Source organism: Sphaerisporangium sp. NPDC005289, assembly GCF_040607455.1.
Taxonomy (GTDB): Bacteria; Actinomycetota; Actinomycetes; order Streptosporangiales; family Streptosporangiaceae; genus Sphaerisporangium; species Sphaerisporangium rhizosphaerae.
On the sequence record NZ_JBEXGS010000013.1, the window covers coordinates 168,379 to 226,049 of the forward strand.

Consider the following 57,671-nt stretch of genomic DNA (forward strand, 5'->3'; position numbering starts at 1 on the left):
CGGCCGAGGTCGGCGCGCAGTTCGGCGCGGTAGCGGTCCAGGTGGCGGGCCTTGCCCGCCCACAGGTTGAAGAAGTGCGCGCCGCGTCCGTTCGGCAGATGATTCCAGGCCGCCAGCCGGGCCACCAGCTTGAGCACGGCCAGCGTGCCGCTGCCCGGCTTGTCGCGGGTGGACGCGCTGCCGTAGGACACCAGCGTGCCGCCGCGCGCCAGCATCCGCCAGGAGCCGGCGATGCCCGGGCCGCCGACGTGGTCGAACACCGCCGCCACGCCCTCGGGCGCCAGCTCACGCACGCGGGCGGGCACGTCGTCGTGGTAGTCGACGGGGATCGCGCCGAGCTTCCGCAGCCGGTCGTGACCGCGCGGCGAGGCCGTGCCGATGACCCGGACGCCGGCGTGCCGGGCGAGCTGGACCAGCGTCGAGCCCACCCCGCCGTTCGCGCCGAGCACGACGATCGTCTGACCGGCCCGCACCCGGGCCGTGCGGTGCAGCATGCGCCAGGCGGTGACGCCGTTGACCACGATGGTCTCGGCCTCGGCCGCGCTCACCCCGTCCGGCACCGGGACCAGGTCGGCCACGTCGAGTACGACGCGATCGGCCCACCCGCCGATCTTGGTCAGCGCCGCGACCCGCTGCCCCACCTCCACGGGCGAGCCGCCCGCGCCCGGGGCCGCCCGGCCGCCGAGGGCCTCCACGACGCCGACCAGGTCGTACCCGGGGACGAAGGGGAAGGCCGGCTGGTCGTAGTACTTGCCCCGGCGCATCTGCTGCTCGGCGAACGACACCCCGCTCGCCTCCACCCGCACCACCGCCTGCCCGGCCCCCGGCGCGGGCAGCTCCCTGCTGCGCACCAGCATCGCCTCCGGCTCCCCGACCCCGGCGAGCACGATCTCGGTCGTCTCCATGGCCCGTCTCCTCAGTCGTGGTTATACCCTCTAACTAAAGTTAGAGTACCTGAAAATCGATGCATGGCAAGAGGAAGGGCTGCGAGTGGCCGCGCCGCCAGGGGGCGATGGAACGGCATGGAACGCCTCGAGGGTGAGACCAGTTCCCCCTCTAAGGAGAAACCTCCCGTGCCAAGAACCATCTCCCTGTCGCTGTTCGGACTCGTAGCCCTGTTCGCGGCGGCGGTCCTGGCGACCCCCGCGTCCGCCGCCTCCGCCTCGCTGTCGTGCCAGGTCATCCCGTCCACCAGCGGGTCGAGCACGAACGTCTGCGGCACGTTCCGGGCCGCGTCCAGCTACGTGATCGACAACGCGGTACAGGGTGGTCCGGCGAGCGGCTACGACTGGCACGTGCCCTCGGGCACCAAGGTCGTCGGCGGCTGCAACTCCACCACCCCGTTCTGCGACCTGTCCGTGCGCGCCGCCGCCCGTGACCGCGAGTTCGTCACGTCGGTGGGGGTGCCCGGCTCCGGCACCCTCTCGGTCACCGCGGTGCTCCCGGCCGTGTGCGGCGCCTTCCTCTGCTGATCCTCGACGCGTGCGGACGTCGCCTGCGGCGGCCCGCGCGCACCGCACCCCGAGCCCGGGCCGGGAACCACCCGCCCGGGCTCGAACGGCGCCTTGGCCCCCTATGGCGACTCGCGGCCGGTGTGACCTGTATCACATCTCGGTGATGCGGTAGCCGACGCCGGGGGTCGTGGTGATGATCGGCGGGCCGCCGAGTTTGCGGCGCAGCCGGCCGATGGTGACGGCGACGGTGTTGGTGAACGGGTCGGCGTGTTCGTCCCAGACCTGCTGGAGCAGGGCCTCCGCGCTCAGGAACGCGGGGCCGGCCCGCAGGAGGGCCTCGAGAACCGCGAACTCCTTGACCGACAGGTCGAGCCGCCGGCCGTCGCGGGTGGCCGTGCGGCGCAGCGGATCGAGTTCGATGCCGGCCGCGCGCAGCGTCCGCGGCCGGGCTGCGGGGCGCCGCCGGGCCAGGGCGCGGACGCGCAGCACCAGTTCGGGGAAGTGGAAGGGCTTGGCCAGGTAGTCGTCGGCCCCCTGTGTGAGGCCGCTGACCCGGTCGGCGGGGGAGCCGGCGGCGGTGAGCATCAGGACCATCGGCCGGTCGTCGTGGTCGGTGATCATCTGGCAGAGCGTGTCGCCGTGGATCCCGGGCAGGTCGCGGTCCAGGACGACGACGTCGTAGGCGTTGAGATCGAGCTTGGTGGCGGCGGACAGGCCGTCGTGCGCGAGGTCGACGGCCATGCCCTGGTCGCGCAGCCCCTCGGCCAGGACCTCGGCCAGCGACAGCGCGTCTTCGACCACCAGCAGCCTCACGCGGCGGCGCCCCGTGGTACGGCGGCCGGCAGTGGCAGCGAGACGGTGACGCGCAGGCCGCCCTCGGGGCGGGCGTGCAGTTCGAGGCGGCCGCCGTGCGCGGCGGCGACGGCGGCGACGATCGACAGGCCGAGGCCCGAGCCGGTCTCGGAACCGGTCCGGTCGGCGGTGAGCCGCCGGAACGGCTCGCCGAGCCGGGCGATGTGCCGCGGGTCCAGAACCGGGCCGCCGGTCTCCACGGCCAGCCGCGCCGAGCCGTCCTCGGTACGGGTGGCGACCCGGATCCAGCCGCCGTCCTGGTTGTGGACGACGGCGTTGTCGACCAGGTTGTCCGCCATGCGCGTCAGCAGCGTCGGGCTGCCCTGGATCGGCAGGGTGTCCCGCAGGCCGTCGTCGTCCACGGTCAGGTTCTTCTCGGCGATGCCGGCGGCGTGGGCGGCCAGTGCGCCGGAGACCAGGTCGCCGAGCGACACCGCCGCCCGGTCGGGGAGCGCTCCGTGTTCCGCGCGGGCCAGGACGAGGAAGCCCTCCAGAAGGCGGTCCACCAGGTCGAGTTCGGTGCGCAGCCGGTCGGCGAGCGCGATCGTCTGCGGGGGCGCCGGACGGGGCTTGGCCATGGCCACGTCCAGCGCGGCCCGCATCGTCGTCAGAGGCGTCCGCAGCTCGTGGGAGGCGTTGGCGACGAAGCGGCGCTGGGCGGCGAAGGACGCCTCCAGGCGTTCCAGCAGCCCGTCGATGGTGTCGGCGAGCTCCTTGACCTCATCGGCCGGGCCGGGCACCGCTAGCCGCTCGTGCAGGTTCTCGGCGGAGATCCGCCGCGTGGCCGCCGTGATCGTGCGCACCGGGCGCAGCACCCGGCCGGCGACGGCGTTGCCCAGCACGACCGACACCGCCGCCATCACCACCAGCGCGATCAGCGAGCCCACCAGGAGCTGGCGCGACTGGAGCGCGTGGACGCCCGCCAGCTCCGACTCCAGCCGGTGGATCCTCTCCTGGGCGACGGCGAGACCGGACCCCGGGGCGTCCATGCCGGGCGCGTGGGAGGTCGCGCTGCCGCTGGACAGCAGGTACGTCAGGAGCAGCAGGCCGATCCCCGACATCAGGAACAGGCCGGCATACAAGATCGTGATGCGCAACCGCACCGTCCGCCCCGGCCCCTCGCGCCGCAGCGATCTCTCGGAGTTCCCCGATCGCTCGCGCCGCCGGGACCCCTCATGGCGCGGCGACCCCTCTGATCGTCCGGACGTCTCGCGCCGTCCCGGCTCCTCACGGCGCTCCGACCTCACCACCGGCCCCGCCTCTCGCGGCATAGCATCCTCACCATCCGGTCCCGCTCGTCCCCGCATGGCATCCTCGCCGGCCCTCGCGGCGTCGATCCGCCCGCGCCGGTGACCGGCAACGCCACGCGATCTCGTCGCCCGGTCCCGTGCCTCCCGGCGTCGCGGTGTGCGCACTGGTTCGTCCGCGGGCACGGCGAGAGCACCAGGATGGTCTGCGGGACCTAACACCGATATAACACCCGCGGACTCCGTCGCGGTGACGTGAGCGTTCCGGCCCCTTATCGATCTCTGACGCCTACCATTGCTGAACGATAAGCCGGTCATATACCGATACCTCCGCCGATCGGGTCTTTACCGCCGTTTCGACGGTCAGGGACAAGAGGAGCCGGGCATGCACGATTCCGCCGAGTCGGCCGAGCCGCCGTTCCCGTACCCGCTGCTGGAGGCGCTGCGGACCTCGCCCGGCGGCACGGCCTTCGAACAGGGGGACAGGCGCGTCTCGCGGGGGGAGCTGCTGGATCTCATCGGGCGGCTGGCCGCAGCGCTGCGCGACGCGGGCCTCGGTCCCGGCCGGGGGGTCGCCATCCGCGCGGGCGTCTCGCCGGAGGCGTTCGCCGCGCACATGGCCGCGCACGCGCTGGGCTGCCGCGTCCTGTGCGTACGTCCCGGCTACACCCCCCGCCTGCTCGCCCACGTGTTCGGCATGGACATCGACGCGGTGATCCTCGACGCCTCGACGGCGACGCCGGAGCTGTTCCAGGCCGCCGGACCGGCCACGATGCTCTCGCTCGGACCCGTCGCGGGCGCGGCCGACCTGCTCGAACACCCCGGCGACGACGGCCCGCTCCAGGTCACGGCCCGGCCCGAGGACGTGGCGCTGCTGATCTTCACCAGCGGCAGCACGGGCGAGCCCAAGGGCTGTGGGGTGACCTACCGCGCGCTCGGCGCGCACTGGTCATGGCACCCGCGGAACTGGTCGCCGATCGCGACCGCGCTGGCCGGGTCCTTCCAGCGCTTCCTGCTGTTCGGCACGCTGTCCGCCACGGTCATCCTGGACTACGTGATGCTGTGCCTGCTCGGCGGCGGCACCGCGGTGATCCCCGAGGAGGACGGCGGGCCGCTGTTCCCGTACGCGATCGAGCGTCATCGCATCACCGGCTCGGTCATGGCCGCGCCCCGGCTGTGCGCCATGCTCGACGTGCTCCGCGATGAGCGGGTCGACGTCGGCAGCCTGCGCGCGGTGATGGTCGGCGGGTCGTCGATCAGCGCCCATCGGCTGACCGAGGCGGTGGAGCGGCTGGGCCCGGTGGTCTACCACGGGTACGGGATGACCGAGTCCGGCCTGATCTCCATCCTGACCCCCGACGACCTCGCCCGCTTCCCGGACCGCGCGCCGGCCTCGGTGGGCCCGCCGCACCCCGGTGTCGAGATCAGCGTGCGCGACGAGGAGGGCCGTCCGGTCCCCACGGGGCGGACCGGCGAGATCCACGTCCGCACCCCGTACCTGATGGCGGGCTACTGGGGACGTCCGGAGGAGACCGCCGAGGTGCTGCGGGACGGCCTGCTGCGCACGCGCGACCTCGGCCACCTGGACGAGAACGGCCTGCTGCACCTGGTCGGCCGGATCAGGGACGTCATCATGGTCAACGCGATGGTGGTGTACGCCGGGCCCATCGAGCGCGTCCTGGCCGCCCACCCCGACGTGGCCGAGGCGTACGTGACCGGCGCGCCGGACGAGCGCACCGGGGAGGCCGTCCACGCGTTCGTCGTGCCGGCCGCCGGCCGCACCCCCGACCCCGGCGCGCTGACCGAGCTGGTGCGGGCCGACCTCGGCGCGGACAGCGTCCCGCGGACGATCACGACGGTGTCCACCGTGCCGGTCGCGGCCAGCGGAAAACCGGACAAGCGCGCCCTGTTGGAGCAGTACGGCCCGGCGGCGACCTGACCCGAACGGCGCGAAGGCGTCGCCGCCGCGATGCCCCGGCGATGTCCGGGGCCTTTCGCTTCCCGCCATTCCGGGGCGAGGGAAATCGCTTCCTCAGATATCGACGGAATGGCGGTTCGGCGTAATCGACTCCGCGCGTGTTCCGGCGCGACGCGGAATACCGTACTGTGACGCGCGACAGCGACGACGCTCACAGGAGATGTGATGACGCCCGCTCGCCCGGCCGTCCGCCGCAATGGTCGCAACACTCGGAACGCTCGCAATGGTCGCGATGCCCCGAACGCTCGCAGTGGTCGTGACGCTCGCGGCGCCGGCGGCCGTACGTCCGCCGTCGCGCGGCGCGATCGCCTCCCGTGGCACTGGATTCTGTCCGCGATCGTCGTGGCGACCTTCGTCGTGCACGCCAACGGCATCGGCAACGGCTTCATTTATTTCGACGATCCCGAGAGCGTGGTGGACAACGTGTCCATCCGCGAAGTCGACGGGGCCGCCATCGGCCACTGGTTCACCACCCCGCTGCAGTCCATGTACACACCACTGGTGTACGCGTCGTACGCGATCGACCATCTGGTCGGCCAGGGCGCGATGGGCGTCTACCACTTCACCAACGTGCTGCTGCACCTTGCCAACGTGGTGCTGGTGTTCCTGCTGGTCCGCGGGCTGACCGAGCGGGTGTTCCCGGCCGCTTTCGTGGCGGCGGCCTTCGCGGTCCATCCCGTGAACGTGGACACCGTCGCCTGGATCTCCGCTCGCAGCAATCTGCTGGCGACGCTGTTCTCCCTGGCCGCGCTGCTGGCCTACCTGCGTCACCTCGACTCGCGGCACTGGGGACCGCTGGCGTGGTCGGCGGCGCTTTTCGGGCTGGCCACGTTGTCGAAGTCGACCGCTGTCGTGCTTCCCCTGGTGCTGTTCCTCGTCGATTTCCTCAAGGGCCGCAGGCCGAGCCGGCGTTCGTTTCTGGAGAAGGTCCCGTTCCTGGTCATCGCCGCCGCCATGGGGCTGGTCGCGCTCACCGCGCGGCAGGATGTGGTGCCGCCCCGCGACTACACCGTCGTCGACCGGTTCTTCCTCGCCTGTTCGGCGGTGGTCGACTATCTGGTGCAGCTCGTCGGCCCCTTCCACCTGTCGCTCGCCTACGAATACCCCGGAAAACCCCTGCCGTGGTACGTCCTGCTCTCCCCGCTCGTGCTGGCGGGGGTGGTGGCGGCCCTGCTCGTGCCCAGGTCGTCGCGCAAGGTCGTGGTGTTCGGGCTGGCGTTCTTCGCGGTCGGCATCGCGCTCACGCAGGCCGTGCTGCTCATCGACAACTACCACGCCAACAGGTACGCCTATCTGCCCTACCTCGGCCTGTTCCTCATCGCGGCTCACTTCGCGGAGAAGGCGTTCCAGCACCGCGACCGCGTTCCGCGCATCGCGGTGACCGGGGCGATGGCGGTGTTCGCCGTGCTGTTCGCCACGCTGACGATCACCAGGAACATGGCCTGGAAGGACACCGAGACCATCATGAGCGACGCCATCGCCAAAGAGCCCGGAGTGGCGTTCGCGCACAACAGCCGGGGCATCGCCAGGTACACCGCCGGCGACTACACCGGCGCGGCACCGGATTTCGAGGCCACCATCGCCCTCGACCGCGATTTCATGCTCGCCTACTACTACCTGGGCCTGATCAGGTACCAGAACGGCGACTACGCGGCGGCGCTGTCCAAGCTCGACTACGTGGTGTCACGGCTGCGGACCTTCGCCCCCGGCTACAGCGAGCGCGGCAGGACCAGACTCGCGCTGAAGGATTACGCGGGCGCGCGGACGGACCTGTCCACCGCCATCGGCTACGACCCCGGCCTGGTGGAGGACTACCACCTCCGGGGGCTCGCCGAAGCCGGCCTCGGCGACACCGGCGCCGCCTGCGCCGACTGGAGGACGGCGGCCTCTCTCGGCAACGCGGACGCCGGCAGGTCCGTCGCCGGCGCTCACTGCCCGGGGTGACCGCCGACCGCCCGCGGGACGCGGCCGCCGCGTCGCTGAATGTTTCACCGGCCGGGGGCTCCGTCTCCGGGTTCTCACCAGCACGGATCAGTGCCCGCTCCCGCAGCGGACGGCGCGGAGGTTGACCGGCGACTCCGGGCGGCCGTAACTACGCCCATGTTCTCTTTCGTGAATGCCGTACAGAGGTGTGAACGGCACCCGCGTAACGGGATCGAGGCCGGCCCCGCGCCGCCTCGGCCACGGAGGTGCGCGCTCGAATGTGAGCGCTAACAACAGCGGCCCGGGACGTAGCCCGGTCACGGGCTGTCCCGCCGCCGGCATCCACGCGCCGGGCGGTGCGCAGGTCCCATCGTCTCTCATCACGCAAAGGAGCGGTCCTTGCTCTCTCGGCCCCCCATGCGACGGCGTCGCCTCGCCATCTTCAACGCGGTCACGGCGATGGTCGTCGCCGCGGCAGGACTCGCGACCTTGACCTCCCAGGCCGACGCCGCGACCGGCTGCAAGGTCACCTACGCCGTCGCCTCGCAATGGCCCGGCGGATTCACCGCCAACGTCGAGGTGACCAACCTCGGCGATCCGCTGACGAGCTGGTCCCTGGGCTGGTCCTTCGACGCCGGCCAGCAGGTCACCACCGGCTGGAGCGCCACCTTCTCCCAGAGCGGGAGCCAGGTCACCGCGACGAACGTCTCCTACAACGGCTCGCTGGCCACCGGCGGCGCCGTCGCGCTCGGCTTCCAGGGCACCTGGACCTCCTCCAACCCCGTGCCGGGGTCGTTCACCCTCAATGGCGTCACCTGCACGGGAGGCGTCGGCGGCACCCCCACGCCGAGCTCGACCCCGACGCGCTTCCCCACGCCGACCCCGACTCCCACCCCGCCGCCCTCGCCGACCCCCACGCCGACCCCCACGCCCACCCCGACGGCGCCGCCCCCCACCGGGCTGGTCGGCTGGGCGACACAGGGCGGGGGCACCACCGGCGGCGCCGGCGGCGCCACGACCACCGTCACCTCCCTGAGCGCGCTCACGAGCGCGGTCTCGGGCAACGGCGCCAAGACCGTCCAGGTCAACGGCAACTTCAGCTGCTCCGCCGACGTGCGGGTGGGTTCCAACACCACCGTCCTCGGTGTCGGCTCGAACTCCGGACTGACCGGCTGCGGCCTCAACATCAGGGACGTCAGTAACGTCATCGTCCGCAACATGAAGATCTCAAAGGTCCTGGCCGAAAACGGCAACGGCGACGCGATCCACGTCGACCACTCCACCCGGCTGTGGTTCGACCACAACGACCTGTCCAGCGACACGAGCCACGGCACCGACTACTACGACGGGCTGCTGGACATCACCCACGGCGCCGACTACGTCACCGTCTCGTGGAACAAGCTGCACGACCACGTCAAGTGCTCGCTGGTGGGCCACAGTGACAGCAACGCGTCGGAGGACACCGGGCACCTGCGGGTGACCTACCACCACAACGCGTTCCAGACCTGCGCCCAGCGCAACCCGCGCGTCCGCTTCGGCAACCCGGTCCACGTGTTCAACAACTACTACTACAAGAGCTCCTCCTACACCGACTACAGCTACGGCGTCGCCTCCACCTGTGGCGCCGGCGTCCTGGTCGAGGGCAACTACTTCGAGAACGTGGCCGAGCCCACCCACACCAGTGAGGGCTCCTCGCCGGGCGGCTCGATCGTCGCGCGCAACAACTACCTGGTGAACTCGGGCGCTCCCCAGACCGCCGGCAGCGTCAACTCCATCCCCTACTCCTACACCGTCGACACGCCCAGCGGCGTGAAGACGACCGTCCTCGCGAACGCGGGCACCGGCAAGATCTGACCGTCGCCGGCAGAACCGGCGACCGAGGGCCTCGGACCTGTTCCTCAGGTTCCGGGGCCTTCGGCGTCTCCGCCGGGGCGCCACTGCTTCTTCTCGGCGCAGATGCGGGCCAGTTCGGCGCGCGATGCGATGTCGAGCTTGGCGAAGATCCGGCGAAGGTGGGTGGAGACGGTGTGCGGGGACAGGAACATCCGCGCGGCGGCCTGGCGGTTGGTCAGTCCTCGGGTGATCAGTTCCGCCACCGCCCGTTCGGTCTCCGAGAGGCTGTCCCACCCGAAGGCAGCAGCGTCCAGCGTTGTCCTTCCGCGTCGGTGTAGGTGGGTTCGAGGATCTCCACCGCCCGTCCCAGGTCCTCCGGGGTGTCCCTGACCGGCCTGCTGGTCCTCAGTCAGGTGGTCATCTCGCTGGGAGTGCCCGTGGCGCTGTTCCTGCTCGTCCACTTCTGCCGCGACAAGTCGCTGATGGGGCCGCTCGTCAACGCCCCGTACACGACCTGGATCGCCGGCGCCGCCGCGGTGGTGGTCACCCTCCTCGGCTGCTCGACCTGCACTCCGACGGCGGATGCAAGCCGGCGCCAGGCCGTTGACAGCGGGTTGCAGGCGGCATGCCCGTCAATGGTGGAGCAGCCCGGCCGACGTAGCGTCCCGGACCACAGGGCCCGCACCGTCTCGGAGGAGATCGAAATGACTCACACCATCCGCGCCCTGCTCGGCGTCACCGTCGCCGCCGGCGTCGTCGCCCTGGGCGTTCCCGCGCTCGGCGCCGCCGCGAACGCCTCGGCCGCCGCCGGCACGGTCACCACGAGCTCCGCCCGCTCTCTCCAGCTGGCGCAGCCGTTCCTGTTCACCTACACCTTCGACGGCCACCTCAAGGTCGCCGGCGGCAACTTCACCGTCGGAGGCCGCGTCTACGTGGTCGTCAAGTTCACCACCGGCCGGGTGGCCTTCTCCCGGTGGCAGACCGCCCGCACGCACCCCATCACCCCCGGCGGCGCCGTCTACGTGGACACGACGATCGCCGCTCCCTGCGCCCCCGGGACCAACGGGTACGCCCGCGGGTACGACGAGGTCACCAAGCGGTGGTCGCCCCGCCTGCCGGTGACGATCTGCCGGCGAATCGACTGACCCCTCGCGCGGGGGAGAGCAGGCCGGCCCTGCTCCCGGCTTCGGCCGGGAGCGGGGCCGGCGGCATGTTCGCGGCGGTGCGGTGTTTTCGGCCATGTGATGCAGTTCACAAGGATGTCCGAAATATCCGGGGACGGTCTCCCCGTTTGCACGGAGGTCGCAACCGGGGAGAACGTCCCCGGTTGCGCGCCGGAGGACGGAAGGGAGCACCGCTGTGGGAACCGTGAGCACGACCGCCGGGCGGAGCCACGTTCAGCGGCTGCGGGCGGACGCGTCACGCAACCGGGAACGCATCGTGGCCGCCGCGCGTGAGGCGTTCGTGGAGTACGGGGCCGAGGTGACTCTCGACCAGATCGCGCGGCGGGCCGGCGTGGGCAACGCCACGATCTACCGGCACTTCGCCGACCGTCCCGAACTCATCCGCCAGGTGACCCTGGAGGTCATGAACCGAATCGTGAAGCTGGCCGAGACGGCGCTCGCCGAGGAGCCGGACGCGTTCGCGGCGCTGCGGCGCTTCGTGCACGGCGCGACCGAGGAGCGAATTGGGGCCCTGTGTCCGATTCTCTCCGCCGATTGTGAGAGGATCGCCTCGGCGCTCACCGTGGAGCGCGCCCGCCTCGAACGGGCGGTGGAGGCCATCGTGGAGCGGGGGCGCGACGCGGGCCTCCTGCGCCCGGATGTGACCCCTGCCGACATCCTGATCGCACTCTCACAGCTCACCCGGCCCCTGCCGGGTTCCAGGCGCCTGAACCTCGACAGGTTCGTCGGTCGTCATCTGGAGCTCTTCCTGGACGGGCTCCGCACCCCGGCGCGATCCCCCCTGCCCGGAGCCGGCGCCACCTTCGACGACCTCAAGCGGCGACCACCGACCACGACGACGCCGACCGCCTGAGCTCCCCGCTCCGGCGACAGATCGTTACTACCTTTCACCTGCCGATTCGGCATCTCTGTACCGTAAGTGAGTTAACGCATGCCTGAAACAGCCCAGGTCCAGCCGGACCCCCGGCGCTGGAAAGCCCTCGGATTCATCGCCATCGCCCAGCTGATGGTCGTGCTCGACGCGACGATCGTGAACATCGCCCTGCCTTCCGCGCAGGTGGACCTCCATATCTCCGACGTCGACCGCCAGTGGGTCATCACGGCGTACGCCCTGGCGTTCGGGGGACTGCTCCTGTTCGGCGGCCGCATTGCCGACCTGTGGGGCCGCAGGCGCGCCTTCATCGCCGGCCTGATCGGCTTCGCCCTGGCCTCCGCGATCGGTGGCGCCGCCGGCAACGAGGCGATGCTCCTCGGAGCCCGCGCGCTCCAGGGCGTGTTCGGCGCGCTGCTGGCGCCCGCCGCCCTGTCACTGCTGGCGGTGATGTTCACCGAGGCCCACGAGCGGGCGAAGGCGTTCGGCATCTACGGCGCCATCGCGGGCGGCGGCAGCGCCGTCGGCCTGATCCTCGGCGGCTTCCTCACCGAGTACCTCGATTGGCGCTGGACGTTCTACGTCAACATCCCCTTCGCCGTTCTCGCCGTCATCGGCGCCTTCCTGGTCATCCGTGAGCCCGCCGGGACCCACAACGGCAGCGGCCTCGACATCCCCGGCGTCGTGCTGGCCACCCTCGGCCTGGTCTCCCTGGTCTACGCCTTCACCCGCGCCGAGTCCGACGGCTGGTCGGCGAACGTGACCATCGGCCTGTTCGTCGCGGCGGCCGTGCTGCTCGTCGCCTTCGTGCTGGTCGAGAGCAAGGTCAGATCGCCGTTGCTGCCGCTGCGCGTGGTCACCGACCGCAACCGCGGCGGCGTGTACCTGTCACTGGGACTGGCGATCATCGCGATGTTCGGCCTGTTCCTCTTCCTGACCTACTACCTGCAGGTCGTCAAGGGCTACTCGCCGGTGCGCACCGGCTTCGCCTTCCTGCCGATGGTCGCGGGCATGGTCACCGGCTCGACGCAGATCGGCGCCCGTCTGATGACCCGCGTCCCGCCGCGGCTGCTGATGGTGCCCGGCTTCCTGCTCGCCGCGGTCGGCATGCTCATCCTCACCCAGATGAAGGTCGACAGCTCCTACGCCGGCCTGGTGCTGCCCGCGCAGATCCTGCTCGGTCTCGGCATGGGCACGGCCTTCATGCCGGCGATGAGCCTGGCCACCTTCGGGGTCCAGCCGCGCGACGCGGGTGTGGCCTCCGCGATGGTCAACACCTCCCAGCAGGTCGGCGGCGCCATCGGCACCGCCCTGCTCAACACCATCGCCGCCGGCGCCGTCACCGGCTGGGTCACCTCGCACGCCGCCCAGGCGCGGACCCTCGGCAAGGCCGCCTTCGCCAACGAGGCGGCGGTGCACGGCTACGCGACCGCGATCTGGTGGGCGGTGGGCATCCTGGTGCTGGCCGCGGCCATCGTGCTCGTCCTGGTCGACAGCGGCCACCAGGGACGGCGCCCCGGCGCCTCGTCCGGCCACGACGGCCACGAGGACGCGCCCTCGGTGCCCGTGCTCGCCCACTGACCAGACCGCGCGGGACGCCGATCCCCGCGGCTCATGAACGCCGCCCCCTGTCCGGCCACCTCCTTTTCGGTGGTCCGGGCAGGGGGCGAGGCATTTCTAGGGCCCGGTGAAGGAGGAGACGGCGAGCCAGACCGCCGACAGCGCCACGACGATCAGTACGGCCAGGTCCTTGCGGCGGACAGGATGTCCCTCCCACCCCCGGCGACAGAAAAACATACCATCGGAGAGGTATTTTCTTCCGACAGGGCATGACCTCCCACTGTGCAACTGAGGATTCACCCGGTCGCACACTGGCCGCGCCGCCCTGTCACTTCCTGGCGGGGACATCCGGTGCCGCCACCGTGAGGTGAACGGAAGCGGAGCGTCATGCCTGGCAGGCGCATGGTCCGCGTGCGCCGCGAAGAGGGCCGACCGGCAGTCATGTCGTGGTGATGGAGGCCGGAGGTGCCCGGTCGGCATCGGCGGGGGCCGCCTGCCGCTCCCCGGGTGCCTTACACAAAGTTACATACCTTCATGAAGGTATGCGATAGTGGGCGAAGCCACCGATGACCCCGTGCACCAACGTCAGCTCCCAGGTGGTGGACGACCGCGCACCGCGCTCCGCCAGGTACGGAGCCCCCATATCCCCGGCCAGACGCACCGCCGGCCCGACGTCCGCCTGCCGGAATATCGCACTCCCGATCACCCCACGGATCCCGAGCTTCCAAGGAATCTGAGAGGAGCCCGATGAAATTCGGAAACGACCTGCGGATCAAGACCGTGACCACATGGTTTCCACCGGATCGCGAGAACGTCGAGGACGCCGTCGCGGCGGGCAAGCTGGACACCCAGGACGTGGACCGGCTCGGCCTCACCGGTCTTCCGGTCTCGACGCGGTGGTCCGCTCCCGAGATGGCGGCGGCGGCCGGTCGTGACGCGATCAGCCGGGCCGGCTGGAGCCCTTCGAATGTGGGCCTGGTGATGCACACCTGGATCTACCACCAGGGCCATGACATGTGGTCGCCGCCGCACTTCGTGGCCAACGAGGTCGGCGCTCCCAATGCCCTGGTGTACGGCGTGCAGCAAGGCTGCAACGCGGCCGCGCTCGCCCTCCAGCTCGCGGCGCTGCATCTGGACGCCGAACCGGGGCTCGGCGCCGCGCTCATCACCACGGGCGACCGCTTCGCCCCGCCCGGCATGGACCGCTGGACCTCCGACTACGGCCTGGGATTCGGCGACGCGGGAACCGCGGCGCTGCTGCACCACGGCGACTCGGGGCCCGACGACTGGGCGCTGCTGTCCCTGGCCAGCGAGACCGAGGCCGAGCTCGAACTGATGATGCGGCACGGCAACGACTTCAGCGCGGCGCCCATGTCGCACAGCAGCTCCATCGACCTGCGCCGTCCCAAGAAGTCCTACGTGGAGGCGTACGGCAAGGACAAGTTCACCTCCATCGCCAGCCGGTCGATCCGCAAGGTGATCGTGGACGCCGTGCGCGACGCGGGGCTGCGGCTCGACGATCCCCGGATCAAGTACATCGCGCTGCCGCGGCTCGGAGCGTACCTGCTGGACGCCAACTACGTGCCGGTGATGAATGACGTGCTGAAGGCCGAGGCGCTGCAATTCGGCGCGGACACCGGCCACCTGGGGTGCGGGGACTTCCTGGCGAACCTGGCCGACCTGCGCGATCGCGCGCCGCTGGAGCCGGGCGACGTCGCCCTGGTGATCGGCGGCGGGGCGGCCTGGACCTGGACCTGCGCCGTCGTCCAGGTGCCGCGGGAGCAGGCGGCGGAGAGGAGCGACTGATGGGCGTGGGATTCCTCGGCCTGGGCGGCCACGTGCCGCCGGTGGTCATCGACAACGCGCAGATCGCCGAGTGGGCCGGCGTGGAGGAGAACTGGATCGTCGAGCGGACCGGCATCCTGGAACGCAGGTACCGCGAGCCCGGCACCGCCACCTCCGACCTCGCGCTGCACGCCGCCCGTGAGGCGCTGGCCGCGCGGCCCGAGGCGGCCGACCGGCTCGGGCTGATCATCGTGGGCACCTCGACGCCCGACCAGCCGCAGCCCTCCACCGGAGCCATCCTGCAGGACAAGCTCGGGCTGTCCGGTGTCCCGGCGTTCGACGTCAACGCCGTGTGCTCCGGCTTCCTCTACGCACTGGCGGTCGCCGACTCGATGATGTCGGGGCGGCTGTCCGGGCAGGGGGGCGAGTACGCCCTGGTGATCGGCGCGGACGTGTACTCCTCGCTGATGGACCCCACCGACCGGCGCACCGTCAGCCTGTTCGGCGACGGGGCCGGGGCGGTGCTGCTCGGTCCGGTGCCCGAGGGGTACGGCGTACTGGGCTGGCGGCTGGTGGCCAACGGCGAGTACCGCGACCTGGTCGAGGTGGCCGCCGGCGGCACCCGCCGACCGCTGGACGCCCGGGCGTGGGAGGCCGGAGAGCACCTGTTCCGGATGAAGGGCCGCCCCGTGCGCGAGTACGCGATGCGCACCCTCCCCAAGGTGATCGACGAGGCGCTCGCCTCGGCCGGGCTCCGGCTGGAGGAGGTGGACCGCCTCATCCTGCACCAGGCCAACACCCGCATGGTCGAGGAGTGCGTCCGCGAACTGCGCGTCGACCCCGCCCGGGTGCCGCTCACCGCACCGCACTTCGGCAACACCGCCGCGGCCTCCATCCCGCTCACCCTCCGCGTGGAGCACGAACGCCGGCCCTTCCAGCGGGGTGAGCGCCTGGTGCTGGCCGGAGTGGGCGGCGGTATGACCGCGGGCGCCGTCGTCGTCCGCTGGTACTGAGCCCGCCGGACCAACGCCGGACAACGCCGGACCACGTCCGACCACGCCGGACGACCGCTGGAAACCGGGCAAGCGCTGCAAAAGGAGACAGAAATGCCGATGGCCACCGCGGCGGGGCACCGTTGCTACGAGCTGTGGGATCCGATGCCCGACGAGGTACGGGAGGGCGCCAGGCGGTTCGCCACCGTACAGGCGCTCAACGAGCTGGTGGGCGTGCTGCCGTTCGCCGAGTGGCTGGACCGCGCGCCCAGCCACACCAGGCGGCAGATGCTCATGGCCAAGATCCAGGACGAGGTCGGTCACGGGCATGTGGCCGCGCGCGTCGCCGAAGACCTGGGCATGCCGCGCGAGCGGATCCTGCTCGACTACCTCGAGGGCCGCGCGAAGGTGCACAACATCTTCCACTACTCCTTCGGGACCTGGGAGGAGCTGGGCCCGGGACTGCTGCTGATGAACTCCGCGGCGATCGTCCAGTTCCAGTCCCTGATGAAGGGCGTGTACCTGCCGTACGCCCGGGCGCTGCGCAAGATCGAGCGCGAGGAGTCCTTCCACTACCAGCACGCCCTGGACCTCACCCACGAGGTGCTGACCCACGGTGACGCCGAGCAGCGCCGGCGGGTGCAGGAGGGGTTCGAGCTGTGGATGCCGCGCGTGCTGGCCTACCTCGGTCCGCCCGACACCGACACCCTGCACGCCAACCGCATGTGGCAGATCGGCCTGAAGCCGGACGGCAACGACGCGCTGCGCCAGGCATGGCTCAACAAGATCATCCCGGTCTTCCGGAAGCTCGGTGTGCACGTGGATCCCGCGCTGGTCCGTCAGGCGCCCTCGGGGGAGTGGGAGTTCGCGATGCCCGACTGGGCCGAGGTGAAGAAGGTGATCGCGGGCGGCGGGCCGGCGTCGCAGCGACGGCTGGACTGGGTGCGCCACGCCCTGGACCGCAACACGCGGTACCGGCGCGCGCTGCGGGAGGTGTCGTGATGCCGCACGTCCCGAACGACCCCGACGTCTATGAGGTCTTCACGCAGAATGGCGTCGGCAAGACGCTCAGCCACGTCGGCTCCATCGTCTCGCCGCGCCCGGACGGCGCCTGGCACCTGGCCAAGGAGACCTACGGGCGCCGCGACGACCTGGCCACCCTCTGGGTGGTCCGCCGCGCCGACATGATCGTCTCCACCGGGGACGACCGCGACCTGCTCGCCGCCAAGACCCGGATGCCGCACCGCCAGCCCGGCTTCCCCACCGCCCGCCGCCGCGACCGCTCGGACTCTTCGCCCGGGGCCGACTCCCCGCCCGTCGCCGATTCGCCGCTGGTTGCCGGCTCGCCGGCCGTCGCCGATTCGCCGCTGGTTGCCGGCTCGCCGGCCGTCGCCGATTCGCCGGCCGCTCCCGGCTCGCCGGCCGTCGACTCTTCGGCCGAGCCGAGGGACGGCGCCCTCTCCGAGCTTCGCGACGACGCGTCCCGGGCCGCCGACCCCGAGCTCCGCGACCTGTGGCTCGCGCTCGCCGACGACCTGTTCGTGCTGGGCAACCGGCTGGGCGAACGCATCGTCGACTACATCGACCTGGAAGAGTCGCTGGCGGTCGGCTCGATCGGACAGGAGGCGCTGGCGCACGCCGGGACGATCCTGTCGCTGTGCGGTTTCGACGAGGCCGCCGCCGACGCGTGGTTCTTCGACCGGCCGCAGGCGCGGTGGCGGGTGTCGCGCGCCATCGAACGGCTCACCGACTGGCCGTCCACCGTGGCCTGCGGTCTGGTGATCGCCGCTGCCGTCGTCGCGCTCGCCGAGCGGACCGCGGAGGCCGAGCCCGGCCGCACCGGGCAGGCCGCGGAGGCGGGGCCCGGCGGGGCGTGGCTGCCCGCGATCATCGCCATCCGCGACGAGCAGCGGGTCCATCTGGACCACTGGCGGCGGTGGGCGCGGGCGCTGACCGCATGGCCCGAGACCAGTGAAGAGTTCGCGCGCGCCTACGCCGAGGTGACCGAGCGCGCCGGCGACCTGTTCGGCGCCGGGCCGCAGGGAGTCACGGCGGGCGTACTGCCCAGCGCTCCGGTACCGGCCGCGACCCTGCACGAGCGTCTCGCCGCGCTGGTCGGCGACAGCGGCGGCCCCGCGTCGCGCCTGCCCGGCCGCCCGCTGACGCGGACCGCGGGGATGGGCGGGAGCGCACTGGCCTACTGCCTGTCCCGTGGCCGCATGGTGAGGGACGACTACGCCCCGGGGGTGTTCCGGTGAACGCCGACCGACTCCAGGACCGGCCCCCAGGCCGGCTCACAGCTCAGCCCACGGACGAGTTCACAGCTCAGCCCACGGACGAGTTCACAGCTCAGCCCACGGACGAGTTCACAGCTCAGCCCACGGACGAGTTCACGGCCCAGCCCACGGACGAGTTCACGGCCCGGCGCACAGACGAGCTCACCGGCCGGCTCGCCGACGTGGTCGCCGGTGTGCGCGATCCGGAGATCGACGTCGGCCTGCGCGACCTCGGTGTGCTGCGCTCGGTGTCGCTGACCGGCGGCCGCGTCCGGGTCCGCCTGGCCCCCACCCGGCTCAGCTGCCCCGCCGTCGGGGAGATCGCCCGGCGGGTGCGGTCCGCGCTCGCCGACGCGGCCCCGGGACGCGAGGTCGACATCGTGTGGGAGCGCGGCGCCTGGCAACCGGCGGCGGTCACCGCCGCCGGCCGGGACGCGCTGCGCAGGGGCGGATACCGCGTGGCGGGCGCCGCCCCCAGATGTCCGTACTGCGGCTGCGACGACGTCGCGCGCGCCGGCCGCTTCGGCGGGGCGGTGTGCAAGGTCCCCTACGACTGCCGCGGCTGCGGCTCGACCTTCGACGTGATCGGCACGGCCGGCTGCACCGCCATGCTCCCGACCCCCGGTCCCGTGCGAGGAGGATCGTGATGAGACTCATCGGAAAGACCGCCGTCATCACCGGAGGCTCCCGGGGCCTCGGCCGGGCGATCGCGGAACGCTACCTGCAGGAAGGGGCGCAGGTCGTCTGCGCCGCCCGCAACCCGTACGACATCAAGGAGGTCATCGACCTCGCGCCCGGCCGCTGCGCCTACGTCCCGGTCGACGTCACCAGCGACGATTCGGTCGATGAGCTGATGGCCGAGACCGCCGGACGCTTCGGGGGCATCGACATCCTGGTGGCCAACGCCGGCGTGAGCCGGGACGGGCGGGTGGACCGGCTGCCGGTCGCCGACTGGCAGGACATGGTGACCACCAACCTGACCGGGGTCTTCCTGTGCACCAGGGCCGCGGTTCCCTACCTGGAACGCAGCGACGCCGGCCGGATCGTCAACGTCTCCTCCAGCATGGCGACCCGGGTCGCGATCGGCGCCGCCGGATACTGCGCCACCAAGGCCGCGGTGGAGATGTTCACCAAGGTCAGCGCGATCGAGCTCGCCCCCCGCGGCATCCTGGTCAACTCCTTGGCCCCCGGAATCCTCGACGAGGGGATGGGTCAGCAGGTCACCGGCAACGACCGGATCTGGTCGCGCTACAAGACCCGGCTGTCGCTCGGCCGGCCCGGCCACGCCGACGAGGCCGCCGACGCCGCGGTCTTCCTGGCCGGTCCCGAGGCCAGCTACGTCAACGGCCACGTGCTGGAAGTGAACGGAGGTCTGTTATGGGCATGACGACCGCTCCAGAGGTGGGGCACCCCACCGTATGGCTGGACATCGACGGGGCGGTGGGCATCCTCCGCCTCGACCGGCCGCCGCTCAACGTGCTCGACCGCGCCGCGCAGAGCGCGTTGCGCGCGGCCGCCGAGCGGGCCGCGACCGACGAGCGGGTCCGCGCGGTGGTCGTGTACGGCGGGCCCACGGCCTTCTCGGCGGGGGGCGACATCAAGGAGATGGCCGGGATGTCGCACGCCGAGATGGTCGGGCACGCGGCCGTGCTCCAAGGCGCCTTCGACGCGGTCGCCGCCATCCCCAAGCCGGTGGTGGCCGCGATCAACGGTCCCGCTCTCGGCGGCGGCTGCGAGCTGGCGCTGACCGCCGACGCGCGCATCTGCGGCACCGAGGCGCGGCTCGGGCTCCCCGAGGTCCTGCTCGGCGTCATCCCCGGCGCGGGCGGCACCCAGCGGCTGCCCCGGCTGATCGGCCCGGCCAAGGCCAAGGAGCTGATCTTCAGCGGACGCCAGGTCGGCGCGGCCGAGGCGCTGGAGATGGGCCTGGTGGACTACGTCGTGCCGACCGACCTGGTGCTGGACAGCGCGGTGCAGTGGGCGCAGCGCTTCGAGACGGGCCCGGCGCTGGCCCTGCACGCCGCGAAGACCGCGATCGACGGGGGCCTGGCGACCGACCTGGCCGCCGGGCTCGCGATCGAACGGTCGGTGTTCGCCGGGCTGTTCGGTACCCAGGACCGTTCGACCGGCATGCGGGGGTTCGTCACCGACGGCCCCGGCCGCGCGCGATTCAGCGGGAGGTAGTCACCATGCGCACAGCGACCGGCGAGTTCCAGCGGGCCCGCGACCACCTGCTGTCCTCCTACGGTGACCTGCCGCGTGCCCGGGCCTTCCCCAGGCCCGAGGTCGGGGAGAGTTTCAGTTGGGTCGCGGACTGGTTCGACGTCATCGCCGACGGCAACCACGCCACCGCCCTGCGCGTGCTCGACCTGGACCGCCAGGGGAAACTCCTGGCCGACACCGCGGTGAGTTTCGCCGAACTGGCCGAGCGCTCCCAGCGGGTCGCCCGATGGCTGCGGTCGGCGGGCGTACGGCGCGGGGACCGCATCCTGCTGATGCTCGGCAACCGGGTCGAACTGTGGGAGTGCCTGCTGGCCGCGTTCCGGCTGGGCTGCGCGGTGATCCCCGCGGCCGTCCAGCTCGCCCCCGCCGACCTGGCCGACCGGCTGGAACGCGGCGAGGTGGCGCACGTCATCGCCGAGGCCGGCCTCACCCCCAGGCTGGACGGCCTCGGCGGCCGGTGGACGCGCATCGCCGTCGGAGGCCCGGTTCCCGGCTGGCAGGACTACCAGGGGGCCTATGCCGCCGAGCCGCTGCGCGAGGCGGTGCGGACACGGCCCGAGGAGCTGTCGCTGATCTACTTCACCTCGGGCACGACCTCCCGGCCCAAGATGGTCGGGCACACGAGCGTGAGCTACCCCGTCGGCCACCTGTCGACCATGTACTGGATCGGCCTGCGCCCCGGCGACGTGCACCTCAACATCTCGTCGCCCGGCTGGGGAAAGCACGCCTGGAGCAGCCTGTTCGCCCCCTGGAACGCGCAGGCGACGGTCATGGCCGTCAACCAGCCGCGGTTCGCCGCGCGTCCGCTGCTGGAGATGATGTCGCGCTACGCGGTGACCACCTTCTGCGCGCCGCCCACCGCCTGGCGGAGCCTGATCCAGGAGGACCTCACGCGGTGGCCGATGGTGCTCCGCGAGGCGCTGGCCGCCGGGGAACCGCTGAACCCGGAGGTGGTGCGCCGGGTCCGCGAGGCGTGGGGGGTCAGGGTCCGCGACGGGTACGGGCAGACCGAGACCACCGCCCAGATCGGCACCCCGCCGGGGATGCCGAGCGTCGAGGGGGCACTGGGCTGGGCGCTGCCCGGCTACGAGGTGGCGCTGCTGGACCCGCACACCGGCGCCCCCGTCCGGGACGTCTCCGCGGAGGGCGAGATCTGCCTGCCGCTGGCCGACCGGCCGCTCGGCCTGATGGGCGGGTACGTGGGCGACTCCGAGGCCACCGCGCGCTGCATGCGCGGCGGCCACTACCGGACGGGCGACATCGCCACCCGTGACGCCGACGGCCTGTTCCGGTACGTGGGGCGGGGCGACGACGTCTTCAAGGCCTCCGACTACCGGATCTCCCCCTTCGAGCTGGAGAGCGTGCTGCTGCAACACCCGGCCGTCGCCGAGGCCGCCGTGGTGCCCTCGCCCGAGCCGCTGCGGCTGGCCGTGCCCAAGGCCTACGTGGCGCTCGCCTCCGGCTACCTGCCGGAGGCCGAGACCGCACAGCTCATCCTCGCGCACTCCCGCGAGCACCTGGCCTCCTACAAGCGCGTCCGCCGCGTCGAGTTCGCCGAACTGCCCAAGACCATCTCCGGCAAGACCCAGCGCACCGAACTGCGCAAGCGGGAGGAGCAGCGGCTCTCGCGGTCGGCGCAGGAATGGTGGGAGGAAGACTTCCAGAACTAGCCCCCTGGCGACATGAGCGGGTCGCGCGACCGGCGGACATCCCCCCGCGCGGCCCGCCCGCCCGGGCCTACCACTCCTCGGAGACGAAATGACTGCCGTCACCATGAGCAGGGGTCAGCGCAGACGAGCCGTAGTGAGCAGCCTCATCGGGAACAGCATCGAGTTCTACGAGTTCCTCATCTACGGTTCGTTCTCCTCCCTGTACTTCAACAAGCTCTTCTTCCCCTCGTTCGACCCCACCACCGGCACCCTGTTGTCGCTGTCGACGTTCGCGGTCGCCTTCGCGGGAAGACCGCTCGGCGCCTTCCTGTTCGGGCACTTCGGCGACCGGGCCGGCCGCAAGGCGACGCTGATCACCACTCTCGCCGTGATGGGCGGCGCGACGGTGACGATCGGCCTGCTCCCCACCTACGGCACGATCGGCGTCGCCGCCCCGATATTGCTGACGATCCTGCGGTTCATCCAGGGATGCTCGCTCGGCGGCGAGTCGAGCGGCGGGTTCCTGATGGCGCTGGAGAGCGCCAAGCCGAACAGGCGGGGTTTCCTCACCGCCGTCGTCGGCACCGGCAACGCCTGGGGACTGCTGCTGGCCAACGGCGTCCTGCTCCTGGTCACCGCGCTGCCGGAGCGGCAGATTCTGGCGTGGGGGTGGCGGCTGCCGTTCGTCTTCAGCGCCGTGCTGGTGGGCGTCGCCCTCCACGTCCTGCTGCGGCTGGGGGAGACTCCCGAATTCCAGCGGTCCAAGGCCGAAGGCGCGGTCAGGAAGAGGCCGGCGCTGGAGGTCCTGTCGCGGTACGGCCTGACGACCCTGGGCGCGTCGCTGTCGGCGCTTCCCACGTTCCTGGTGTTCTACCTCGGGTCGGTGTTCTCCCTCAAATACGGTGCGACCATCGGCGTGGGCCGGTCCGTCATGCTGCTGCTGCTCGTCGGATCCTGCGTCTTCCTGATCGTCGCCATGCCGTTCTTCGGCTGGCTGGGCGATCGGTACAGCCGCAAGGCGGTCTTCGTCGGCGGCATCGCCGCCATGACGGTGGCGCCGTTCGCCTGGTTCTCGTTGCTGGGCACCGGGTCGTTCCCTCTGATGGCTCTGGGTTTCCTGCTGCTGTTCGCCGGGTTCGCCGCGAACTACGGCGTGCAGGGGGCGTTCTGCCCGCGGCTGTTCCCCACGGCCGTGCGGTACTCCGGGATGTCCATCAGTTACAACGTGGGCGGTCTGCTCGGCGGCGCCGTCGGCCCGATCGTCGCCACGTCGCTGCTCGACAGGTTCCACAGCTGGACGCCGATCGCCGTCTACATGGCGGCCGCCGGCGTGATCGCTCTGGCCGCCTCGGCGTTCCTGCGCGAACGCTCCGACGACGGCACGCCCGCGAAGCACGCCGGCGGCATGCCCGTACAGCACGCCGACGGCACGGCCGCACCGCGCGCCGCCGCTCCGACGGCGACCGCCACGTCCCCCGTCATCACCACCGCCGGAAGCTAGCCGGCGCGAAGCCTCAGGCGAACCGGTGGAAGTCTCCGTGCAATCTCCAGTGAGGGAGTACCGCATGACGTCCTTGTCCGTTCCCAAATGTCCCGTTCTCGATCCCACGGGCGCCTCGGTCCACGCCGAGGCCGCCGCGTTACGCGCCGAGGGACCGGCGGTGCTGGTGGAGCTTCCCGGGCCCGTCCGCGCCTGGGCGGTCACCCGGCACAGCGTCATCCAGAAGCTGACCAACGACCCGCGCGTCTCGCGCGACTCGCGCCGGCACTGGCCCGGCCTGGCCGACATGCCCGAGGGCTGGCCGCTCGCTCCCCTCGCCCTGCAGCACAGCTTCTTCAACTTCTACGGCGAGGAGCACCGCAGGTCCCGGCGCCGCGTCGCCCCCTCGTTCTCGCCGAAGCAGGTCGAACGGATGCGCCCGCAGGTCAAGGCGACCGCGGACCGCCTGGTCAAGGAGCTGGCCGCCCTGCCGCCCGGCGCCGTCGCCGACGTGCGCCGGGACCTGGCGCTGCCGCTGACCATCACCGTCATCTGCGACCTGTTCGGCGTCCCCGAGCACCTGCGCAGGAAGGTCGGCACCGGGATCGACCGGGTCCTGGACTCCTCTCTCGGCCCAGAGGAGGCGATGGCCGCCGGCAACACGCTGTACGAGCGGCTCGGCGAGCTGCTGCGGTACAAGAGGGAGAACCCGGCCGCCGACCTGACCAGCGACCTGCTGCTGCCGGCCGAGCCCGGGGACGAGCCGATGTCGGAGGCCGAGCTGCTCGGCACGCTCTTCCTCATGATCGGCGCGGGGTACGAGACCACCGTCAACCTCATCACCAGCGCCGTCCAGGCCCTGCTCACCCACCCCGAGTACCTCACCCGGATCAACGAGGGCGCCATCGCCTGGCAGGACGTCATCGAGGAGACGCTGCGTTTCGAGGGCCCGGTCATGCACATGCCCATGCGGTGCGCCCTGGAGGACATCGACCTCGGTGAGGGCGTCGTCATCCGCAAGGGCGACGCGATCACCATCGGGTTCGCCGCCGCCGGACGCGACCCGCAGGTGCACCCGCGGTGCCCGGAGAGCTTCGACCCCACCCGGGCCAGCAAGGAACACCTCGCCTTCGGCCACGGTCCCCACTTCTGCCTGGGCGCGCACCTCGCCCGCCTGGAGGCGGAGATCGCCCTGACCACGCTGTTCGCGGAACTGCCCGATCTCGCCCTCGCCCGCCCCGGACACCAGCCCGCCCGCCTGACCTCCTTCCTCATCAACGGCCCCGTGGGCCTGGAGGTCGTCCCCCACCCCGCGTGACCGCACGAACTCCGGCCGCCGGAGGCGCCCCGCCGCCTCCGGCGGCCCCGTCATGCCCGCGCCCGCCCGCGCGGACGACCGTCGCCGGGAGCCCGTAACCTCCGCATGGTGAGCGGAGGGCAGACTACGCGTTCCAAAGGACCCCGATCGTATCCCACGAGCTGTTGTAGACCTTCAGGTAGTAACGACCGTAGAGCCCGTTGATCGTGCCGCCGCGACTCTTGCCCGTCCCGATATACCCCTGCCCGACGATGGCACCGTTGTCCGCATCGTAGATGACGTAATCAGAGTCGTCCCAAAGCGCGTTCTCCACGGACCACTTGATCCAGTGCCCACTGTTGGCCGGGATGGTCTGGGTGGTGCAACTCGAGGTGCCGACGTTGCAGGTTACGGTTTGGGCACTGGCCGGAGCGATGAGGCCGATACTGACCGCCGCCATCACGGCGGTCACGGTCAACGACCGGCGGAACCGTCGTAGACCGCGGAGCATTTTCCTCATTTGTGATCTCCCTTCCGTCATGGGCCATCCCATGTGCGACTCGGTATCGTGCGCACCGCCCGGTGCTTGAGTGGCGGCCGCTGTCCTGGACAGGATGACGCCCGCGGCTTGACACGAACCTGACACGATCGGCCGCTTACCTGGCCCCTCACGTCGACGGCCGGTCGGCCCGTATCAGACGGCCCTTGGTGACGGCGTCAGCACGCGTCACGGCGGCAGGTCACCTGCCGTGACCACGTACGTGTACCAGGTGCGGCTCTGCACTCCCGGCGATGTGCTGGAGGGGCTCGGCGCCGGAACGCGGGCCGTTCGGTGGCCGGGACGCGAACGAGGCGGCGATCTGGTTGATCGCCGCCTCGTTCACCCGCCACGTCGTGCCCGCAGGCTCAGGTCCACAGACCGCCGATCGCCAGGGGCGAGCGGTGGCGCAAGGTGTTGTCCATCTGGATGTGCCGCGCGACGCGTTCGGCCTGGTTGCGCGTGGCGGCGATGAGCAGCGGCATCACCGACCCGGCCTCGGGCAGCCCGGCGTAGTACAGGCCGGGCAGGGCGCCGAGGCCCCTGCGCTGCACCGGCATGCCGGCCTCGTCGAGCGCCGTGGCGGGCAGAATGCCGTAGTCCGGTACGAAACCCGTGGCCCAGATGATCGTCGTGATGCCGTTGGCGACCAGATCGAGCGTCGTGCCGTAGTCCTCGATGAGCGAGGGGTCGTACTCGGGGACGGGGTCCGCGGCGGGGACGACCAGCCCGTGCTGCTCGATCGCCGCGTCGATGGCCTTCAGCAGCTCGCTCTGCTTGCGGGCGGCCTCCCTGGCCACGGCGCGGACGTTGTCGGCGAGCCACAGCAGGCCGCCAGACGCGCCGCGTACCGAGCCGACGAGCGTGACGCCCTTCGCGGCCAGGATGGGCAGGCTCAGGTCCTGGCCGCCGTCCTTCCCGCTGAGCACCGACACACCCGGCAGCACGGGGGAGTCGCCGCGCCCGCCCGAGGCGGTCTCCAGGTTGCCCTCCGGCAGCAGCAACTGCAGCCAGTCGAGGATCTGCGCGCCGCGGTAGCGCCGGGGCGCGGTCTTGTGCCCGCCGACCGCGAGGAACACCTCCCGGCCGGCGTCGCGGAGGTCGTCCGCGATCTGCTGGCCGCTGTTGCCCGCGCCGACGATGAGAACGGCGCCGCTCGGCAGGGACTCCGGGTTGCGGTAGTACCGCGTGTGCAGCTGCGTGACCGAGGAGTCCACGCCCGCGGCCACCTCCGGTATGCGCGGCGAGGAGTACCCGCCGAGCGCCGCGACGACGTTGCGGGCCTCGACGACGTCCCCGTCGTCCAGGTGGACGCGGAAGCGCGCGCCCTCGTGGGCCGCGTCGCCGATCGGGGACTCGACCAGCTGGACGCTGGTGTGCTCGCGGACCGCGACGCCCATCGCGGCCACGTAGCCCCGGAGCCGTTCTGCCACCTCACGGGCCGGCATGTAGCCCTCGGGGTCGTCACCGTCGTAGGCCCAGTCGGGGAAGGAGACGGTCCGGTTCGGGGTGTTGACGCGCAGGCTGTCCCAGCGCTCGTTGGCCCACGCCTGGCCGATCTCGCCGCGCTCGACCACCAGCGCCTGGTAGCCCAGCCGGGCGAGCGCGCCCGCGACCGAGCACCCCTGCTGGCCGCCGCCCACGACCACCGTCTCGGCGAACTGCGTTCCCATCCGTTCATCCCTTCTCAAGCGGCGACATCAGGACCGCGTGTCGGTTCGGTCTCCGGTGACGACCTCGACCGACGGCGCCCAGCGCGGGATCTCGCCGCGGCCGGAAGGCAGGCGCAGGCTGCGGGCGTAGCTGTATTCCTGCAGCGTCTCGATGGCGTGCTCGCGGCCGTATCCGCTGGCGCCCACGCCGCCGAAGGGGGTGCCGGTGAACGAGCGGTTGTAGTGGTTGACGAAGACGATGCCGACGCGCAGGTCGCGGCTGAAGCGCATGGCGCGCTCGGTGTCGCGGGTGAACACCCCGGCGACCAGGCCGAACTCGGTGCCGTTGGCGATGCGGACCGCCTCGGCCTCGTCACGGAAGGGGATCACGCACACGACCGGGCCGAAGATCTCCTCCGTGGCGATGCGCATGTCCGGGGTGACGCCGGTGAACAGCGTGGGCGGGACGAAGTAGCCCTCCGCCAGCTCGGGGTCGGTGGGCGTCGCCGCCTGGGCCGCGATCGTGGCGCCCTCGCGGACGCCGAGTTCGAGGTACTCCTGCACGCGCTGCCGCTGCTCGGGGGTGACCAGCGGCCCGACGTGGGTGTCCGCGTCCGCGCCGTTGCCGACCTTCAGCCGCTTGACGGCGGCCGCGAGCCGGCGGACGACCTCCTCGTAGCGGTCGACGTGGACCAGCACGCGCGAGGCGGCGGTGCAGGCCTCGCCCTGGTTGAAGTAGCCGCCCTCCACCGCCCACGGCACGGCCGAGTCGAGGTCGGCGTCCTCGAAGATCACCAGGGCGTTCTTGCCGCCGAGCTCCAGCAGGGTCGGCGTCAGGTTCTCCGCGGCCGTCCGGATCACCGCCTGCCCGGTGGCGGGCGCGCCGGTGAAGGAGACCTTGCCCACGAGCTTGTGCCCGGCGAGCCGCGCCCCGACCGCGCCGGTGCCGGGCACGATGTGCACGACGTCGTCGGGGAGAATGGACTGGGCGATCTCGGCGACCCGCATCACCGACAGCGGAGCCTGCTCCGGCGGCTTGATGACCACGGCGTTGCCGGCCGCGAGCGCGGGGGCGAGCTTGCCGGCGGTGTGCAGCGGGGGCCAGTTGAACGGGATGATCGCGCCGATGACGCCGAAGGGCTCGCGCAGTGTGATGTCGAGCATGCTGCCCGAGTCGCGCGCCTGGCTCGGGATCGCCTCGCAGAGGCCGGCGAACATCTCGAAGATGGTGGGCGCGCCTTCGAGGTCGAAGTTGCGCGCCTGGGTGAAGGGCTTGCCGTTGTCGCTGGACTCCAGCGCCGCGATCTCGTCGGCGTTCTCGCGGATGGCCTGGGCGACCTTCCACAGCCACTTGCCGCGTTCGCGCGGCGTGCGGGCCTTCCACGCGAAGTGCGCCTCGTACGCGGCGCGGACCGCCTGGTCCACCTCCTCGGCGCCGGCGCCCTGGACGACCGCGAGCGGCCTGCCGGTCGCCGGGTCGTGCACGGTGAACCGGTCGGCCTCGTCCTGCGAGGACCAGCGCGTGCGCAGGAGCTGGGCCGTGTCGAACTGAGCGGTGTCGAACGTCGTGGTCATGTCATCATCTCTTTCAGCACCGAGGCGATCCGCTCGGCGATCACGATGGTCGGAACGTTGGTGGCCACGCGCGGCATCGCCGGGAACACCGAGGCGTCCGCGACGGTGAGTCCCTCGACGCCGTACACGGCGCCGTTGGTGTCCACGACGGAGCCGGGAGCACGGTGCGAGCCCATCCGCATCGTGGAGCTGCCGTGGTTGTAGTGCGCCGGCGCGCGGCGTATCGCCTCCGCGAGCTCCTGGTCGCTCACGCCCGGACCCGGCACCCGCTCCTCCACCAGCAGGTCGGCGAGCGGCCGGGTGCGGGCGATCGTGCGGGCGAGGCGCACCGCGTCGGCGACCCGTTCGGCGTCGTCGGCGACCGTGTAGAGCCCGAGGTCGATGACCGGCGCGTCCTGCGGGTCGCGTGAGGCGAGCCGGACGGTGCCCCGCGAACGGGGCTGGACGCAGGAGACGAAGAAGACCATGTCCCAGCCGGTCGGGTGGTTCTCGACCGGCGGAACGATCATGGCGGGCAGGCTCTCGGTCGGCACCGCCGCGGAGGGCAGGATCTGCACGTCGTAGTCCGGCTCGCCCGGTCCCGTGGCGACGCTGAGCACGCTGCCGAACATCTGCCGCGCCCCCTCCTGCGGCGGCCTGGCGACGTGGATGTTCCAGAAGGCGGGGTGTTCGGTGAGGCCGCGCCCCACGCCCGGGAGCTCGGCCACCACCTCGATTCCGTGCGAGGCGAGCTCGGCGCGGTCTCCGATGCCGGACCGCATGGCGATGACCGGGGTGTTGTAGGCGCCGGCGCTGAGCACGACGTGCCCGGCGCCGATCTCCTCGCCCGAGGCGAGCCGGACCCCGCGGGCCCGGTCGCCCCGGAACAGCACCCGGTCGACCAGCACGTCACCGCGCACCGTGAGGTTCGGCCGGTGGCGCACCGGGTTGAGGTAGCCGATGGCCGTGCTCAGCCGCACGCCGTCGGCCGCGCTGAGCGGGGTGTGCGCGAAGCCCGGCGCGCCCGGCGCGTTGAAGTCGTCGACCATCGGGTACCCGAGCCGTCCGCACGCCTCGCTCATCGCCGCGACGTGCGGACCGAGGTCGGCCGCCGTGCTCTGGGTGATGCGGTACGGCCCGTCGAGGCCGTGGAACTTCTCCTCGCCGTAGGGGTAGTGCTCCATCTCCTTGTAGAAGGGGAGCATCTCCGGGTAGCCCCACGCGGGCCCGGCCAGGGACGCCCACGCGTCATGGTCGGACGGCCGGGCGCGCATCGCCACACAGACGTTGACGGAGGAGGAGCCGCCGATGATCCGGCCCCGGGGGACCGGCACCCGGTTGCCGAACTCGTCCGGAACCGATCGGTAACCCCAGTCGTAGGAGTACGGTGCGTACGTCGCGTCGGCGACGTCCGCCGGCAGCTCCTCGGTGGTCGCGAAGTCGGGCCCGGCCTCAAGGAGCAGAACCGACAGCCGCGGGTTCGCGCTCAACCGGTTGGCCAGCACGCAGCCGGCGGAACCGCCGCCGATCACGATGACGTCGTAGGTCATGATCGCTCCTCCCTCGTCGCGGTCCTACACGTACCGGGGCCGGCCGACGATGAACCCCAGCACCAGGTCCACGGCGAAGACCACGGCGAGCATGACCATCGGCACGGCCCAGCCGCCCGTGCTGCCGTGCAGCATGCCGAACAGGAACGGGCCCCCGATGGCGATCAGGTAGCCGAAGCCCTGCGCCATGGCGGAGATCCCGGCGGTGTCGGCCGCGGTGCGGGTGCGCAGCGCGAACAGGCCGAGCGCGATCGGGAACACGCCCATGCCCGCTCCCCACAGCAGCGACCACAGCCACGGCATCGTCGTCGGCGCGACGAGCATGCCGATCGTGCCGGCGATCTCCAGGCCCACGAGGCCGGCGATCCACCAGGACTGGCTGCGGCTGCGCATCGCCATGGGCACGACCACCATCGTGACGGGCAGGGCCGCCACGACCAGCAGAGCCAGCAGCAGACCCGACTCGTTCTTGCCGATGCCCGCGCCGGTGTACACGGCCGGGGCCCAGCCCATCAGGACGTAGGAGCCCGCCGCCTGCAGTCCGAAGAACCCGGTGATCAGCCAGGCGAGCGGGCTGCGCAGCAGCAGCTTGCGCTCCTGCGGCAGGGCCGCGGTCGCGCCGCCCTGCTCGGTGCGGCGCGTCCCGGCGACCCAGACCAGCAGCGCGCCGATGGACAGCAGCGACCAGGCGGCCAGGGTGACCCGCCAGCCGCCGAGCTGGTCCTGCATCCACGGGGTCGCCGCGGCGCCCGCGCCGCCGCCGACCATCAGGGCCACGGTGTAGACCGTGGTCAGCAGCGGAATCCGATGCGGAAAGGCCTGCTTGACGACGACCGGGATGAGCACGTTGCCGAGGGCGATGCCGGCCGCCGCCACGAACGTGCCGGCCAGCATCACCCACGGGCCGCCCACGACCCGCAGCAACAGCCCGGCGGTGAGCACGACCAGACCGGCGCCGACCGCACGGGCCAGGCCGAGCTTGCGGGCCGCCAGCGGCGCCGCCGCGGCGGCGATGCCGAAGCAGAGGGTGGGCAGGGCGGTCAGCACGCTCGCCCAGAGCAGGGAGGCGCCGAGCGACCTGCGCACCTCCTCCAGCAGCGGGCCGATGCTGGTGATGGCGGGACGCAGGTTCGCCGCCGCCAGGGCGACGCCCACCAGCAGAAGCGGGGTCCCGACCAGCGCGGCGTTCCTCTCGACCGCCACAGGTGCGACTTGCTGTTCCTGCGTAGTCACTGTCTTGCCTCCTGTACTCGTGAAACGTCCCATTGCAGGTGGAGCTCGTCGAACCCGCGCGCGATCAGCAGCCGCTCGCGGCCGCGCGCGGCCGCGGGACCCAGACGCAGTCCGGGCAGGCGGTCGAACAGCAGCGGAATGGCGATGCGCAACTGGAGGCGGGCCAGCCCGGCTCCAAGGCAGGTGTGGATGCCGCGGCCGAAGGCCAGCATCTTGCGGCCGGTCCTCGGCCTGATGTCGAAGGCGGCGGGGTCGGCGAGTGCGCGCTCGTCCCGGTTGGCGGCGCCGAAGTGCACCATCACGCGGTCGCCGGGCCGCAGCCGGGTGCCGGCGAGCTCGGTCTCGGCGGTGACGGTGCGGAACAGCCCCTGGACCGGGGACTCGAAACGCAGGATCTCCTCGACCATCGCCTCGGGCGGCACCTCACCCTCGCGCAACGCCGCGAGCTGGTCCGGATTCTCCAGCAGGCTCACCAGGCCGTTGCCGATGGACCGGGTGACCGTGACGTGCCCCGCGATGATCAGGTTCATCACGATGCGCATGAGCTCGACGTCGTCCAGGTCGTTCTCGTCGTGGTCGGCCGCGAGCGAGGCGATGAGCCCGTCGCCGGCCGGCCCCGGGTCCAGCAGCATCGCCATCACGTAGTTCTGCATGGCGATGACGTCGCGGGCGCACTCGGCCCGTTCCGCCACCTCGCCGCCGCCGACCGACAGCTTCAGCCAGCTGTGGCTCCACTGCCGCAGCAGCGGCACGTCGCCGGCCGGTACGCCGAGGATGCGCGCCATGACCGACAGCGGCAGCGGCCAGGCGTAGTTCTCGATGATGTCGGTCGAACCGGTGGTGGCGAACCGGTCGATCAGCTCTTCGCCGGTCGCCGTGATGAAGGGTTCGAGCTCGGCCACCCGCCGCGGCGTGAAGACCCGGTTCACCGCCGTGCGCAGCCGGGTGTGCTCCTCGCCGTCGCTCTCGGTGAGGTTGGGCGTGAGCGACCAGCCTTCGGCCAGGATCTGCTTGACCTCGTCGGCCTCCGGTCCCGTGGTCGCCTTCACCGCGCTCTCCGAGGAGTAGGTCCGCGGATCGTGGGCCACGTGGACGACGTCCTCGTGCCGTGTGACGACGAAAAGGCCGGTCTTCTCGTCGTGGAACACCGGGCACTGGTCGCGCATGCGCGTGTACGTCGGGTACGGGTCGGCTAGTTGGCTGTCAGATGTGGGATCGAACGTCGGCTTGGTCATCGGGGTCGCTCCCCTTGTGGCTTCTCATCCGGCGGGCACCGCGCCGGCCGGCTTCGGGCCGGCCGGCACGGTGATGGGTCGCGGTTCAGTCGGCCGCCGCCAGCGCGGGCACGCTGGCGCCCAGCTCCTTGTGATCGGTGGCCCACAGGTCAGGGGTGGGCAACCGGTGCGCCGCGGGTTCGTGGACGAAGGTGTCGTGCACGCTCTGGGTCGCCTCGGCCAGGCCGCTCTCTCCGGTCAGCACGCTGAGCTTGTTGGAGGTGACGAGCAGATCGGTGCGCGCGGCGCCGACCGACCGCAGTGCTTCGAGCAGTCGCAGCGGCGAGCCGGGAAGCTGGCCTATCCCGAGGCCGACGACCGACAGCCGCGCCAGGTTCGAGGTCCAGTGCACCTCGTCCAGGCGGGCTCCCCGGTCGGCCTCGGCCAGCAGCGCGCGCGCCTCCTCCACGCTCTCCGCGGGCAGCGTGATCGCGAGGTCGCCGGCGTCCTCGGTCCCGAGGTTGCCGTAGCGGCGCAGTTCGACCTCCAGCTCGCGTTCGGCGAGTCCGCGCAGGATCCGCACCGCGTGATCGGCGGCGATCCGGCGCAGCACGCAGCGCACGAGACCGGTCCTGGTGGCCACCCCGGCGATCGCGGGGACCTCGCCGAGCCCGGCGGGCCTCCAGGAGCCGCCGCCGGAGGCCGCCATCGCCGTGCAGCGGCGGCGGTATCCGACCCAGGTCTCCGGGCCGCAGGCGGTGAGGTTGGAGCGCACCTTCAGGTCGACGCCGTGGGTCCGCGCGTAGTCCACGGAGTCCGCGGCGAGCACCTTGGCCCCGCTCACCGCGAGCTCGGCCATCTCCTCGTACAGCAGGGTGGTGTGGCGCCGGGCGCCGGTGACCTTCCTCGGGTCGGCGGTGTAGACCCCCGCGACATCGGTGACGATCTCGCAGTGGTCGGCGCCGAGCGCCGCGGCCAGGGCGACGCCGGTGGTGTCGGAGCCGCCGCGCCCCAGAGTCGTGCAGGGTCCCGCGACGCCCGCCTCGCCCTGGAAGCCCGCGACGACCGGGATCGCCCCCCTGCGGAGGTCCTCCATGAGCCGGCGCGGATCCACCTGCTGGATCGTCGCCCGGCCGTGGCGGTCATCGGTGAGGATGCCCGCCTCGGCGCCGCTGAACGACCTGCTCGCGGCGCCGTGGCGGTTCAGCGCCATCGACAGCAGCGCGGCGGACACGGCCTCGCCCGTGCTGAGCAGGGCGTCGAGCTGGACGGGATCCGGCTGGTCGGACACCGAGGAAGCCAGGTGGAGCAGCCTGTCGGTGGTTCCGCCCATGGCGGACACGACGGCGACGACCTGGTGTCCGTCCGCCCGCGCCGCCAGGATCTGCCGCGCCGCCTCGATGACCTTCTCGGGCGTGGCGACCGAGGTTCCGCCGTACTTTTGCACAATCAGCGCCATCTCGCGCACTCTCCTTCAGAGCGGAGCCGGCTCGAGCCTTCACTGCTCGTGCAGGAACTCACGGATCGCGTATCCGACGTGCCGCTGGTCGGTCATGGTGTGCCCGAGAATGTGGTCGCCGGGGCGCAGCTCGGTGAAGTTGTGGACGCTGCCGCCGGCGCCGAGCGCCCGCACGTGCCAGTCGTCCTGGCCGACCATGTTCACCACGTCGCCACCGGCGGTGCGTGCCTCGATCTGCAGCATCGGCCGGGTCTCCATCTTGATCCGGCACACGATCACCCGGCGCACGCCGCCGTCGGTGTTGACGGCCAGGATCTCCGAGCCGCAGCGCAGCTCGGACAGGTAGCGGGTGCGGTTGCCGGGCGTCAGGGTGTAGGAGCTGAGAGCGGCGGCGTTCACCCGGAACGGGCGGGTCGGCATGTACGGCAGCGGGTGGGTCTCGCTGCTGACCAGCATCAGGCCGGTCGAGTACGAGCCGACCAGGATGCCCTCGTTGGGCTGCATGTGGGAGCAGGTGTCCACGCACACCCGGTCGCCGAGGCCCAGGTGCGTGAGCTTGACGATCTCCAGCGGCTCGAGCTGCAGCGTCTCGGCCTCGCCCTGGCACACGCGCACCAGGTCGGAGGCGTCGCCGACCCGCCGCGGGGCGAGCAGCACCGCGTCGGAGCCGCGCTCCAGGACGCCGATGGTGACCATCGCGTCCTCGACGTCCTCGACGACGGTGACGATCTGGCCCTTGGCCTTGTCGGCGGCGGCCAGCAGGATCTCCAGCGGGATCTTGCTCGGGTCCTGGCGGAACTCGACCAGGGTCAGCTCCGACTCGTTCGCTATCTTGCAGGCGAGCTGCAGCGTCTCCTCACCCAGCACCTTGACCAGGACGCCGTTGCGCAGGCCGGGCCGGACGCCCTCGAACTTCTCGGCGATGCCGTGGTCGGCGATCAGGATGTCGACCACGTCGACGAGCTGGTCGATCAGGGTGGTGGGGGTCTCGCCGGTGACGACGGCGGCCTTCTCCAGGGTCGGCGGGACCTTCGCGGCGAGCTCGGGGTCGTCCAGCACGACGGCGCCGATGCCGAGGTGAGTGCTCTCTTCGATGACGGCGGTGGCGAGTTCGGCGGTCAGGCCGCGCAGATCGATCCATGCGGATTTCATGTTCGCACCTTCGGTCGTGAGTTGAGTTTCGTCAGGCAACGGTCGTGCCGGCCAGGGCCAGGTCCAGGGCGGTCAGGGGGTTGCGGGAGCCGAGCCGGGCGTGGACGCGCTGGGCGACCGACCGGGCCAGCCGGCCGGGGTCGGCGGCGCGGAAGATGTTGCGCCCGACCGCGACTCCGAGCACGCCGGACTCCATCGTTGAGTCGATCTGGTCGAGGAACTTGCCGGTGTCCCCGATGACGCCGCCGCCGGCGGTCACCACCGGAATCGGGCTGGCCCGCACGACGTCGCGCATCGTGTCGGGCGAGCCGGTGAACGGGAGTTTCACGATGTCGGCGCCGAGGTCGGCGGCGATGTTCGCCGCGTGCGCCAGCAGCGCCGGATCGGCCGGGTCGGCGATGCGCGGGCCGCGCGGGTAGATCATCGCGAGTAGCGGGACGCCCCAGCGGGCGCACTGGTCGGAGACCCCGCCGAAGTCGGCCAGTTGCTCTGCCTCGTTGCTCGACCCGAGGTTGATGTGCACGCTGACCCCGTCCGCGCCGAGCGCCACGGCCTCGGCCACGGCGCCGACCAGGGTCTTGGCGTCGGCGTCCGGCGCGTGCCTGGTGCTGCCGCTGAGGTGCACGACCAGCGCCAGCCGGCCGAGCCGCCGGGTGGGAAGGAAACGGACCCGCCCCTTGTGGACGATGATCCCGTCCACGTCGTTCGCGGCCATCGCCGCCACCAGCCCGGCGAAATCGGCGGCGCTCGACACCGGGCCGTCCGCCAGCGAATGATCGAGCGGGACCAGGAACGTCGTCCCGGACGCCGAGTGCAGAATCCGCTGGGTACGCAGATTCTTCCCGGACCAGCCGTACGCTTCTGCCATCTGTCAACACCCCATTTCCAGATCGGGAACTATTCGGAATCGGCGGCCGCGCACCGTCGCTCCGCCAGGCGTTCGGCGAGTTCCCGCCAGGCCTGGCCGCTCGCCTCGGCGAGCGCGGCGACGAATTCCACGCAGTGGTCCGGCAGGTCGTCGACGAGACGTTCCCGCGTGTGCCCGTCCATGGCGGCCACCGCCAGAACGCTCAGCAGCAGCCGGCCGGACTCGGTGAACCGCAGCGACGGGTCGGAGCGGAGCGCGCGCAGCATCGCGCCCGTCCGGTCCAGCCCGGCGCCCTGCGGAGCCGCGCCCCTGACGCGCCGTGGATCGGGGTTGTGCCTGGGCGACGCGGCCCGCTGCTCGGGGAGCACCGCGGTGGCCTGCCCGGTCATCTGCATCCGGACGGCCCGCACGGTGCCGGGGGACACCCCGGCGGCGGCGCTCACCGTGCGCAGCGAGGAGGTGGGGTCGCGCAGCAGGATCTGCCTGGCGCGCTCGCGCCCGGAGGCCGCGCTGACCGGGCGCACCCGGCCGTCCCGGCCGATCCTGACCTCGGCCACCGGCGCTCCGCACTGCTCGCGCAACGCGCCGACGGTCTTGGGGGAGAGCCCCGCGACCGAGGCCACCGCCCGGTTGGACCAGCCCGGGTGCTCGCGCAGGATGCGCCGGGCGGCCGACTTGCGGTCGGCGAGCGAGAGCGGCAGCCCGTGCTGAACGTTCAGCCGCACCGCCAGCACGAAGGCGCCGGCGTCGTCGCCGTCGAAGAAGCGGGCCTGGATCTCCCGCTCTCCGCGCATCTGCGCGGCGCGCACCCGGTGCATCCCGTCGACGACCCGGTTGGTGCCGCGCTGGACGACGATCGGCGGCAGTTCCGCCTGTGAGTCCACCTCGGCGAGAGCCCGCGCGTGCTCGGCGTCCTCACCCGCGGATCGGGGTGAGTCGGAAAGGACGAGCTCGGTGATCGAGATCCAGCCGACCTCGGGGCCGACGCCCGTCTCTCGTTCGCTTGTGATCACATCCCCGCTCACCACGTTGGCGCTCCTCGTCATCGGCGAAGCCTGTCGTGCCCTTCGAGAGCACTCTTACCTAAAACCATACCTTACACAAGGTATTTTTCGGTGAAAGCTTTCTACCTGGGACAATGGACGAAACTGGCTCATGATCATACCTTTGGTACGGTATGTTTCAGCCTGTGCAAGCGAGGAGCCTCCCCGGTTGCACACGACGCCCGCTGCCACGCCGGCCGCGCGCACATCCAGAAGGTCCCGGTCGCCTGAGGGGGTAACCATGGGGAACGACTCGCGAGCCGACACCACCCGCGCCCGGCTCGAGGCCAATCGCACCCGGCGCGTCGAGATGCTGGCGGCCGATCCGGAGCTCGCGGGCCAGATGCCGCTGAAAGAGGTCTTCGACAGCACCGCCGAGCCCGGCCTGCGGCTGCCGGAGATCGTGAAGCGGACCTTGACGGCGTACGCCGACCGGCCCGCGCTCGCCGAGCGCGCCAAGGAGTTCGTCTCCGTGGCCGGACGCACCGAGCTGCGGCGGCCGCCCCGGTTCGACACCGTCTCCTACGGCGAGCTGTGGTCCCGGCTGAGCGCCGTCGCCGCCGACTGGTACCACCACGCCGAGCACCCGCTGCGCGCCGGCGACTTCGTCGCGATCCTGGGCTTCGCCGGCACCGACTACACCACCGTGGACCTGGCCTGTGGCCAGGTCGGCGCGGTCGCCGTGCCGCTGCACAACACCGCCACGGTCGCCCACATCCGCCACCTGGTCGAAGAGACCGCTCCGCGCGTCTTCGCCACCAGCGCCGAGCGGCTGGGCACGGTGCTCGAAGCGCTTTCCGGGGACACCTCCGTCGTCCGGCTCATCGTGTTCGACCACTGCCCTGAGCTCGCCGAGCACAGGGAGAGCGTGGCGCAGGCGCGCCGGTTGCTGGCCGAGACCGGCTCGCCGATCTCGCTGGAGCCGTTGTCGGAGGTCATCGAGCGCGGGAGCGCCTCGCCACCCGCGCCGCAACCGCCGCCGGTCGACGACACCAGGGAGGTGCTGTCCGCACTGATCTACACCTCTGGCAGCACGGGCACTCCGAAGGGCGTCATCTTCCCCGAGTCCACCGTGTCCCTGATGTGGCGGCCGCCCGAGCAGCCCCACCCGATGATCAGCGCGAACTTCCTGCCGCAGAGCCACCTCGTCGCCAGGCGGCTGGTGGTCAAGACGCTGGCGCTGGGCGGCACCGCGTACTTCGTGGCCGACAGCAATCTGTCCACGCTGCTGGAGGACCTCGCGCTGATCCGGCCGACGGAGTTCGCCATGGTGCCGCGCGTCTGCGAACTGCTCTACCAGAGTTACCTGAGCCGGCTCGACCAGCCGGGCGCCGGGAACGCCGAGGAGCTGCGGCGCCATTTCCGTGACGTGGTCCTCGGCGGCCGCGTCATCCACACGCCCTGCGGTTCGGCCCCGCTCGCGCCCGAGTTGGCCGCTTTCGTGGAGTCCTGCCTGGATGTTCCGTTCTTCGACAGCTACGGCACCACCGAGACCGGACTCGTCATGCTGGACCACCGCGTGCAGCGGGCGTTCGTGCTCGACTACAAGCTCGTCGACGTGCCGGAACTCGGGTACTTCACCACCGACACGCCGCATCCGCGGGGTGAGCTGCTGGTGAGGACCAAGCTGATCACCCCCGGCTACTACCGGCGTCCAGAGGTCACCGCCGAGGTCTTCGACGACGACGGCTACTACCGCACCGGCGACATCATGGCCGAGGTCGAGCCCGACCGGCTGTACTACGTCGACCGGCGCAAGAACGTGCTCAAGCTCTCCCAGGGTGAGTTCGTGGCGCTGTCGAAGCTGGAGGCCGTCTATGTGGCCAGTCCGCTGCTGCGGCAGGTCTTCCTGTACGGCAACAGCTCCCGCCCGTACCTGCTCGCCGTGGTGGTGCCCACTCCCGAGGCGCTGGAGCAGGCCTCCGACGAGGCGGCGCTGAAGGCGGCGATCCACGAGTCGCTGCAGCACATCGCCAAGCGCGCCGACCTCAAGCCGTACGAGATCCCGCGCGATCTGCTCATCGAGACGGTGCCGTTCAGCCAGGAGAACGGACTGCTGTCCGACTCCACCAAGCAACTGCGTCCGCGGTTGAAGGAGCACTACGGCGAACGGCTGGAGCGGCGTTACGCCGAGCTGGCCGAGGAGCAGATCGACGGCCTGCGCGGTCTGCGGCACGACGAGAGCCGCCCGGTCGTGGAGACCGTCCGCCGCGCCGTGCGGGCGCTGCTCGGAGCCTCCGCCGGCGAGGCCGGCCCGGCGACGCGCTTCACCGACATGGGCGGAGACTCGCTGACGGCGCTGTCGCTGTCCAACCTGCTCAAGGAGATCTTCGGCGCCGAGGTCCCGGTCGGGACGCTGCTCGGCCCGGCCAACGGCCTTGACCACATCGCCGGCCAGATCGAGCGGCTGCGTGAGCCGTCCGCGCGGCGCGCCACCTTCGCCGGCGTGCACGGCGATGAGGCCACCGCGGTGCGTGCCGACGAACTCGCGCTCGGCGCGTTCATCGACGAGGAGACGCTGACCGCGGCCCCGGCACTGCCCCTGCCGGCCGGCGCCCCCGCCACGGTGCTGCTCACCGGGGCCAACGGCCATCTCGGCCGTCTGCTGTGCCTGGAGTGGCTGCGGCGGCTGGCACCGAGCGGCGGCACCCTGATCTGCCTGGTGCGCGGCGCCGACGACGCGGCCGCTCGCGAGCGGCTGGAGGAGTCGCTGGACAGCGGGGACGTCGAGCTCAAGCGGCGGTTCGCCGAGTTGACCGGCCACGGCGCGTTGCAGGTGCTGGCCGGGGACATCGGCGCGCCCAACCTGGGCCTGTCCGAGCGGACCTGGCGGCGGCTGGCCGGAACGGTGGACCTCATCGTGCACGCGGCCGCGCTGGTGAACCACGTCCTGCCGTACCGGCAGCTGTTCGGCCCCAACGTCGCCGGCACGGCCGAGGTCATTCGGCTGGCCCTCAACACCCGGCGCAAGCCGGTGAGCTTCCTGTCGTCGGTGGCCGTCGCGTCGCACGCGACCGGCGTCCTGCGCGAGGACCGGGACATCCGCGAGGCGGCTCCCGTGCGCCCGATCGACGGTGGCCACGCCGGTGGCTACGCCACCAGCAAGTGGGCGGGCGAGGTGCTGCTCCGGGAGGCGCACGAGCTGTGCGGGCTGCCGGTGACCGTGTTCCGCTCGGGCATGATCCTGGCGGATCGCCGCTACACCGGGCAGCTCAACGTCCCCGACACCTTCACCCGCCTGGTGCTGAGCCTGATCGCCACCGGAATCGCGCCCGGGTCGTTCTATCGCGGCGAGGCGGGGCGGGCCCACTACGACGGCCTGCCCGGGGACTTCGTCGCCGCCTCGGTCGCGGCCCTCGGCGCCGGCCCGGCCGGACACCGCACGTTCAACGTGGTCAACCCGCACGACGACGGCATCTCGCTGGACACCGTCGTCGACTGGCTGGCCGGCTCCGGAGTCGTCCTCCGCCGCGTCGATGACTACCAGGAATGGTGCGAACGGTTCGAGGCCGCGCTGCGAGACCTACCGGACAACCAGCGGAGGCATTCACTCCTCCCTCTGATGCGCGCCTGGCGGGAGCCCGTGACGCCCCGGGCCGGCTCGGCGTTCCCCGCCGGACGGTTCCAGGAGGCCGTGGGGGACATTCCACATCTGTCCCGGACGCTGATCGAGAAGTACGTGTCGGACTTACGGCACCTGGGCCTGCTCTAGGCGGGCAGCACGGGCCAGCCGTGCTTCTCCGCCCACGAGGCCAGCACCGGGTCGCCGCCGACGACCCGCGGGCTGCCGACCGCCGTCAACAGGTCCAGGTCGCTGGCATGGTCGCCGTACGCGAAGCAGTCGGCGGGGCTCGCTCCAAGACGCAGGAGCAGCTCCGTGGCGGCATCGGACTTGGCCGGGCCGATCATCGACCTGGCCACCTCGCCGGTCAGCCGCCCGTCGCCGCCGACGACGAGCTCCGTGCACAGCACATCGTCGCCGCCCACGTCCGCCAGCAGAGGATCGAGCACCGCCCGGCACGAGCCGGAGACCAGCACCACCCGGTCTCCGGCCGCCCGGTGTCCGGCGAGCGCCGCCGCGGTGGAGCCCACGAAGGCGTCCGGCTCGCGACGGTGCCGCGCGTACCAGCGACGGCCCGCCCCCGTCAACGCCGCACTCGATACGCCGGCGAAAAGCCGGTAGTATGCGCGATTCGCGGCGGCCCTGCCCTCCCGCTCGGCCACCGCTCCCAGCTCGGCCACGACGGCACGGAACCTCGCGTCGTCACGGCCCAGCCAGTACCGCAGGAACTCGACCATGCTCTTGGCGGTCAGCAGCGTCTCGTCCACATCGAAGAAGGCCACCCGAAGAGGAATCCGCACCCGGTTCATTTTTGGCTCCCCAAAACATACCTTCGCAAAGGTTTTTTTCTCCTCATCTGCCCCAAGAGAGGACGCAGTGACTCAGAAGCGCGCAGTCCGGACCCGGGCGCTTGTGCTCGCCGCGGCGGCGGAGGAGTTCGCCGCACACGGCTACAACGGCACAACGCTGCTCAACGTGGTCGAACGCACCAGTATGACCAAAGGTGCACTGTACGGTCATTTCTCCTCCAAGGAAGAGCTGGCGGCCGCCCTCATCGAGGAGGCCGGGGACGAGCTGATCGCGCGTGCGGAACGGCGCCTGGAGGGCACGGCGGCGCTGCTGTCACTGCGGGAGACGATGCTCGATCTCACCCGGCACCTGCGCCGGGACCCGCTGGCCAGGTCCGCCCTGCGGCTCGCGGTGGAGGCTCCGCAGCTGGACCGGCGCGCCCTCGGGCTGGTCGAACGGATCTCCTTGTCGCTGACCCGCGCCGTGGCCCGGGCGCACGCGGAGAACCGGGTGACGAGCAGGTTCCCCCCCGAAGCCGTCGCCCGGCTGCTGATGACGGTGTTCTTCGAGATCCCTCATCCCGCTCCGCGCAACGACGCCGATGCCGCCCGCCGGTTCGACGACCTGTGGGAGGCGGCGTCCGGGCCGCGGGGCGGCCCGGACATGGCCTAGTCAGCCGAGGACGGCCTTCGCGTACGCGTCGGCCGCCGGGGCCAGGCGCAGCGCGCCGTGACCGGCGCCGGTGTGGACGTCCCGCCACCGGCGCTGCACCGGATCATCCTCGGACAGCCCGTGGCCGCCCCGCGCGGCGAACAGCCGGTCGACGGCGCTGACGCAGAGCTCCGCGGCGACCGCCGCGTCGCACCGGTTCTGCGCGACGGTCCGCGCGTCGACCATGCCCCGGTCGGCGCGGCCGGCGGCCTCATGGAGCAACAGGCGGGCGGCGGACGCCTCCGGTGAGGACCGCGCGAGCGCCTGCTGGGCGTCCGGATCCGACGGCAGGCGCGCGCCCGCGGTGGAGACGCAGTCCGCCACCGCACCCAGGGCGGCTCCGACCAGCGGGCCGGCGAACATCACCGACGCGACCAGCGTGTAGGGAACGTTGTGGCAGGGCGCCTGCCCGGCGCGCCCGGTACCGAGCAGTTCCGGCAACGCGACCGAGCGGTGCCCGGGGACGAACGTGCCGGTCAGGACCACCGTGTTGGTCCCCGTCCCCCGCAGGCCGTCGGCCCGCCAGGTGTCCTTGACCAGGCAGTCCCCGGCCGGGACCGCGAAGATCCGCACCGTCTCCCCGCCGCCGTCCTGCACCGTGCTGGCGAGCAGCACCCAGTCGGCGAAGTCCACCCCGCTGGCCCGGCCCCACTCGCCCCGCAGCAGCCAGCCGCCCGGCACGGGCGTGGCCTGACCCGACGGCGGCATGACGGAGGCGGCGATCAGGGTGTCCGGGCCCCGGCCCCATATCTCCTCCCGGGCCTGCTCGGGCAGATAGGCGGCGATTCGTCCGTGGGCGGCGAACAGAGTCGCGCACCACGCGGTCGCCGGGCAGCTCTCGCCCACCGTGATCGCCGCCTCCACCAGCGGCGCGAAGCCTCCGGCCGTCCCGCCCCACCGGCTGGGGACGAAGTGCCGGGGGAATCCCGCTTCCACCAGCGCGGCCACCGACTCGCGGCGAAGCCGGCGGGAACCGTCGACCTCGGCCGCGTGCCGGGCCGCGCGGTCCACGAGTTCGGTCACGTCCAGACGGTGGTCCGAAGAGGTCGGGGTCAGCGTCATCGGCGGTCCTGTCCACTGGTGGTGTCAGGGCCCAGCCGGAGCTCCATCGTGCCGGCGGCGACCTCCTCGCCGTCCTGCTCGGCCAGGACGCGGACCGCCATCCGGTCCGCACCGGGACGGCCGGGCTGCGGCGTGGCGGCGATCCGGACCGGGGCGTCGAGTTCGCAGAACCGTGCGAACTCGACACGCAGGCCGGTGAGCGAGGCCCGGCGACCGGTGAGCGGCCTGGTCGCGGCGAGCGCGGCCTGCCGGAACGCCTCCAGCACCACCATGCCCTGCACGTGGTCCACGGCGTGGTCGACCATCTCGGTGTTGCTCTGGTCGAGCTGCAGCAGCCGGCCGCCGGGGTCGCCGTCGTCGGCCAGCAGCACGTCCTCCTTGCGGCGGCGGCCGACCTCGCCGGGGGAGAGCGGGTACCCGATGAAGGGGTGGGATGTGGTCGGCGCCGGCGCCGGCGCCGGCTTGCGGCCGCGGATCGCCTGGTACATGCGCGGATCCACCGCCTGGGAGAGAAGGCTGCCGCGCCCGCAGACCTCTCCGGCCACGCTGAGCTCGACGTCCAGCCGCATGCACAGCCGGCGGCGGGTCGACTTGGCGGTGGGGGTGCAGGTGACCCGCAGGCCGAGCGGGAGCCGCGAGGTGCCGGTGGGCAGCGTCGCTTCGCCGATGTCGAGGGTGACCCCGCCGAGGATGAACTTGTGCGTCTCGGGCACCTCGTAGAAGCGGTGCTGGACGTAGTAGGCGGCCTGCCGGAACGCCTCGGTCGGCAGCATCGGATCGATCCGGCCGCAGTCGTCCTGCTCGTAGAGGCAGTGGTCGCGCGGTAGCGTGGCCGTGATGAGGAAAGTGTCCGGCGCGTGCCGGACGCCGTCGGTGAGCAGCACGTGCTCGGCCGCGGCCTTGTGGACCAGTTCGCGTGAGACGAAGCGCTGGCCGGGTAAGTGCGCGTCGGGTAACTGCGGGCCGGGTAAGTGCGGGCCGGGTAAGTGCGGGCCGGGTAAGTGCGGGCCGGGTAAGTGCGGGCCGCGGTCGGGTTCAGGCATGTCGTCCCGGCCCCGGGTGTTCGGGGACGACGACTGCTGGGAGGTCGGCGGCCGGACCTGTTCCGCCGTCAGTTGAGCATTCATTTCCTACCCCCTTTGATCAGGGTCTTGCGTAGTCGCGGGTGGAGAGTGGTCGAAGGCCAACAAGTAAAATATACATCCGTGAAGGTATATTTTGTAATGCCTGGGCGAGTATGCCCATGAACTGGCGATGTACACTAGGGGTAGAGGCAGAACATACCGGGAAGGCGGTATGCTGGACGGGAGTCGCACAGAACGGATCACGCCCGTGAGTAGGAATGGCACTACCAGAGCCACCGTCGCCCACCAGGCGCCGCCCCGCAATGCGCCTCAGCAGGCGCGGGCCGCTCAGACCAGGGCCCAGATCCTCGCCGCGGCGGCCGAGTTGTTCGCCGACCGTGGATACCCGCACACCTCCATCGACCACATCGCCAGACAGGTCGGCATGACCAAGGGCGCGGTGTACTTCCACTTCCGCGACAAGCAGGACATCGCCGCCGAGATCGTGCGCGAGCTGTACAACCGTTGGCGCATACGCATCGACGAGGCGCATGCCATGGGACTGCCCCCGATGGAGACCGTTCAGGCGTTACTGGCCAATGCCGCCGACAAGTTCTTCGAGGACGACATCGTCAAGGCCGGAGCCAGGATCCAGGCCGAGCGCTCGCTGTCCGACACGACCCTGCCCGAGCCCTACGTCGAGTGGATCTCCACGCTCTCGACGCTGCTGGCGAAGGCGAGCGGCGCCGGCCAGCTCCGCGAGGGCATGGACCCCGAATCCGCCGCCTACATCCTGGTGTCGGCGTTCTTCGGTCTGCAGCACCTGTGCGACGTCCTCAACCGGCGCGCCGACCTGCCCCGCCGCTGGGCGGAGATGAGCCGCCTGCTCTACCCCTCCATCGCCGCCTCCCCGCAGTAGGACATCCGCCGGGAGCCACTCAAGGAGACCTCCGCAATGTCTGCTTCGATCCTCCCGGCAGTTCCTCTCGGCACCGGCGGCCCGCTGGTCGGGGCCCAGGGGCTCGGCTGCATGGGCTTCAGCGAGTTCTACGGACCGACGGCGCCCGACGAGGCGCGGAGAACCCTGCAGATCGCCCTTGACCTGGGCGTCACCATGTTCGACACCGCCGACCTCTACGGCGACGGCGACAACGAGGGTCTCCTCGGCCCGTTCGTCCGCGCCCACCGCGACCGGGTCTTCCTCGCCACCAAGTTCGGCATCGTCCGGCGAGCGGGCGAGAAGTCCTGGAGCCGGGTCCGCGGCGACCGCGCGTACGTACGCCAGAGCGCCGAGGCGAGCCTGAAGCGCCTCGGCATCGACCAGATCGACCTCTACTACGCACATCGCCGCGACACGTCCGTCCCCATCGAGGACACGGTCGGCGCCATGGCCGAGCTGGTGCAGGAGGGCAAGGTGCGGTACCTCGGCCTGTCCGAGATGACCGGGCCCGAACTGCGCGCGGCACACGGCGTGCACCCGATCGCCGCGCTGCAGTCCGAATGGTCGCTGTTCACCCGCGACATCGAAACCTCTGTGGTTCCGGCGGCGGCGGAGCTCGGCGTGGCTCTGGTCGCCTACTCACCCCTCGGCCGGGGCTTTCTCACCGGGTCGTTCACCGGGACTCAAGGGCTGAGGGGCGGGGCTCAAGGGCTGAGCGCCGGCGCGCAAGGGCTTAGTGCCGGGGCTCAGCGGCTGAGCGCGGGCGACGTGCGGCTGACGATGCCACGGTTCACCGGCGAGCACGCCGACGCGAACGCCGCGCTCCTCGAACCCGTTCGCGACATCGCCGCGCGCCGCGACGTCACCCCCGCACAGGTCGCCCTCGCCTGGGTGCACCAGCGCTCCCGCGTCCACGGTCTGACCGTCATCCCCATCCCCGGCACGCGCTCTCCCGGCCGCCTCCGCCAGAACGTCGAAGCCGCCACCCTGACCCTGTCCGACGGCGAGCTCACCGTACTCGAACCCCTGGCGGCCAAGGTCGCCGGCGCCCGGTACGCGGACATGACCTCCACGGCGACCGCCCGCGAATGACACCGGGCGCACACCTGCCGCATGTCCCCGTCGAACGTGATCACTCGCGTTGCTGAAAGTTACATCAGCGGACGTGGTTCACCACCGCTGACGTCAGCGATTTTCTCCCTCGTCCCGCCCGGAACGCGGGCCGGTCCGACAGGGATCCGGTGCGGCGCGGGCACCGCGTGGAGGCTCGCGCCGGGCCGCCGGCGACCGGCGCCGCGATGAAGACACCGGCCATGACCTGGCAGATCAGGATCCCGAGCCGTCAGGTCGCGCCGTAGGCGTGTCGGGCGGGGTGCCACCGCGACTCACGGGGAATCCACCGTGGCGCGGAAGAGCACCCGGCGTCGTGGCATTCGGGTGGACGAAGGTGCGCTTTGTCCACTCCCTCACCTGTTGCCAGACACCCGGGTTAATGCGACATTACCCCCAGACGTCACTCGGCATACGTTATACGTTACGGGGTCACACGATGGTAATCCACGTCCGTCGCGGATTCTTGGGGCGTGTCATGAGGAGACCTTTCGCCCCTGGGCGGCGGTGACCCTCGTCAGCGGGGCGTCGGGGTGGACGACCAGGGCTCCTGCGGCACCGGCGAGCCCGTCTTCCGCGTACGTGAGGGCCTATGAGCCGCCTGAGGCGAACGCCCGGTGCGCACGACCGGAGAGAACCGCACATCCAGATGAATTCTGCTACGGCGGGGTGCTCGCGCGGCGAACACATCTGCTCGGAACCAGCGAAAGGAACAGAGCGTGAAGTCAGCCCTGTCCACCACGGGGAAGGCGTTAGCAGCGCTCGCGGTGTTCGTCGCCGCCGTGTTGCTGCCGACCTTCGCAGGTAGTACCGCGGCCTCCGCGGCGACCCAGGCGACCTACTACGTCGCCACGGACGGCAACGACGGCGACCCTGGAACGATCACGCAACCGTTCAGGACCCTGCAGCACGCGAGGGACGTCGTCCGCACGGTGAACGCCAACATGACGGGCGACATCTACGTATACGTCCGCGGGGGCACCTACTCGGTCAGCAGCACGATCGACTTCACGCCGGCCGACTCCGGCACCAACGGCTACCGGGTCATCTACGCCGCGTACCAGAACGAGACGCCGGTCCTCACCGGAGGCGTCCAGGTGACCGGATGGAGCCAGCACAGCGGCAACATCTGGAAAGCCCCGCTGAACCGCGGTAACAAACTGCGCGCGCTCTATGTCAACGACAAGCGGGCGTACATGGCCTCCAAGACGATCAACTCGGCCGGGTGCTACGGAACCTACAACATCACGGCGGGCCAGGCGTCCTGGGCGTGGGAATCGGGTTCGCAGTGCGCCGGATCGAAGTACAGCCAGAGCGACTTTCCCGCTATCGCCGCCAACCAGGACGACATCGAAATAGAGACCGCGACGACCTGGACCACGGCCATCGTGGGAGTCCGGCAGGTCACCACCGACGGCTCGAACCGTGTAGCCCTGTTCCAGCAGCCGGGAGCGGCCATCGCCCAGGGCGCCTTCAACGGCAACGCCCAGGTCGGCGGCACCCACAAGGTCATGAACGCCTACGAGTTCCTGGACACGCCGGGCGAGTTCTACTTCGACAAGACCAGCCGGACCTTGTACTACTACAAGGCGAGCTCGGAGGACATGACGACCGCGTCGGTCTGGGCACCGAACAACGTGTCCACCCTTCTCCGGGTCGCCGGCACCTCCACGAGCAGCCGCGCCCGTAACATCACCATCTCCGGCCTCACGGTGCAGCACTCCGACTGGAACCTGTTCAACGTGGCCGGCTCGGTGTTCAAGCAGGCCCAGCAGGGCAACCTCGGCGCGCAGGTGTACGCCAAGCAGAACTTCCACGCCTACTACTACCGCAACGTCGACGTGGCGCCCGGCGCCATCCAGGTCGAGAACACCGACGGGCTCATCCTGCAGAACAACCGGGTGCAGCACACCGGCGTCGACGGGATCAACATGGTCAACGACGTAGTGAACACGCAGTTGATCGGCAACTACACCAACGACATCGCCGGATCGGCCATCACCGTGGGCCATCCCCAGAATGTCTACATCGGCGACTACACCTCGACCAACCACGAGAAGTACTCCGCCCAGGTCGAAGGCGCGCCCAAGAACATCGCGATCAAGAACAACTACATCTACGACAGCGCCGTGTTGTTCAACGGGCACAGCCCCATCTCGGCGTACTTCGCCGACGGCCTGACCATCCAGCACAACCGCATCGAGAAGACCTCGTGGTCCGGCATAACGCTCGGCTGGGGCTGGTGGAACTTCGACGGATCGTCAGGCTCCATCGCGCCGAACCGGCCGACCACCACGGCGAAGAACAACAACATCAGCTACAACCACATCATCGACACGGTGCAGCGCCTCGGCGACACGGCCCCCATCTACACGCTGGGCGGCCAGCCGGGAACCACGATCACCAACAACTACCTGCAGGGCGTCCCGTCCGGTCACAAGTACGGACTCCACCCGGACGAGGGCTCGGCGTACATCACCTTCCGCGACAACGTCCTCAGCGTGGACAAGAACGTCACCTGGCTCATCAACTCCGACGACTTCGGCCGTAAGCACGACCTCAGCATCACGCAGACCTACGGCCCGGTGAACAAGGTCTCCAACAAGAACCTGCCGAACAGCACCGTCCAGGACATCCTCGTGTCCTCCGACTACGTCTGGCCGTCGCAGGCCTACGGCATCGCCGTGAACTCCGGGCCGGAGGAAGCGTACAAGAACGTCATCCCGCAGAGCAGCGTCTCCCAGTCGGACTACGTCCTGCCCGCCAGCACGTTCGTCGCCGCCGGGGTGACCTCGATCCCGATCCGCAGCGCCGGAGACGCGAGCAAGACGGTCTGGCTGGCCCCGTCGGGCACGACGACCTTCACCGCGGGCGCCACGATGACCAGCGCGGGCGGGACCGCGACCTCCATCGCCGTCCCGACCACGAACGGTGAGTACCGGCTCTACGTCGTGGACGCCCAGGGGAACCGATCGGCCGAGTCCAAGTCGCTCGTCAGGCAAGGAAACGGCGGCGGGACCGGCCAGCAGAGCGGCTCGATCGTGGGTACCCAGTCGGGCCGATGCGTGGACGTCACCGGCGCCTCGGCGACCAACGGCGCCCAGGCCCAGCTGTACGACTGCAACGGCGCCACCAACCAGAAGTGGACCTACACCTCGGGCAAGCAGTTGCAGGTGTTCGGCAGCAAGTGCCTGGACGCCAACAACCAGGGCACCACGAACGGCACCCAGGTGATCATCTGGGACTGCAACAACCAGACCAACCAGCAGTGGAACGTCAACTCCAACGGCACCATCACCGGCGTCCAGTCCGGCCTGTGCCTGGACGCCAACGGCGGCGCCACCGCCAACGGCACGAAGCTCATCCTGTGGGCCTGCAACAGCGGCACCAACCAGAAGTGGACCCTGCGCAGCTGACCTGAAGTCCCCCTTCGGAGGGCCCCTCCTGAAGGCCCCGGCAACGCCCGGGGCCTTCAGCGTTCCCGGGGTCACCCGACAGCGGCCGTCCGAGAGGCGAGGGGCAGGCGCCATGTGCCCTCCGGGAGTGGCCGACCTTCTCGCCGACCGCGACGAACAGGCTGCGATGCGAGGATGGCGGGATGATCAGATTCGCGTCATACGACGGGACCGTGCTCGTCTGTCATGAACGGGGAGAAGGACGGGCGCTGGTCTGCCTGCCGGGTGGGCCGGGGCGGTCCTCGCGATACCTGGGAGACCTCGGCGGCCTGTCGGCGCGGCGTCGGCTGTTCCTGCTGGACAACCGGGGAACCGGCGAATCCGCGGCGCCACGCGACCCGGACACCTACGCGATGGGCCGAATGGTCGCGGACGTCGAGGCGCTGCGTGTGCGTCTGGGGCTCGAGCGGATGGACCTGCTCGGGCATTCGGCGGCCGGAGGGCTGGCGCTGCTGTACGCGGCCCGGCATCCCGAACGCATAGGACACCTGGTGCTGGTCACACCGACCGTGCACCCGGTGGGGATCGAGATCACCGATGAGCAGTGGTCCGCCCAGATCGAGGCCCGAGCCGACGAGAGCTGGTACGAGAGCAGACTGCCCGACCTCAAGGCGTGGGACGCCGGCGACGAGAGCCGGCGCCTGAGGGCGCAGCCGTTCTTCTACAGTCCCTGGAACGAGGCCGCCGAAGCGCACGCCACACGGTTCGCCGACCGCTCGGCCGAGGCGGCGAAGCGCTTCCACACCGACATGCCCTCCGCCGAGCAGACCCGAGCGAACCTGGCGAAGCTCACCACACCGGTCCTGGTGATGCTGCTCGGATTCTTTCTCGGATGCAAAGGTTTGAAATCTGCGCGTAGTTTCGCAGGCCGCACGTTAGCGGATAGGGGAATCTGGTCACCCCTTCCAGCGAGGGGGAAACAAAGCCGGCGGAAGTCAGGAAGGAGAGATCTCCCACGGCCGGCCCACGGCGCCGGTCTGGGAGTATGTCCTACCTGGAACGGACACGTTCCGATTTCTGCCCGATCAGCGCTTCGGCGCTGTCCGTTTCCGCCCTTTTCCGGTGGCACCCCTTGTTCCGAGATTCTGCATCCGTTTCGACGTGGGAGGGCATATGCGAGCTGGCGCGTGGTCTACGGCGGCAACGTTCGCGATCGTGGGCACGACATGGCTGGGCTGGATGCCCAGCGCGGCGCACGCGGCCACGAGGAACTATGAGGCCGTCATCTGTGACGCCTCACAAGGCGGCGACTATTCGATAGGGAACGTCGGCGGATACAACCAGAACAACCAATTCGTTCATACCTCGAACTTCTCGCTACTCCCTTGCGGGTACCAGCCGAATTGGTGGTTCAAGCCGGATCAGACGCTCGAAATCAACCTCTACGACTCGACGCTCGGGACCTGGGAGAGGAAGTACAAGAAGTTCCCGTCGTGTGAGCCGGTTGACACGTCTCAACGTGTATGCGATGTGAGCTGAGCGCGGCAGGTGCTGCCGTGAACGGTTGCGCGTACTTTCCTGTCCGGTATTTGGGGGTCGTAAGGCAATGTCGGTCATGCCCCGTGCACTCGATCGGCACGGCCGGGCCGAGCGGATTCTGAACAACTCAGGGGCTGGTACCCGAGGGATGCCGGGAGTCGAGCAAGTCCGCGAAGGCCGCCGCCGCTGCGTCCGCCCGTGACGGGTCTCCGGCCACCAACCGATCGAGTGCCAGCCCGTCGAGCGTGCCGAGGATGAGGTCGGCGACCGCGCGCGTCTCCGCTGCCGGGACGCCGAACGCGGCCAGGCCGAGGCGCAGCGGCTCGTGCCAGGGCGCCCGGAGCTGCTCGACGGCGGTTCTCCAGCGCTCGGGATCCTGGGTTGTCAGCACCGACAGGTCGAGGTAGAGCCGCGTGGCCTGCCTGCTGGAGGCGTTGTCGAGCGCGGTCCACAGGTATCGGACGAGGTCCCCGATCGTGCGCACCTCGGCGCCCGGGGGTTCGATCGAGGCGGCCAGCCGCTGCTGCGCCAGCGCGAGGGCGTCGCCGACGAGGCGTTCCTTGCTGCCGAAGTGATAGATCAGCATGCGGTCGCTGGTGCCCAGCGCGGCGGCCAGAGGACGCAGGGACAACCCGATGAGCCCGTGCTCGAGCACATAGTCCAGCACCCTCTCGGCGAGCTCGGCACGGCGGTCCATTGCTGCACCGTAGCAGCCTTCCCTCACCACTGTAGCGTCCGCTACATTCGCATGCATGTAGCGGACGCTACATAGCGAAGGAGGGAACGCCGATGTCATTACGACTCCTGCTCGCCTGTCTCGTGCCGGTGATGTGGGGAGCAGTCGCGGGCTTGGCCATGCCGCGCGGCCCGCTCACCCCGGCCGCGGCGCTGCTCAGCATCGGGCTTGGCCTGGCCGCGGGCGCCGCCACGGGATACCTCGCCAGGTCGCGGTGGGCGATGCTCGCGGCGCCGGTCGTGTTCGCGGCAGTCTTCGAACTGCTCAGGATCGGAGCGAGCGGGCCGAGCGTCGACGCTCCGAGAATCACCCTGTTGGGCGTACTCGCCCTGATCACCGGGCGCGGCGTGCACGGCCTGCTGGGGCTGTTTCCACTGACCGTCGGCGCCGCCTACGGGGCACGGCCGGCGCGCGGGCGGACCGCAGGCCGCCTCCGGCGATATTCCGGCCGCGCGGTCACCGGCGTGCTCGCGACGATCGTCGCCGCGGTGGCCATCGGCGTCACACTGCCCGCCACCACCGCGCCGATCGCGGGGTCTGGCAGCGTGGCGGAGCTGACGACCGTCTCGGGGCTCGGGTTGATGATCCGCGGCACCGACACGGCCAACCCGGTCCTGCTGTTCGTGCCCGGCGCCCCCGGCGCAGCCGAACGAGGCGCGGTGCGCAACCATCTGGCCGGGCTCGAACAGCACTTCGTCATGGTCACCCTCGACCGGCGCGGCGGCGGCAGTTCCTACCCGGCGATCAAACCGACGCCGAGCCCGGAGAGCGAGGCCGACGACATCCTGGCCGTCGCGGGCTACCTCGGCAAGCGCTTCGGCAAGGACCGGATCTACCTGCTGGCGCACTCCGGTGGCACCCTCCCCGCGGTGCTCGCCGCGCGACGCCGTCCCGCGCTCTTCCACGCCTACATCGGCGTCGGCCAGGCGGTGAACACCGGCGCCGCCGACCGCATGCAGTACGCCGACACGCTGGCCTGGGCACGTGCCCACCGTGACGGTGAGCTCGCCGCCGCGCTCGAAGCGGTCGGGCCGCCGCCATACAACAGCCTTTATGGCTACGAACCGATGCTCCTCGCCGAGAGCAGGGTTTACGGGGAGGCTCAGGGCGGCCTCGATGAGAGTGTCGTGGCGCCGGAGTACTCCCTGCTGGACAGGATCCACCTGTTCTCGGGCTTCCTCGACGCCTTCGACCTCTACTACCCGCGGGCCGGCCACCTCGACCTGCGGACGAGGCTCACCCGCCTCGCGATCCCCGCCTACTTCATCGATGGCGCCGACGAGGTGCCCGCACGACTGCGACTGATGGAGGAGTGGTACGGCATGCTGGAGGCACCCCGCAAGGAGCACCTTGTCATTCCCGGCACGGGACACCGCTCGCTGTTCGAGCAGCCAGACCATTTCACCCGGATCCTGCTGTCCCGGACCCTCGACTAACCGGCCGCCTGCCAGTGATCGCCGCGGGCCACCGGTCGGTGGCGCTCGACGTGGCGCCGCTCGCCGTCCGGTGGCCGCTCTCCCGCCAGGGGGTGATGGGCCGCGCAGTCCTGACGGCTACAGCGGCGGGTAGGCGTTGGCCAGGAGCTGCCGGAACAGCGCGGGGAACCACTGCCCCTCCACCGGGGCGTTCGGCAGCGCCTGGCCCGGCACGTACGCGCCGCGCGGCTCCGAGAACAGCGGGTTGCACCGCTGGTCGAACGGGATGTTCTCCGGGTTGGGCACGACGTCCGCCGCGCTGGCCCCGTCGGAGACACCGGGTGGCTTGATCCAGGCATAGGCGTCGATGCCGGGCGCGGGATCGGCCCGCGGCCGCTCGCCGAGCCCGGTGCCGGTCTGGTTGCACCAGTTGGCGACGCTGACGCGACGGTCCATCCGGGACTGATCGACGAACGTGTTCACATCGGTGGAGGTGCTCGGCGCCGTCGGGCGGGCCGGGCCGCCCCAGCCGTTGCGGGAGGTGTCGATCACCATGCCGATGGTGGGCGGGAACCCGGCGGCGATCAGCCGGTTCCGGAACGCCTGGGCGAACGACAGCTCGTCCACGTAGTCGTTCCAGTCCACCCAGCGGGTCCACTTCACCGGCATCCCGTAGATCATCGTGGAGGCGGTGAAGAACGGCTCGGTGAGCGCGGCCCACTCGGCGGTGTTCACCGTGAAGCCGTGCACGAGTGGCAGGCCGTCGCCGGTGGCATTGCCGATGCTCGCCAGCAGTTCGGCGGCCGGGCCGAAGTTGTCCGCCCAGCCGAGCCTTCCGTGGTTGGACGCGTCGAGGTAGGTGTACACGTTGGGGATGCCGTACAGGCGGTTCAGGGCGTACCGCACGGCCAGCGGGTAGACGCCGCTGGCGCGGACCGGTTCGCAGTAGATGGTGTACATGGTGCCGGTCGGCATCACCAGGCCCGGCAGGAAGTCCGGCTCGACCACCGCGACGATGCGCAACCGCCGGTAGGCCGGGTCGGCGAGTATCGAGGCGATCGGGTCGACGTACCTGGCGCGGTACAGGTTGAGGCCGTCCGCCGCGATGGTGAAGTCGCCGGTGCTGGCGTACCGCAGGCAGTTGCGGTCCGGCAGGTCGTTCAGCACGATCTGGATGGTGAGCGGCGTCGCGCCGTTCGCGGCGTCCTGCCGCACCGCCTCGTCGAGGTGCGCCCGCAGCCCCGGTGCCGAGGAGGTGCCAGTGATGCGGGACACCCGGTCCAGCCACACACCGGTCGAGGTCCGCGCCACCGCCGCCCCGCCGGGCTCACCCGCCGCCGCGGCCGACCACGTGGGGTCGACGTACCCGTCGGCCCCGGCGTACGGGTTGTCGACCCGCGCGGGATCCGGCGTGGGGGTGGGACTGGGCGTGGGCGTCGGGGTGGGTGTGGGTGTGGGTGTGGGACTAGGCGTTGGCGTCGGGGTCGGGGTGGGCGTCGGGGTCACCGGCGGGTTGGTACCGAGGCAGCCGACGCCGTTCAGCAGGAACAGCGCGGGCGGCGGGTTCGTGCCGGTGTACGACCCGTTGAAGCCCAGCGTGATCCGCTGTCCCTGGTCCAGCGCCCCGTTGTACGGCAGATTCACCGCCGTCACGTTCCTGCCCGACTGGCTCCACGTCGCGTACCACCCGTTGTCCACCCGCTGTTCCCCCGGCCAGGTGAACGTCAGCCGCCACGAGGTGATCCGCGAGGCCATGTTCTCGATGGTGACGCTCGCCCCGAACCGCCCGCTGCTGTCCCAGGTCTTCGCATACGTCACCCGGCATGTGGCCGGCGGCATCGCCGCCAACGCCGGCATGGCCACCGCCACTACGGCGCACGCCACCATTCCCGCGACCATCGCCAAGATCCCTCGGTACCGCGTCCTCCACCGCACCACCACGTTGTGCCTCCTCAGAACCGGGCCACGGAAAACCCCCAAGGCAGAGAAGGGGGGCGACCACCACGATTCGCCCATCCCGCACGCCTGTACACCGCGCACCCGGCCGCAAAGCCCCCACGACCAGTCAGCCGGCCGCGATCAGCCCTCCTAGCTCGGTAAAGGACCCAGTACCGGCTCCGTCACCCGCCTGCCCTCCTGAAAGCTTCAGCCCTTGGACCGACCGGCGAGGTGGTCCCGCAGGTCGGCGTGGCGGAACTCGTAGACCGGGCCGACCACGCGGAGCAGCCCCACCGGTGCGCGTCTTCCAGAAACCGCATCAGGTTCCTCGGGCACTCCTGACGCGCGGCCAGATTCCGACAAGGCCGCGGCGTGGCTTGCCGCGGAGGTGTGTGAGAAGGAGCGGCAGGTCGACCGGGTTCGCGCCGAGCTGCTGGCGCATCTGCGGGAAGAGCGCATCAAGCCGCCGGCCCGGGACCGGATCCGGATCCGGCGAATCATCGGGACGGCGCTACGGCAGGCCGAACAGACCCAGACCTCCCGCATCTCCAGCCGGACCTCGGCTGCGGCCATCCCGGCGCTCGATGCCGGCGGGGCGTCGGCGATAGTGTGGGCGTGGAGTACGTGTCCAGAGTGCCGCGTCCGCCGCTGGACGGGCTGATCGACGACCTCTACTACCTGGAGGGTGCGCCGCCGTACGCGCGGCTGACGCTGCCGCCGATGCCGGCGGCGTTGCTCATCGTCAACCTCGGGGCGCCGTTCCGCATCCGCGCCGGCATGGACATCGAGACGGCCGAGTACGCCGACGGCTGCGTGGTCACCATGCCCACCCGCGCGTTCGAGTTCGGCTACCCACTCCGGACCCGGTCAGTCGGCGTGCACTTCAAGCCGTGGGGGCTGGCGCCGTTCCTGCCGATGCCCGCGGCCGAGCTGTGTGACCGACCGGTGACGGTAGAGCAGATTTGGGGCCGGCCCGCCATCGCTGAGCTGCGAGACCGGCTGGCCACGGCGGGCGGACCGCACGAGATGCTGACGCTGCTCGAGGAGGAGCTGATGCGACGGCTGTGCGAGACCACCGGCCTGGGGCTGGTCCGCCATACGAGCAGCGTCATCGCGGCGACCAGCGGGGCGGTGGCGATCGGTGACCTGAGCGTGGCAGCCGGTGTCAGCAGCACTCATCTGGCGCAGCGGTTCAAGGAGCTCATCGGCGTCACGCCGAAACGGCTGGCCCGCACCTACCGCTTCACCGCCACCGTGTTCGCGATCAACCCCGCCGGACCGATCGATTGGGGCGACCTCGCCGGTGGCGCAGGCTACTTCGACCAGGCCCACTTCGGCCACGAGTTCCGGGCGTTCACCGGGCTCACGCCGACCCGGTACGTCGAAATCCGGCGGCGGTTCCTGCGCGAACATCCCGGCCACGCGTTGGACGGCTGGCCGCTGCCGGCCGATTGATTTCTTACAAGAGCGACAGCTCACGACACGCTAATTTGGGGCACCCCGAAGCAGAGGAGAGCCCCGTGGGCAAGGTGGTCATGTACAGCTCGGTGTCGGTGGACGGCTTCGTCGCGGACGAGAATGACCAGCCCGGACCGCTGTTCGACTGGTTGTCCAGCGGTGACGTCCCGTTGGGCGAGAGCGGCGAGCTGAAGGTGTCGCAGACGTCCTACGACTACACCCGGGCGTACTGGGACCAGATCGCAGTCACGATCGTCGGCCGCCACGTCTTCGACCTCACGGACGGCTGGGGCGGCAAGCCGCCGAGCGGCATTGACCACGTGGTCGTCGTGTCGCACCGGCCGATGCCCGAGGGCTGGGACCCCGAGGCGCCGTTTCACTTCGCCGACGGCGTCGAGGCGGCCGTGGCCAAGGCGCAGGAGCTTGCGGGTGACCGCATGGTCGAGGTCGCCGCCGGCGACGTCGGTGGCCAGCTGCTTGCCGCGGGCCTGATCGACGAGGTGCGCATGGACGTCGTACCCGTCGTGTTCGGGTCCGGCAAGCGCTACTTCGGGTCGGTCCACGCGCAGCACCTGCTGGAGGATCCTGACGTGGCGATTCAGGGCAACCGGGTGCTTCACCTGCGCTATCAGGTGCGTCGTTGACCGATCTGAGCGGGTACGCGAAGAAGTCCACTGCGACCGGTGACACAAGATCGGGCCTCCGGCTGCGTTCGCGCATCGCTGTCCCTGGTCGGCAGCCGACGCCGATCCGCCCCAGCACCTCACCTGCGGCAAGTCCAACTCGAAGATCACTGGTTGCCGGTTTCCGTCGTATCTTGGCCGACCCCCGAACGGACTTGGCCTGAGCGTGGCCTCGGGACTTCGGGCCCGATCAACGCGCCGACGCCGCCCTCTCATCTGAGCTTCTGATATCTGGCGAGTGTGCTGCGCGACGCCATCAGGCGCTGCGAGTACCCGCCGGACAGCACGTTGTCCAAGCAAGATGAGATCGCCGAACTGATCTTCGAGTGTCCAGAGAGGTTTACGGGAGGTCTTCAAGGCCAGCGCCATGCTGGGAGCCGGGATGGGGGCGATCCGTCAAGC

45 protein-coding genes (1 of these 45 running past the window's edge) are annotated in these 57,671 nt (G+C 70.9%); 26 read left to right on the forward strand and 19 right to left on the reverse strand.

The window, feature by feature from the left end:
* Positions 1 to 905, reverse strand: the 5' portion of a protein-coding gene (locus ABZT47_RS23395; protein WP_354845707.1) for a medium chain dehydrogenase/reductase family protein. The gene continues 139 nt to the left of window position 1, outside the view; 905 of the gene's 1,044 nt are visible here — the first part of the coding sequence; its start codon is at positions 903 to 905; its stop codon lies off the left edge, out of view.
* A 168-nt stretch (positions 906 to 1,073) separates the two neighbouring features.
* Here ABZT47_RS23395 and ABZT47_RS23400 point away from each other — a divergent pair, with 168 nt between their 5' ends.
* The gene (locus tag ABZT47_RS23400; RefSeq protein ID WP_354845709.1) at positions 1,074 to 1,472 is read left to right on the forward strand and encodes a hypothetical protein; all 399 of its coding nucleotides are present in this window, start codon (positions 1,074 to 1,076) and stop codon (positions 1,470 to 1,472) included.
* Between the two features lie 132 nt (positions 1,473 to 1,604).
* Here the strand turns inward: ABZT47_RS23400 and ABZT47_RS23405 are convergent, their stop codons facing one another.
* Together ABZT47_RS23405 and ABZT47_RS23410 are read right to left on the reverse strand one after the other, a co-directional pair.
* Positions 1,605 to 2,267 carry a response regulator transcription factor gene (locus ABZT47_RS23405; protein WP_354845712.1) on the reverse strand — a complete coding sequence of 221 codons (663 nt, stop codon included), beginning with the start codon at positions 2,265 to 2,267 and terminating at the stop codon, positions 1,605 to 1,607.
* Complete coding sequence (locus tag ABZT47_RS23410; protein WP_354845715.1) at positions 2,264 to 3,409, reverse strand: HAMP domain-containing sensor histidine kinase; 1,146 nt, start codon at positions 3,407 to 3,409, stop codon at positions 2,264 to 2,266. Before ABZT47_RS23410 ends, ABZT47_RS23405 begins: the two co-directional genes overlap by 4 nt.
* Positions 3,410 to 3,938: 529 nt before the next feature.
* On the opposite strand from ABZT47_RS23410, the gene ABZT47_RS23415 reads away from it, so the two are divergent.
* The 3 genes from ABZT47_RS23415 to ABZT47_RS23425 all read left to right on the forward strand — a co-directional run bounded on the left by ABZT47_RS23415 (position 3,939) and on the right by ABZT47_RS23425 (position 9,308).
* Positions 3,939 to 5,492 carry an AMP-binding protein gene (locus ABZT47_RS23415; RefSeq protein WP_354845718.1) on the forward strand — a complete coding sequence of 518 codons (1,554 nt, stop codon included), beginning with the start codon at positions 3,939 to 3,941 and terminating at the stop codon, positions 5,490 to 5,492.
* 381 nt (positions 5,493 to 5,873) lie between these two features.
* On the forward strand, positions 5,874 to 7,475 hold the full coding sequence (locus tag ABZT47_RS23420) for a glycosyltransferase family 39 protein (protein ID WP_354845720.1): 1,602 nt from the start codon (positions 5,874 to 5,876) through the stop codon (positions 7,473 to 7,475).
* Positions 7,476 to 7,853: 378 nt separating this feature from the next.
* Positions 7,854 to 9,308, forward strand: a complete 1,455-nt coding sequence (locus ABZT47_RS23425) for a cellulose binding domain-containing protein (protein ID WP_354845723.1) — start codon at positions 7,854 to 7,856, stop codon at positions 9,306 to 9,308.
* 44 nt (positions 9,309 to 9,352) lie between these two features.
* On the opposite strand, the gene ABZT47_RS23430 is transcribed toward ABZT47_RS23425, so the two are convergent.
* Positions 9,353 to 9,700 carry a helix-turn-helix transcriptional regulator gene (locus tag ABZT47_RS23430; RefSeq protein WP_354845917.1) on the reverse strand — a complete coding sequence of 116 codons (348 nt, stop codon included), beginning with the start codon at positions 9,698 to 9,700 and terminating at the stop codon, positions 9,353 to 9,355.
* On the opposite strand from ABZT47_RS23430, the gene ABZT47_RS23435 reads away from it, so the two are divergent.
* The 13 genes from ABZT47_RS23435 (at position 9,626) to ABZT47_RS23495 (ending at position 24,625) form a co-directional block, all read left to right on the forward strand.
* Positions 9,626 to 10,432, forward strand: coding sequence for a divalent metal cation transporter (locus ABZT47_RS23435; protein ID WP_354845725.1), 807 nt, complete (start codon positions 9,626 to 9,628; stop codon positions 10,430 to 10,432). The genes ABZT47_RS23430 and ABZT47_RS23435 overlap by 75 nt on opposite strands.
* A gap of 214 nt (positions 10,433 to 10,646) precedes the next feature.
* Positions 10,647 to 11,324 (forward strand): TetR/AcrR family transcriptional regulator, encoded by a 678-nt coding sequence (locus tag ABZT47_RS23440; RefSeq protein ID WP_354845728.1) that lies wholly within the window; start codon positions 10,647 to 10,649, stop codon positions 11,322 to 11,324.
* A gap of 78 nt (positions 11,325 to 11,402) precedes the next feature.
* Positions 11,403 to 12,923 (forward strand): MFS transporter, encoded by a 1,521-nt coding sequence (locus tag ABZT47_RS23445; protein ID WP_354845731.1) that lies wholly within the window; start codon positions 11,403 to 11,405, stop codon positions 12,921 to 12,923.
* Between the two features lie 726 nt (positions 12,924 to 13,649).
* The gene (locus ABZT47_RS23450) at positions 13,650 to 14,708 is read left to right on the forward strand and encodes a 3-oxoacyl-ACP synthase (RefSeq protein ID WP_354845734.1); all 1,059 of its coding nucleotides are present in this window, start codon (positions 13,650 to 13,652) and stop codon (positions 14,706 to 14,708) included.
* Complete coding sequence (locus tag ABZT47_RS23455) at positions 14,708 to 15,700, forward strand: beta-ketoacyl-ACP synthase 3 (protein WP_354845737.1); 993 nt, start codon at positions 14,708 to 14,710, stop codon at positions 15,698 to 15,700. Before ABZT47_RS23450 ends, ABZT47_RS23455 begins: the two co-directional genes overlap by 1 nt.
* Before the next feature lie 93 nt (positions 15,701 to 15,793).
* Positions 15,794 to 16,681 (forward strand): Phenylacetic acid catabolic protein, encoded by an 888-nt coding sequence (locus tag ABZT47_RS23460; protein WP_354845739.1) that lies wholly within the window; start codon positions 15,794 to 15,796, stop codon positions 16,679 to 16,681.
* Positions 16,681 to 17,937 (forward strand): Phenylacetic acid catabolic protein, encoded by a 1,257-nt coding sequence (locus ABZT47_RS23465; protein ID WP_354845741.1) that lies wholly within the window; start codon positions 16,681 to 16,683, stop codon positions 17,935 to 17,937. Before ABZT47_RS23460 ends, ABZT47_RS23465 begins: the two co-directional genes overlap by 1 nt.
* Entirely contained in the window at positions 17,934 to 18,602 is a 669-nt protein-coding gene (locus tag ABZT47_RS23470) for an iron-sulfur cluster assembly protein (RefSeq protein WP_354845743.1), read from the forward strand. The genes ABZT47_RS23465 and ABZT47_RS23470 overlap by 4 nt, the downstream gene beginning before the upstream one ends.
* Positions 18,602 to 19,342, forward strand: coding sequence for an SDR family NAD(P)-dependent oxidoreductase (locus ABZT47_RS23475; RefSeq protein ID WP_354845746.1), 741 nt, complete (start codon positions 18,602 to 18,604; stop codon positions 19,340 to 19,342). Before ABZT47_RS23470 ends, ABZT47_RS23475 begins: the two co-directional genes overlap by 1 nt.
* Positions 19,339 to 20,139 carry an enoyl-CoA hydratase-related protein gene (locus ABZT47_RS23480; RefSeq protein ID WP_354845749.1) on the forward strand — a complete coding sequence of 267 codons (801 nt, stop codon included), beginning with the start codon at positions 19,339 to 19,341 and terminating at the stop codon, positions 20,137 to 20,139. The genes ABZT47_RS23475 and ABZT47_RS23480 overlap by 4 nt, the downstream gene beginning before the upstream one ends.
* Positions 20,140 to 20,144: 5 nt before the next feature.
* Positions 20,145 to 21,848 carry an AMP-binding protein gene (locus tag ABZT47_RS23485; protein WP_354845752.1) on the forward strand — a complete coding sequence of 568 codons (1,704 nt, stop codon included), beginning with the start codon at positions 20,145 to 20,147 and terminating at the stop codon, positions 21,846 to 21,848.
* Positions 21,849 to 21,981: 133 nt separating this feature from the next.
* On the forward strand, positions 21,982 to 23,328 hold the full coding sequence (locus tag ABZT47_RS23490) for an MFS transporter (protein ID WP_354845754.1): 1,347 nt from the start codon (positions 21,982 to 21,984) through the stop codon (positions 23,326 to 23,328).
* A 64-nt stretch (positions 23,329 to 23,392) separates the two neighbouring features.
* On the forward strand, positions 23,393 to 24,625 hold the full coding sequence (locus ABZT47_RS23495; protein ID WP_354845757.1) for a cytochrome P450: 1,233 nt from the start codon (positions 23,393 to 23,395) through the stop codon (positions 24,623 to 24,625).
* Between the two features lie 124 nt (positions 24,626 to 24,749).
* Here ABZT47_RS23495 and ABZT47_RS23500 read toward each other — a convergent pair whose 3' ends face one another.
* The 10 genes from ABZT47_RS23500 to ABZT47_RS23545 form a co-directional block, all read right to left on the reverse strand.
* Positions 24,750 to 25,124 carry a hypothetical protein gene (locus tag ABZT47_RS23500; RefSeq protein ID WP_354845759.1) on the reverse strand — a complete coding sequence of 125 codons (375 nt, stop codon included), beginning with the start codon at positions 25,122 to 25,124 and terminating at the stop codon, positions 24,750 to 24,752.
* Positions 25,125 to 25,510: 386 nt separating this feature from the next.
* Positions 25,511 to 26,815, reverse strand: a complete 1,305-nt coding sequence (locus tag ABZT47_RS23505) for an NAD(P)/FAD-dependent oxidoreductase (protein WP_354845762.1) — start codon at positions 26,813 to 26,815, stop codon at positions 25,511 to 25,513.
* 27 nt (positions 26,816 to 26,842) lie between these two features.
* Positions 26,843 to 28,369: an aldehyde dehydrogenase family protein gene (locus ABZT47_RS23510; protein WP_354845764.1), complete on the reverse strand. Its 1,527-nt coding sequence runs from the start codon at positions 28,367 to 28,369 to the stop codon at positions 26,843 to 26,845.
* Positions 28,366 to 29,898: a GMC family oxidoreductase N-terminal domain-containing protein gene (locus ABZT47_RS23515; RefSeq protein ID WP_354845767.1), complete on the reverse strand. Its 1,533-nt coding sequence runs from the start codon at positions 29,896 to 29,898 to the stop codon at positions 28,366 to 28,368. Before ABZT47_RS23515 ends, ABZT47_RS23510 begins: the two co-directional genes overlap by 4 nt.
* A gap of 24 nt (positions 29,899 to 29,922) precedes the next feature.
* Positions 29,923 to 31,101 (reverse strand): MFS transporter, encoded by a 1,179-nt coding sequence (locus tag ABZT47_RS23520; RefSeq protein WP_354845770.1) that lies wholly within the window; start codon positions 31,099 to 31,101, stop codon positions 29,923 to 29,925.
* A gap of 26 nt (positions 31,102 to 31,127) precedes the next feature.
* Positions 31,128 to 32,366 carry a cytochrome P450 gene (locus ABZT47_RS23525; protein ID WP_354845773.1) on the reverse strand — a complete coding sequence of 413 codons (1,239 nt, stop codon included), beginning with the start codon at positions 32,364 to 32,366 and terminating at the stop codon, positions 31,128 to 31,130.
* Between the two features lie 85 nt (positions 32,367 to 32,451).
* A complete protein-coding gene (locus ABZT47_RS23530) occupies positions 32,452 to 33,804 on the reverse strand; it encodes an aspartate kinase (protein WP_354845776.1) in 1,353 nt (450 codons plus the stop codon).
* A 39-nt stretch (positions 33,805 to 33,843) separates the two neighbouring features.
* Positions 33,844 to 34,956: a 3-dehydroquinate synthase II family protein gene (locus tag ABZT47_RS23535; protein ID WP_354845779.1), complete on the reverse strand. Its 1,113-nt coding sequence runs from the start codon at positions 34,954 to 34,956 to the stop codon at positions 33,844 to 33,846.
* 31 nt (positions 34,957 to 34,987) lie between these two features.
* Complete coding sequence (locus tag ABZT47_RS23540; RefSeq protein ID WP_354845782.1) at positions 34,988 to 35,824, reverse strand: 2-amino-3,7-dideoxy-D-threo-hept-6-ulosonate synthase; 837 nt, start codon at positions 35,822 to 35,824, stop codon at positions 34,988 to 34,990.
* Between the two features lie 29 nt (positions 35,825 to 35,853).
* On the reverse strand, positions 35,854 to 36,870 hold the full coding sequence (locus ABZT47_RS23545) for a ParB N-terminal domain-containing protein (protein ID WP_354845785.1): 1,017 nt from the start codon (positions 36,868 to 36,870) through the stop codon (positions 35,854 to 35,856).
* 238 nt (positions 36,871 to 37,108) lie between these two features.
* On the opposite strand from ABZT47_RS23545, the gene car reads away from it, so the two are divergent.
* Positions 37,109 to 40,579, forward strand: a complete 3,471-nt coding sequence (gene car, locus ABZT47_RS23550) for a carboxylic acid reductase (RefSeq protein ID WP_354845788.1) — start codon at positions 37,109 to 37,111, stop codon at positions 40,577 to 40,579.
* Here car and ABZT47_RS23555 read toward each other — a convergent pair.
* Positions 40,576 to 41,229 (reverse strand): HAD-IB family hydrolase, encoded by a 654-nt coding sequence (locus ABZT47_RS23555; protein WP_354845791.1) that lies wholly within the window; start codon positions 41,227 to 41,229, stop codon positions 40,576 to 40,578. The genes car and ABZT47_RS23555 overlap by 4 nt on opposite strands.
* Positions 41,230 to 41,305: 76 nt before the next feature.
* Here ABZT47_RS23555 and ABZT47_RS23560 point away from each other — a divergent pair, with 76 nt between their 5' ends.
* Positions 41,306 to 41,890, forward strand: coding sequence for a TetR/AcrR family transcriptional regulator (locus ABZT47_RS23560; protein WP_354845794.1), 585 nt, complete (start codon positions 41,306 to 41,308; stop codon positions 41,888 to 41,890).
* Here the strand turns inward: ABZT47_RS23560 and ABZT47_RS23565 are convergent, their stop codons facing one another.
* Together ABZT47_RS23565 and ABZT47_RS23570 are read right to left on the reverse strand one after the other, a co-directional pair.
* Positions 41,891 to 42,991 (reverse strand): acyl-CoA dehydrogenase family protein, encoded by a 1,101-nt coding sequence (locus ABZT47_RS23565; RefSeq protein WP_354845797.1) that lies wholly within the window; start codon positions 42,989 to 42,991, stop codon positions 41,891 to 41,893.
* Positions 42,988 to 44,118, reverse strand: coding sequence for a ScbA/BarX family gamma-butyrolactone biosynthesis protein (locus ABZT47_RS23570; protein ID WP_354845800.1), 1,131 nt, complete (start codon positions 44,116 to 44,118; stop codon positions 42,988 to 42,990). Before ABZT47_RS23570 ends, ABZT47_RS23565 begins: the two co-directional genes overlap by 4 nt.
* 205 nt (positions 44,119 to 44,323) lie before the next feature.
* On the opposite strand from ABZT47_RS23570, the gene ABZT47_RS23575 reads away from it, so the two are divergent.
* From ABZT47_RS23575 to ABZT47_RS23590, 4 genes are all read left to right on the forward strand, one after another.
* Entirely contained in the window at positions 44,324 to 44,974 is a 651-nt protein-coding gene (locus ABZT47_RS23575; RefSeq protein ID WP_354845803.1) for a ScbR family autoregulator-binding transcription factor, read from the forward strand.
* 36 nt (positions 44,975 to 45,010) lie between these two features.
* A complete protein-coding gene (locus ABZT47_RS23580; RefSeq protein WP_354845806.1) occupies positions 45,011 to 46,087 on the forward strand; it encodes an aldo/keto reductase in 1,077 nt (358 codons plus the stop codon).
* A 737-nt stretch (positions 46,088 to 46,824) separates the two neighbouring features.
* Positions 46,825 to 49,521, forward strand: coding sequence for an RICIN domain-containing protein (locus ABZT47_RS23585; protein WP_354845809.1), 2,697 nt, complete (start codon positions 46,825 to 46,827; stop codon positions 49,519 to 49,521).
* 182 nt (positions 49,522 to 49,703) lie between these two features.
* On the forward strand, positions 49,704 to 50,777 hold the full coding sequence (locus ABZT47_RS23590) for an alpha/beta fold hydrolase (RefSeq protein ID WP_354845812.1): 1,074 nt from the start codon (positions 49,704 to 49,706) through the stop codon (positions 50,775 to 50,777).
* 389 nt (positions 50,778 to 51,166) lie between these two features.
* On the opposite strand, the gene ABZT47_RS23595 is transcribed toward ABZT47_RS23590, so the two are convergent.
* Positions 51,167 to 51,736: a TetR/AcrR family transcriptional regulator gene (locus ABZT47_RS23595; protein ID WP_354845815.1), complete on the reverse strand. Its 570-nt coding sequence runs from the start codon at positions 51,734 to 51,736 to the stop codon at positions 51,167 to 51,169.
* 92 nt (positions 51,737 to 51,828) lie between these two features.
* Between ABZT47_RS23595 and ABZT47_RS23600 the strand changes: the two genes are divergently transcribed.
* On the forward strand, positions 51,829 to 53,211 hold the full coding sequence (locus tag ABZT47_RS23600) for an alpha/beta hydrolase (RefSeq protein ID WP_354845817.1): 1,383 nt from the start codon (positions 51,829 to 51,831) through the stop codon (positions 53,209 to 53,211).
* A gap of 117 nt (positions 53,212 to 53,328) precedes the next feature.
* On the opposite strand, the gene ABZT47_RS23605 is transcribed toward ABZT47_RS23600, so the two are convergent.
* Complete coding sequence (locus tag ABZT47_RS23605; protein WP_354845820.1) at positions 53,329 to 55,089, reverse strand: glycoside hydrolase family 6 protein; 1,761 nt, start codon at positions 55,087 to 55,089, stop codon at positions 53,329 to 53,331.
* Between the two features lie 654 nt (positions 55,090 to 55,743).
* Between ABZT47_RS23605 and ABZT47_RS23610 the strand changes: the two genes are divergently transcribed.
* Entirely contained in the window at positions 55,744 to 56,583 is an 840-nt protein-coding gene (locus ABZT47_RS23610) for a helix-turn-helix domain-containing protein (protein ID WP_354845823.1), read from the forward strand.
* Between the two features lie 65 nt (positions 56,584 to 56,648).
* Positions 56,649 to 57,230: a dihydrofolate reductase family protein gene (locus tag ABZT47_RS23615; protein ID WP_354845826.1), complete on the forward strand. Its 582-nt coding sequence runs from the start codon at positions 56,649 to 56,651 to the stop codon at positions 57,228 to 57,230.
* Positions 57,231 to 57,671: the final 441 nt, after the last annotated feature.

Coding starts and splice junctions, on each gene's coding strand:
- ABZT47_RS23455 (WP_354845737.1), top strand. CDS start 14,708: ATGGGCGTGGGATTCCTCGGCCTGGGCGGCCACGTGCCGCCGGTGGTC.
- ABZT47_RS23530 (WP_354845776.1), bottom strand. CDS start 33,804: ATGGCGCTGATTGTGCAAAAGTACGGCGGAACCTCGGTCGCCACGCCC.
- ABZT47_RS23600 (WP_354845817.1), top strand. CDS start 51,829: ATGTCATTACGACTCCTGCTCGCCTGTCTCGTGCCGGTGATGTGGGGA.
- ABZT47_RS23540 (WP_354845782.1), bottom strand. CDS start 35,824: ATGGCAGAAGCGTACGGCTGGTCCGGGAAGAATCTGCGTACCCAGCGG.
- ABZT47_RS23500 (WP_354845759.1), bottom strand. CDS start 25,124: ATGAGGAAAATGCTCCGCGGTCTACGACGGTTCCGCCGGTCGTTGACC.
- ABZT47_RS23525 (WP_354845773.1), bottom strand. CDS start 32,366: ATGACCAAGCCGACGTTCGATCCCACATCTGACAGCCAACTAGCCGAC.
- ABZT47_RS23535 (WP_354845779.1), bottom strand. CDS start 34,956: ATGAAATCCGCATGGATCGATCTGCGCGGCCTGACCGCCGAACTCGCC.
- ABZT47_RS23570 (WP_354845800.1), bottom strand. CDS start 44,118: ATGAATGCTCAACTGACGGCGGAACAGGTCCGGCCGCCGACCTCCCAG.
- ABZT47_RS23445 (WP_354845731.1), top strand. CDS start 11,403: ATGCCTGAAACAGCCCAGGTCCAGCCGGACCCCCGGCGCTGGAAAGCC.
- ABZT47_RS23495 (WP_354845757.1), top strand. CDS start 23,393: ATGACGTCCTTGTCCGTTCCCAAATGTCCCGTTCTCGATCCCACGGGC.
- car (WP_354845788.1), top strand. CDS start 37,109: ATGGGGAACGACTCGCGAGCCGACACCACCCGCGCCCGGCTCGAGGCC.
- ABZT47_RS23565 (WP_354845797.1), bottom strand. CDS start 42,991: ATGACGCTGACCCCGACCTCTTCGGACCACCGTCTGGACGTGACCGAA.
- ABZT47_RS23485 (WP_354845752.1), top strand. CDS start 20,145: ATGCGCACAGCGACCGGCGAGTTCCAGCGGGCCCGCGACCACCTGCTG.
- ABZT47_RS23465 (WP_354845741.1), top strand. CDS start 16,681: ATGCCGCACGTCCCGAACGACCCCGACGTCTATGAGGTCTTCACGCAG.
- ABZT47_RS23475 (WP_354845746.1), top strand. CDS start 18,602: ATGAGACTCATCGGAAAGACCGCCGTCATCACCGGAGGCTCCCGGGGC.
- ABZT47_RS23590 (WP_354845812.1), top strand. CDS start 49,704: ATGATCAGATTCGCGTCATACGACGGGACCGTGCTCGTCTGTCATGAA.
- ABZT47_RS23480 (WP_354845749.1), top strand. CDS start 19,339: ATGACGACCGCTCCAGAGGTGGGGCACCCCACCGTATGGCTGGACATC.
- ABZT47_RS23450 (WP_354845734.1), top strand. CDS start 13,650: ATGAAATTCGGAAACGACCTGCGGATCAAGACCGTGACCACATGGTTT.
- ABZT47_RS23580 (WP_354845806.1), top strand. CDS start 45,011: ATGTCTGCTTCGATCCTCCCGGCAGTTCCTCTCGGCACCGGCGGCCCG.
- ABZT47_RS23510 (WP_354845764.1), bottom strand. CDS start 28,369: ATGACCACGACGTTCGACACCGCTCAGTTCGACACGGCCCAGCTCCTG.
- ABZT47_RS23595 (WP_354845815.1), bottom strand. CDS start 51,736: ATGGACCGCCGTGCCGAGCTCGCCGAGAGGGTGCTGGACTATGTGCTC.
- ABZT47_RS23545 (WP_354845785.1), bottom strand. CDS start 36,870: ATGACGAGGAGCGCCAACGTGGTGAGCGGGGATGTGATCACAAGCGAA.
- ABZT47_RS23515 (WP_354845767.1), bottom strand. CDS start 29,898: ATGACCTACGACGTCATCGTGATCGGCGGCGGTTCCGCCGGCTGCGTG.
- ABZT47_RS23415 (WP_354845718.1), top strand. CDS start 3,939: ATGCACGATTCCGCCGAGTCGGCCGAGCCGCCGTTCCCGTACCCGCTG.
- ABZT47_RS23505 (WP_354845762.1), bottom strand. CDS start 26,815: ATGGGAACGCAGTTCGCCGAGACGGTGGTCGTGGGCGGCGGCCAGCAG.
- ABZT47_RS23605 (WP_354845820.1), bottom strand. CDS start 55,089: ATGGTCGCGGGAATGGTGGCGTGCGCCGTAGTGGCGGTGGCCATGCCG.
- ABZT47_RS23460 (WP_354845739.1), top strand. CDS start 15,794: ATGCCGATGGCCACCGCGGCGGGGCACCGTTGCTACGAGCTGTGGGAT.